Raw genomic sequence first — 57,671 nt, forward strand, 5'->3', positions numbered from 1 at the left:
AATACCATATTTCTGTACAATAGCGGCAGCAATGAGTGTTAGTGGTAAAATACAATATGATGCATTAAGAATCATAGTCTTTGGTATTGCTGCAGGAACTGGAACTTTTGTAACCTTATATTTCTATGTGCTTTCTTTTCTTAAAATAGAAAAGAAGACAGCTTCTATAACTAAATATTCTAATTATTTCATGGGAATATTAATGTTGGTTTTAGTTATGCTAACTTTAGCCAGAATAATATATACTTGGGATGAAGGATAAAAATACAAATGACAATTTTTTTGATAGGGTTTATGAAGTGGCAAAACTTATTCCTTATGGTAGAGTAACTTCTTATGGAGCTATTGCTAAATATCTCGGAGCAGCTAGAAGCGCAAGAATGGTAGGTTGGGCAATGAATGCTTCAGGTAAACAGGAAGATGTGCCTGCTCATAGAGTAGTAAATAGAAAAGGAGTTTTAACAGGCAAACATCATTTTGATGGCACAAATTTAATGCAACAGTTATTGGAAAATGAAGATGTTGAGGTGATTGATAATCAAATACAAAATTTCGAAAAACTGTTCTGGGATCCAATGGAGGAATTATAGATTTTTTACTGTTCTGGAACTTTTTAAATAAAAATCCCTACACCAATAGAAAATGTAGAAAAACCGATGCCACCAATTCTCAAATATTCATATCCTCCATTAACTTTAAACTGATTGATATGATAATTGAGTAATGCATTGAGCTTATCGGAAGAGCGCGTATTAATTAGTGATTGATTATAATTTAATTCTATGCTTAACGGTTTTGCAAAAAAGTATTCTGCTCCGATACCATATGTAAATCCTAATTCATCTACCTCGCCGGCAACATAAGTGGCACCCATACCCCAATAGGCATTAAATTTTTCTGTACGGACCCTATGGTATTTTGCTAGAAATGTAAATGTAGCAAGAGAATTATCTCCAAAAAAAGTATTATTCTCCCATAGTTGTAGGTAATCTGCTTCAATACTAACTCTTTTTAAAAATCTAAAGTCCGCATTGATATGATTACCATATAATTCATTGTTTTCGGCTATAAATCGATTGGTTAGAGTAATTCTAGAAAGATTAGTGTCTCCATTCCAATTATATGAATAGTTTCCTTTATTAGAGCTGTGGTAAGGATATTTAGTAATAAATGCATTACTAGCAAGATGCTTTTGTTCCGTAGGGCTTTCAATTAAACCATAATAGGTTGCGTATAATCCCATTTCTATAAAAACCATGGCCAAACCTCCCCATAGGGAAGTGTTTTCATAAGATGAGCTAGATGATGTTCTAGAACTAGAAGGTGATGAGTAATTGGTGTTATCTTTATACAACCCTTTTTCAGCTTTTTCTAGTTTCCCCTGACTAAAAGAATAGGATGAAACGATAATAAATAGGAACGAAAAAATAACTGTTCGTTTCATAAGTGACGATTGATTTACCATAGAGATTCTTGATAAATCATAAATCATACCACTTTGATGCACAAGTATATTGTTACTATCGATATGGTCATAAATCATTTCAATTTATAGGTTTTAGAATCTTAACTTTTAGGCCTATCTTTGCTATTAGAATCAGTCTAGATTAATTGGTTTTAGAAAAAGGAAAATACACATGAAGTTAGAAAAATCAGAGATATTAAAAGCTTTGGAGACGATCACTATTGCTGGAGAGGGAAAGAATATGGTGGAGAGTGGTGCTGTAAAAAATGTAATCACTTTTGGAGATGAAGTAATCGTTGATTTAGAATTGTCCACACCCGCATTGCATATTAAAAAAAGAGCAGAAGTAGATATCATGAAAGTTATTCATGAAAAGGTATATGAAAAAGCTAAAATAAAAGTAAATATCAAGGTGGAGGCTCCTGCAGCTAAAGAGCCAGAAAAGAATGTAATTAAGGGAAAACCAATTCCTGGAATTAAAAATATAATTGCAGTTGCTTCCGGAAAAGGAGGAGTTGGTAAATCTACTGTGACTTCTAATTTAGCAGTAACTTTATCAAAAATGGGATTCAGTGTAGGGTTATTAGATGCGGATATCTACGGACCTTCTGCACCGATTATGTTTGATGTAGAAAATGAGCGACCATTATCAGTAAGAGTAGGTGATAAATCGAAAATGAAACCTGTAGAGAATTACGGAGTAAAAATATTATCGATAGGTTTTTTTACACAACCTAACCAAGCGGTGGTTTGGAGAGGACCAATGGCAGCAAAAGCATTAAATCAGATGATTTTTGATGCTGCTTGGGGTGAGTTAGATTTCTTATTGTTGGATTTACCGCCAGGTACAGGAGATATTCATTTATCGATTATGCAATCATTACCAATTACAGGAGCGGTCGTAGTAAGTACTCCACAAAATGTTGCTTTAGCAGACGCAAGAAAAGGAGTTGCGATGTTTCAGCAGGACAGTATAAGCGTTCCTGTTTTAGGAATAATAGAAAATATGGCATATTTTACTCCAGAAGAGCTTCCTAACAATAAATATTATATCTTTGGTAAAGAAGGAGCTAAACATCTTGCAGAAGATATTGATGTTCCATTTTTAGGAGAAATACCTTTAGTGCAAAGTATACGCGAGGCTGGAGATATAGGTCGACCGGCAGCGTTGCAAACGGCGACTCCTATAGAAAAAGCTTTCGAAGAATTAACGAGAAATGTTGTTCAGGAGGTTGTGGATAGAAATGAAAATCTCCCACCAACGGAGGCAATAAAAATAACAACAATGGCAGGGTGTTCTGCAGTAAAAAAATAGAAAATGACATCTGAAGAATTAAAGATTAATGTAGAGAAAGCACTAGATGAAATTCGTCCTTTTTTAGAAAGTGATGGAGGTAATATTTCATTGATAGGTATTGAAGATGATAAGAGAGTCAAAGTTCAGTTAGAAGGAGCTTGTGTAGGTTGTAGCGTAAATCAAATGACACTTAAATCAGGAGTTGAGATGACTATTAAAAAATATGCTCCTCAAATTGAAGAAGTTGTAAACATCGAATAAAGATAGATGTACTAAATTTTTATAAACCACATGCTCAAGAAAAGTAATCTTCTTGAGCATGTGGTTTTTTAGTTTCAATTCTAAAAATATCTAAAAGAGTATAATCATGAAAAAATTAGCCTATGTGCAGATTTTTAGTTTTGTATTATTTTTTTTAATTATAAGTTGTAGATCAAAGACTACAGAACGTATCGATATAACAAATACGCTACTAGGGAACGATATGTATTTAGAAGTAGAAAAAAAGAATAAAAATACTACGCATAGAGGTATTATAACAAACTCTAATTACGGAACAACCCATAGTTATAGTTATAAGCTTACAATCAATAACGGAGATATAAATTGGAATGGAGGAACTGCAGAACCTAAACACCTTCTTTTTTGTAAAGATTCTACCTATATACATTATCTTAAAGAAAAATACATTCCTATAAAATCTAAGGATTCGGTTGGAAATATAGCTGAAGAAAATAGTTATTATGAAGTTCAAGATGTGTTTGAAGTCTATGTAGATAAACGTTATTTTTTTAAATTATTTGGAGATGAATATTGGCTAGAAATTTCATCCGAAAGCTATAATCTTCAAAAAGAATCTTGTACAGAATATAGCATTCCGAATGACAATGAGTTATCTCTACCTAATACTTCAATAGACTAATATTTATTCTTTTTTAATCCAAAGAGTGGTTGCAACAAAGGGATTTTTAATATCAAGAAATGATAGATTACCCAACTTCCCAAAAATGTTCCTAAAATCATTATAATGAATTTGGTCACAATACTCCATTCTAAATTCATTAAGTAATATCCAATTATAATTGTAATTGTCTGGTGCAAAATATAAAAAGGGTATACTGCTCTATTACAATATGAGAGGATCTTATTATTGCTGTTTAGATAACTAGACGAATATCCAAATAACACTAAAATCCAAGACCATAAATTGGTTACTTTAACAAGAGCTTCAGTAAAGTGAATAAGAAAGCTATCTTTTCCTTGTACCCATATAAAAAGCTGAATAGAAAATGCGATAACACCAATAATTAAAGCTTTAGATTTTATACGTTCTATAGATTCCCAGAATATTTTACCTGTGGCTATTAATATAAAACCAAACAAAAAGAACGTAATCGAGTTGATGAAATTGAACCAGTCATCAATTAACGCATGTGTCACTGGGAAAAAAGGTTCAATCAATGCTTCAATAAAATATAGAGGAACTATAAATAGAAACAATCCATAAGGTTTTTGAATTTGTCGTTGTATCCAATTAATGGATCGTGATGAATTTCTCTTAAGTCTTACGAATAAAGGAGATAGAGTAATAGAAAATATTAATAAGTATGGTAAAAACCATAGATGATGCCAGCTTACGTTACCTTCTGGATAAACTCCAATAAAGGCTTCTGTTGTTATATATGAAAAATAGGATCCTATGAATTGATTTGTAACCAATCTTTCAAAATAAATTTGCGGTGGTACTATTACTAACATACCAAATATTAACGGCACTCCTAATCGTAAGCATCGCTCTAAGTTGAACTTCCATATACTTCGTTTAGATAATGCGTAATAAGTTCCCATACCTGATATAACAAATAGTATTGGCAAACGCCACTGATTTAAAAATAGCATTGGCCAGCGCATTCCCTCAGAAATTTCATTGTTTTTAATGTGCCATCCCCAAGGAACAAAAAACATTCCAACGTGATAAAAAATGAGTAAACCAAATACTATAACTCGTAACCAATCTAAGTCATAACGACGAATATTTTTGTCCATATCTTTTGAGAAATTTGTTTTTTCAAAAGTGAAATATTTCTTTTCGGATTGTATTAAAATTTCACGGAATTACGTGCAGAATTGTAATTTTAGACATTTTAGTTTATTTTCAAGTAGTTTTTTTGAGTGTAACAAATGCTTTAGGGGACATCGATACGTGTTTTCTGAAAGCATTGTAGAATGTTGATTTTGAGTTGAATCCTACAGAATTTCCTATAGCTTCTATAGTTAGGTGACTGTACTTAGGATCGGTTAATCGTAATTTGGATGTTTCAATTCTATATTGATTAATAAAATCATTAAAATTAAGTCCAGTAGATATATTAATGACTTGGGATATATAATTTGAACTTGAATTTAACTCTTCTGCAAGTTTTTTTAGTGAGGCAGAACTTTGTAGATAGAATTTATCTTTTTCTACAAATTCTTTGATTTTATTTATAGAGATTTCTTGATGTTTGAAACTAGAAGTTTCGTATTTATCTGCGATCCATGTATTTTCAAAAAATCTAGATTCTGATACTAATACAATACTAGTGATACTTACTATAATAGTATGAAAAATAAATATATAATGGTCTCCACCATCATCTTCAAAGTTTAGGTATACTATAAATATGAGTAGGAAAAATGCAAATAATCCAAGAGAAGTGTTTTTCGAAAAATCAAATTTATTAATACGTGTGTTTTCGGCACTTACGATTTTCTTTTTATTTCTATTGATTAGTATAAGACGGATGGATAAAATAATATAGAACACAAAACTGAATAAAATTAACCATCTGAATTCATCTTTAATCAATTGATAGCTATAATCCATATCATCAGGTACTATAGCTCTTTTATTATTTGGATAATATGCTCCTAAATACGCATTAATTTTAACGGATATTGGTTGAATATAATATTGTATTTGTGTGAAAAAGTATAAAACAGCGGGTAAAAAATGAAGCCAATGTTTTTTAAAAGTAATTGACTTTCTTGTAAGTAAGGTGTTTACAAAAAGATAAATAGATGGAGCAAGAAGCAAAACGAGGGGTTCAGTACTATCGTTAAAATGAGGAACATATTTTATGAGTCCAGTATAGCATAAAAATATGTCAGTGGCAATTATGGATTGTATTAGTAAAGACCATCCATAAACTTTGAAAGCTTTACTCTTTTTAGATGTCCGGAGTAAAATCACCATACTTAATAGCAAACCAAGAAAGATACCTAGACTAATAAAATAAGAAATAAAATTATGACATATGGGTATTTGATCTATTACTTGATGAATATTTTCCATACCTGTATATCGTTTAATCTGTAATGAAATCCGTCAATTTCTGAGGCCCCTCAAGTGGAACTCTAATAATTTTTAGGGTGCCATCTTCTGTAGTAGCAATTTGCCATTTGATAAGGGTGATACAACCGTTTTCTATTTCGATTCCGGTGATTGATCTTGGATGCACACAGCTACCATCATTAAAAAGAGCTAATTCTCCAGCTTCAGGAAAACGAGGGCGATGGGTATGACCAATAATGGTAAATTGATTTTTATGGTTGGCAATCCATTTTTTAATTCTTCGTTCTACTTTAATAGTTTCTTTATAATTTTTAGCTGGACTTGTAGGATCAGCAATACCTACTACCTGTAGGGGTTTCCATAATACACGAACTAAAAACCTATTGATTCTCCAACCTACATAATTCATGAAATCTGCTTGATGCCCGTGTAATAGAAAGATATCTTGATTGGTGATTTTATGTCTTAATATAAGTGCTTCTTGATATTCAATATTAGGAAAAAGAGGAACTTCTTCATCAGTTTTTGGATCGAAAAAGGAACTTAGATTTTTTTTTATGTATTTGGGATCACGATAAACCATATCATGATTTCCCCAAATCATTTCTAATCTATTTTTGAAAAAGAATTTTTGAAGTAATTCATATACATTTTTATGCGCTCTTAGAATAGTTTCAAAACTTAGGTTTTCCCATAATTCATCACCATCTCCTAATTCACAATAAGTAAACTCCTCATTGTAATAATACTTTAGCGCGTGGAAATAAATATTTCTATTATTTGCAAATTCGTCCGCAAAACTATTATCACCTCGATGGCAATCACTAAATAAGACAAATTTAGAACTGTCATCAAAAGAAATGACTTTGGCATTCTTATAAGCACGATCCAGACGGGATTGGGATGACATACGTAGTACTTTTTGTATAAATATACAATACTATATGTTTTTGTGGAATACTATTTAATAAATATTAAGAATGGCTTAGCGCTTGTTTTTTTTCTAAATGAAAATTACTTAGAATCATTAAAAAAGCAACAATATACAACCACCAGTTTTGACTATAATTAAGATAATAGGCAATAAGTAAAATAGAAAGCCCTGAGGTGTACAATATTATATTAATCCAGGATTTATTTTTGTAATGTTTCCACATTAAAACAACACTACCTAACAGAAAAACAAAGAGAATAATATATTTCCATTTAGAATTATACGCTAGTTTTTCAAACCCTATAAAACTAAAGAAGGATGCATACGCGGCCCAACAGAAAGCACATTTTGGGAATAAAAAAAACACAACAGCGGATAGTATATTTAGAGCATTCACTTTCTTTGTATGCTTACCAGTTTGTTTGTTAGAAACTTTGGTGGCGCACGAACAAGATTTTTTTTTAGGATAGTACATTTTGCTGCTGTGTTTTTTAAAATTAAACTTGATTTTGGGTAAAAGGGTATTTACTTCTATGAGTAAAGTTTTTATGATATTTTAAACTTTACCTGATATTGTTATCAAATCAGTTAATTGGATGGTTTTTTAGGAACTCCTTCTTCCCATTGAGCTTTACCTAGTAACCAACTAAAATCACCAGTTAATTGATCTCCAGACGATAATTTTCCGTTTTTATATTCATAGATTCCGGCGCTGGAATGACATCCCATACAGCTTTCTGTTCCGAAAATAGTAATATCACTTACAGGGTTAGCTTCCATTAGGTTTGATGCAGATTGATTTCCTGTCTGGAAAAAAGTTTCCATGGTAATATTGGTTAGTAAGGCTAAGTTGGGATTACCTCCAGGTTTATTTACTACTGATTCAGGAACTTTGTATTTAGCCTCAGTATGATTTCCAGGAAGTGCGTTTTGATCTGTTGGGTATTGAGTATCAATTAACTGATAATATTGCCAAACACTTTTTTGTTGCTTAAAATAAGTTTGCATTCTTTCATTTACTCGTTGTACACGCACAGGAATAGCTACCATACGTTTAGCTTGAGTTTTCATGACATCGCTTTCAGCATAGTACATATCAGTATTACTGCTCGAAATTGTCCAGAAATCTCCGTGCGCCCATTTATTATGGGTATAGGTTGTTCCGCCATTTGTTACGTCTATATTCACTGGACAGATTTCACAATTAGGGTCTCTTAGTGAAGGAGGAACTACTGTTGTTTTCCCGTCTTTTTCGATTACATTTTGATCTAGATTATCAATATGTTCAAAAGTGGACCATACCCATTGCTTTCCGGTTGGAGTTTTTTGACTAATATGAAAACCAATCATTCCTAAATCTTTCTTAACTAAAGAAGTGCCATCAGAACCAATGATATACCCTTCCTCTTGATAATAACGATCTTTAATATCAGAATCTTCTAATATTTTCCAAGCAAATTTGATTTCTATAGCGCCAAGTTTATTTTCTTGGTAATTTCCTTTAGGGAAGTTTGCGATACCGCTTTCAGAAAATTTGGTTTGTCCGTTTATATTATAAAGTTTATTGGTAACAATATAATCGAATTCTTCTTTATTCATTAATACTTCATACACCACTACATTTCCGTTTTGATCAAATAATTTTCCAGCAAATGCCTGATCTACTTCATCGGCAATGTCAAAGTTTTTTGGATTAGTAGGTGTAGAAGAAGAAAGTACAATTCTAGCATTAGTATCATCTATAATGCTCTTCGATAATCCTAATCCAGAAGCTGTTCGAGGACTTCCCCAAGGAGCAGGTGTTTTACCATCAGAACGGTATACCTGAAATGCTTCTTTCCAATCTAACCAAGTCGGTGTTCCTTTGTCTGTAAATTCTGCTGCTGGTTTCCCTTTATCATCTCTGGGCCACATAATAGCGATAAAAGTCTGCCAGCTATATTCATTAAATTTTTCATTAAGCTTGAATATTTCCTTTTTGTCTTTAAGTTTTTGTTGAAGTACAGGATTAACATCTACAGGAATATCTGCGGAAAAAGATATTGGTGCAGGAATTTTTTTATAGTCATTGTTAATTGTTACTTCAGCTGTATCGTTATTACCCTCTATAATTACCTTATCATCGCAGGAGAATAGTAAAAACGAAATGCATAAAATACTTATAAGTATATATGGATCTGATTTAAAAATTTGTAATGTGTGTTTCATGATATAAAAGTTTTAGGTTAATTAGTTAAGGTAAGATTGTTTAGATTGTCTTCTCTTCCAAAAAAGAGATGATGTATATCTATTTTCTTGAGCATAGTATTCTTGTCTCTTTTTTTTGTATCCTAGATAATCTTTACTAATAATTTGTTGATATTTTTGTAAGCCAGATTGATCTCCTTTTAGATCATCTAAGGTAGCATAAGCTGCAAATTGACTCATAGCTAGAGATTTGAAAATCCCTAAAGATGAAATAGGATCATAACTGGAAGCGGCGTCGCCAACTGCTAACCATGAACTACCAGTAACGGCAGTAAGATACTGTGTATGCGCAGACACTACTTTAGGTAGTGAGAGGTATGTCGCATCTTTAATTCTACTACTAGTGTGTTTGGTATTATGTAAAAAATTATTAAAAGATTCTTTTTTCCGTAGCTGTAATTGATTAGCTATATCTGCATCTGTCATATATCCAAGTACTACGGTTTCATTTGGTAAAGTAGCGCTATACCACCAACCATTTTGATCAGTTTCTACACATGTTCCATTTCCTATTCCGTTAGTATTACTATGATGATCTTTTAAATTGTAAAAACGATAAATTCCAACCATTTGGTCTTCTCGTATTTTGGTAGAATTCTGAAGATTAGAAAATGCGGCTTTTTTACCAGTAGCATCAATTACAAAACTGGACGTAATAGCTATTTTAGTATTGGTTTGTAAAAGCCAATGTTTAGTTTTTTTCTCTGAAGATATAATACTGGTCTCAAAGTAAAAGCTTACATCTCTCATTTGTGCTTCTCTAATCATAAATTGATCAAATACGAGTCTATTTAAATGCCACCCATATCCATAAGGAGAGAATATATACTCATTATGATATAACTCTGAAGAACCCCAAGCCGCGGAGGTTCCATAGGCATTAATAAAATTACAGTTCAGAAAAGATTCCCATATACCTAAGTTTTGTAGTTGTTGAGATGCATGTGGAGGCAATGTTTCTCCAATTTTATGAATCGTTAGATCCTCTACGTTTATTTCAGAAGTACGCTCAATAATTGCAATTTTGAGATGTGGAGCCTCTTTTTTTAAAGCAATTGCTGTAGCACATCCGGCAACACCTGCACCTATAATAATTACATCATATATCGGTTGATTTGGATTCATTAACTTGGATCTTGTTTTACAGCAATCCATTGTGCTACTACTCCAGCAGGAGCAGTAGATTTTCCGTTCGGTCCTGTTGGATGAGGTATCTCTCTAACAATAGATCCTACGATAGCTGGACGTTGATTAACTCCATTCATCCAGTTAGGAACATAGTAGCCTAAATAATTGTAGATCCACTCTGCACCACCTACAATTCCCTTTCCTTGGAACTGAAGTGTGAAAGGGTTTCCATATCCAATGGAGCCATTTAATTTTAATTCCCAACCAGGGCCATATATCAAACCATCTAGTGTTTGCATTGGAGCTTCATTTATTTTTATGTTTCCTCTTCCGAACTCTAATGAATCAAAGTCTGCATCTAAATCAGGATTACTAAGAAAACTTCTATAAGTCCATATTCCAGTTAGGATTTCGGGAACTGAATTAATCGTTGTATTCATAATGATTTAATTTTTATTATTTTCTTTATTTGATTCTCCAAAACTTTGTCCTAATACTCGATCCCCTGGTTTTACTGGATCACCAAGTGCCTCATTGTTTCGTTCTACCTGATAGAACTGTCTTGTAATTCCTGTTCCATCTGCAATTAAAAACCCAAGGTCTTTCCATGCTTGAACCATTTGTAAGTCACCAGCTTTATTATTAGGAATTCCAGATGCCCAGTATACTTGTGAACCATTTAAAGATTCCGGAACAACAATTGGTCTATGCGCTGGCCACCAAGGGATATTATATGCTATTTGCTGCTCTACTGGATCACCTGTTGATTCGGGATAAATATTGTTCCATTTTTCATAAGTGACATTGATATTCTGAAAAGTACATTCATGAAAATCTGCTTGCCAAGGAATACCTATATATTTGGTAAGATCTCCAGGTTCCAAACCTTCAGCCAGGTTAGGAGCGGCACTACCATCGGTACTAGCAATCGGTTGAGGAATACTTAGCCCTCCAACGATGTAGGTAGCGTGTTTAATTCTATAAGGTTCACTATAAATAGCTGGATTATCTACAATCCACGAAAGCTCTCCTCCAGGACAAAATGCTCCTCCAAGTACATTACTCAAAACACCGCGATTAATACCAACTCCTGTTACAGGAGGATTTGCCCAAGGATTTGTACATTTTTTATTACTTTCACCCCATTCATCACACTCATTTACAAACTTTCCGTTAGCCCATTGTTTTAGAAAAAATAATTGGGTTTCTGTCATAGAAAGAAATTTCTCGGGAGCAGTATTACTTAATGGATTGTTTCCGCTAAGCATAGGCATCAAACGTGGCTTATTAGAGGTAGCATTGTAGTTTCCTTCTACCTCATAGTCGTTGAGTTGATCTGTTCGCCTCATGATTCCAAGTACAAACTGTCTAAGTCTATAATATGGATCTTCTCCATTTTTTGGAGGGATCGAAAGCGTTTCATAGTTTAAGTTTCCACCAGTTCCACGATTATGGGGATCACCGCCACCAAAAAAGTCAAAAACAAAGGTGTATTTAAAATCATCTGGTCTACGCAATTGTGGCCATAATTCTTTATAAAACTTTGGGTAATAATTCGGGTTATAATGCGCTTCATTTCTCCAAATATCAAATTCTTCCGGAGTTTTAGGACTATTGTTTTCCTGAGTAAAAGGAGGTACGCCAAATACTTGCGGATCATATGCCATTTTACGAACAAAAAGATCATACATTTTTTCATCCATTGTGATCATATCTTCCATTTCGGGAACATATCTTGGATACCCAACAACAACCCAAGCTGGAACCTGTACATCCATGGTTCCAGAAGTTTTTGTTTTTATTTCTTTATCACCATCGTAGGTTATATCTGTAAATGTATATTCGATTTTTGCTGTTACAGGCCCATCAGAAATATCATCAAACCAGCCATCATTGTTTACAAAACTTTCGATAACTGGAGTATTTGTTGATCCAGAATTACCATTTCCTCCTAAAACAATAAGTCGAATATTTTTTTCCTGTTCATTCACTAATAAATTTCCTAGGGTTTCAATAGAATTTGGTTGGATATCTGAAGGAGGAAATGTTTGTGGATATGATACCTTTTTATATTTGCTGGCATCCATTTTTTTACTTAGCGAACCAAACTTTGCAAAGGCGCCTTTATTATTTTTGAGATTAACTGTAAGTGGCCCTGGGTCAATGATGAGTTGTCTACGTAAATCTGGTTGAGTTACCTCAGGATTGCGAAGAGGATGATTAGGAGCGTATCCTTCTTGCCCATCTGTTTCCTGAAATTCATACCAAGAAGCTTTCTTGTTTGCTAAATGAACAGTCCAATCTATATCTGTAACTTTTCCTTCCACCATTCTTGGTGCGGTTACAGCCGTTTGATAAATGAAATTATAAGTGCCTCCAACTTTGATTTCTTTTCCTTCCACGTCGTCTTCACTGGTGTAAGCAAATATTCTAAATCGAGCTGCCTGTTTTTTTATTTTGGATAGGTCATTATCATCTTTAAAAGAGCTTACTCGTATTGGATTCCCTTTTGAATCTTTTTGTTCTCTTCCCATTTCATCACAAGCTATTGGTCGCGTTCCCGGTTGTTCGGGGGTTAGGTAGAAGTCATCATCAGTATTACCGAGTCTTGCAATCCCGATACTAGGATGAATTTTAAAAGTAGTATATGTATTATCCATTATGTGTTGCTTTAATTTAGTCCATGAAGTTTAAGGATACACCATCGATGTATACAGCATTATCTATCTGATTTCCATCAATACCAATAATCACTAGTTGTATGGTAATGTCTTTTGCGCCGTTATTTAGCATGCTTTGTACTGCATCTGTAGCGTTAATTTTATAATTTCTAGGTTCGTGGTGATGTAATTGCCTTTGATCGAACTGTCGTGTTTTGTCTAATGGTAAATTACAATGTCCGGGGCCTCCATAACAGCTTCCATGGAATGTTGTAATTTCTTCTATAAAGTGATCATTCCCTTTTGTAGGAGTATCAACAGTGGCATCTGGAGTATTTAAAAATACTCGGATTCGAGCATTTTGTAAGTTTCCTCGTTGAACTCTATGAATTTTAATCTCAGCTTTACGATGAGTATCTAATGTATTTGTAGAAACCTGAGTAGGAGCGCTATTAAATTTTACTAATCCTACTTTACTTGAGACATCATAGAATACAGAGTCTTTCATATAAGTATATCCAAGTTTTTGAATACTCAAGGTGTCCTGAACTGTCATAGACCAAGGAGCTAGAACTGCATTCACTTCTTGTGGTGTTCCATTATGAAGTTCTTGCCATCTTGCCCAGATACGATCTACATTAGAATGATGCGCCCAAAATAAAGGATCAAAAGCCGTAATTCGATTATCTGTCATCCATCCATAAATTGGATTCTCCTTACTTTGAGGGTCAGGAGTAAGATTTAACTTTTGATACTTTTTTTTCCATTCATCGCTATTGTCAGGATATGTGGGATTAGTACCTCCAGAAAAATTATGCATACCATTATGCACTTTTTCTAAAGATCCATAGTGATGATCATAGGAAGGTCCTCCACCAAAATCACCAAAATTATCTAGTGAAAGAAGTAAGTTTATATCTTTTTTAGTAGGATATTGAGAGAGTGGCCCCATAGATCCTGGCCATCTATTCGGAAACCATAAAGGGTTAGTTTCTTTAAGAGTATCATAAATAGCTCGTATTTTATCTGACCATACGGCTACATTATTTACATTGATGATTTCATACGGAATTCCTGCAGCTTTTAAGAAACGTAATCCAGAATTATATACAGTTCCTTTTTTTACAATCTTTTCTAAAGCTGATATTTCTTTCTTGTTTAAGATGGATTTACCTTCAGAAGTTTTTTTATCCTTTAGTTTATCTAAGCCTTTTTGAGTTAGATAACATCCATAAGCTTCAGGAAGAACACCTAGATCGTATTTTTTGTTATTAAATGTGTTTTTGTTTTGATCGGCATAATCTGTCCACGACCAATATGGTAAGGCAATGTTTTGATCATAATCTTGTAATTTTTGCTCGAAAAAATATAAATACATCCTATGCCACGTGGTAAACTGTTCCCATCCGTGCTGACAAGAGTCGGTATGAATTCTAGCCCAATAATCAAAACTTCTTTCATCTTGCCAATAATCGGTGTATTGAAACATACAGTTCAGCGCATCTCTAAAGGTGCTAAGCTCATCTGGGGTTAGAGAGCTCACCTCTTTTCTAATAGTAAGACCTTTATTGTCTCTATGATCTTGGTTAGTTTTATTTGTAGATACTTGATGAAGTAATTCTCCATTAGCTAAAGCCAATCTTGAATTGGTTGTAGAGGCCTCTGTTATTTTTGCCGCTTTTTCGTGTTCTTCTTCTAGTGTAAGTGGACAATCGGCATCGATCCAATTGGAAATGATTTGTATCTGATCTATAGAAGCAACAGCAGTAGCATCCCATAATAATTTTGGAAAAATACTACCATCAAAAGGGTAATGTCCTTTCAATCCTATGATAATAGCAGATTGATCACTTCGTTTTTGACTTGGACTACCTCCACCACCTCCGCCTGAACCTCCAGATGGCCAACAATCTCCTATAGATGTTGTTATAGGTGGTTGCTGCACCGAAGTAACAGCTGGATCTAATGAAGCGATATCAGAAGTGCTCTTTTCTGAATTACAGCATCCTCCACTATTTTTTGAAGATTGTTTGACAGTGACGGATTTAGAAGAAGAGTCGTTGGATCCACAACATCCGTGAGATGTCTGACTAGAATCGGAACTTTCTTTAGGAGCAATTAGTCGCTGCCCATATAAAGATGAAGTAATAAAAGTTTCGGGATCTAACCAAAAAGCGTGCAATCCTTGATAACTGGGAACTGTTTTTCCCTGTAATGTATTGAGGATCTCTTTGACCTGTTCATATTGAGATTTTCTTTTCTTTTTACCAGACATATTTGTGTGTTGTGTATTAGTTGAGATCTTGTTTCTCAAAGTTATATTTATAGGGGAAATTTCGGTATAGGTAAAAACACCTGTTTTGCTTTTTTATCAATGTTTTTGATGGCTTGAAGAGAGATTTGTTTTTTGAAATAAATTATTTGAAGGTATAAAAACAGGGGTTTATACGCTTTTTTTGATATAGAATAATGATAGAACTTTGGGGAAATCCCCGATGAAAAAATAACAACTTTTAAATCTTGAAAAACATGTCTATCGTAACATTTAGTGAAATTCCAGATCATGATGATATTGATATTGCCATTATTGGAGCAGGTATTTCTGGCTTGTATTGTGCATATCGATTGATCAATCATCCTAACTATAAAGGAAAGAAGATTGCAATATATGAACGCCTTAACCGAACAGGAGGACGGCTACAATCAGATTTGATTCCTATCAGAGGAAACCATAAAGTTTCTGATGAAAATGGAATCAGTAATTTTTATGATCAAGTACAAATTGATCTTGTAAAAGAAGAACAAGGAGGGATGCGTTTTAATTATAACATGGAAGAGTTGATGACTCTTAATGGCGCTCTAAAAATTTGTGATGAGATTGTTCCATTTCCTATGTCAAGTACTGATGATACAAATCGATTTTGTATTAGAGGTCATAGTTTTTCTCTTGAAGAAGCTAATGCAGGAGGTAATACGATATGGAGTCAATTATATGATTTAGCACCACAAGAGATAGGACTAAGTCCAGTACAGATTGTAACAAATGCTTATAATCGAATTCTAGAAGCAAATGATATAATACTGGAGGAAGATCAAACGCCAGAATATTGGCAAAAATTCAGATTACAGTTTAAGTGGAAAGGGGTTCCGATGAATGAATGGCAATTATGGGGATTACTAAGAGATATGGGGTATTCTGAAGAATGCATAGAGATGCTTACCAATACTATTGGATTCGCTGGTCCTTTTAAATCATTACCAAATGCAGGGGATGCATGGCAGATTCTGGCTGATTTCCCTAAAGATCCAACATATTATACTTTTAAATATGGATTTAGTACACTACCTGATGCTATTAAGAAAGAACTAGAGGGTAAGGTTAGTATTTATTTGAGCACCAATATAGATAGTATACATGGCGATGAAGATGATTTTACTATATACGCTACGGAAGCTACAGAAGGGGAAAACTCAAAACCAAATATTCCTGGAGGCAAGTACAAGACGATAAAAACTAAGCAAATTATTTCTGCAATTGCTTCTACAGGATTCAAAGCATTATTTATTAAATCTCCAGCGCTTCACGCATCTTCTAAGAAATATGATTCCATGAAATTATGGGAAAGTATTAATGGGGTATTAGGTATGAATTTGATGAAAATTAATTTCTATTTTAGAGAAGCTTGGTGGTATACTGGATCAACAGGAAGACCTAATATTGAGTTTGGGCCTAACTTTACCGATCTACCAATTAATTCTATATATCCGTTCTACTCTGTAGAAGATTTAGAAGTAGATCATAAAAAAGGTACAGTTTCTATTATAAGCGGAGAAGAACCAGCAGCGTTGACATTGTATTGCGATTTTAACAACACTAATTTTTGGAAAGGATTACAAAATATTGGTCCAAAATTTTCTTCACCACTACAAGAAAAATATAATGAAATGGAATCACAAACTGTTTTTCCTGCATCACAAGCAGTAGTTGCAGAAGCTAGAAAACAAATGGGATTATTATTTGGAGTGACGAATATACCAGATCCTATTTTTACTAGCTATAGATTATGGAACGGAGAGGATGATTTTGAACATGCATATCATCAATGGCAATTGAATGTGGATGATAAGAAAACGATAGAGTATCTATCAAATCCATTACCTGGGTTTTATATGTGTAATGAAGCTATTTCCGACATGCAAGGTTGGGTAAATGGCTCGCTGAGATCTTCTGATTTAGCATTAGGTAAAATTTCTAATGGAGCTATTAAACCAATGACTAATACTCCTTGCACAAGTCCTGTGGAAACAAAAGATGATAAGAAAGGAAAAACTTCTTTGAGGATCTCCAGAGGACATTGGGGATAAGTAAAACAGTAAATAAACTTACACAATATTTTAACTTTTAAAATGTACTATCATGTCAGAGAAAGATACAACCTATATAGGAAAAACTTCAGGTATAACACCACCAATTTTCCCGAATACTTTAATTAACGAACCAAAGCAGATCAATCCAACTTCAAATGTTAGTGGTTTAGGGCCACTGAGTCATTTAATTGGTACTTGGACAAATAAAAATTTAGGATCTACAAGTAAAGGAGGGACGGCAACCCCTTATTCGTATAATATTATGCCATTACCTACTGTTTCCGAATCATCTGGATATATTCTCAAGAACTTTAAATACTATGAAGAAATTACCTTTTCACCTATTAATGGAACTGCTCCAAATAGAGGAGGTGATTATATTCAAAATGCGAATGTACTCTTTTACGAGCAGCGTATTTATTTTGCGGATGGACCTGCTAAAGATAGATTGGTTCATGCGGAAAATGGATCTTGGTTATTCTTAGTAACTGGACCTCAGTCCGAAGAACCCTATGCAAGTACTCCAGTAGTACCACATAAGGGATCAATACCAGATCAATCGGTGACGACAAATGTTGCAAAACAAATTTCAGTACCTCACGGAAATTCAATTTTAGCACAAGGAGGAATTAAAGGATATCCGAGCTCTTATATTCAGAAGGGCAATGCTCCTATTAATAATTATCCAAAAACTATTATTCCATCAGGAATAGACACTACTCAATATTCAGTAAAAAGTGTTGGAAATCCTTTTCCTGATTTAAACAATAATCCTAATAAGCCTTTGCAAGATGGGATTTCAGCTAATCCTTGTACTCAATATATTCAATGGGGAGTTGATACAGAAAATCCTGCGGCTAAAGGTGCAGTTACTAATATTCCATTTGAGAAACAAAAAGCAAATGTGATAGATTATAATGCTAACTATTGGTTACAGGCGTTTACACAAGGAGGAGAGTTTACGCAGTTATCATATAATCAAACAATTTTGATGGATATCCCAATTAATGGAACTATTATTAAGTTTCCGCATATCACGTGTAATACATTGACTAAGAAGTAGAGTTATTATTTAACATTATTAAAAAGCCACATGTCTATGTGGCTTTTTTTATGAATAACACTATGAGAGAGGATGGTTTTTTACATATAATAAAAATCTTTATTATAAAATAAATTTATGCTTTGTATTGAAAATATAAATAAAAATATATGAAATAATGTTCTCACTTTTGTACGCAGATTGAAAAAGTTTCACGTAAAAAAGTTTTAGGTAAAATCTATATAATTAATTGATTTTAAGCTAATTAAATTATGAATAGAAATCTAATTTTTAAACTAAATATCATTGTAAATGAAAATTGTCAATAAAATTATTCTTACTGGTTTATTTATTGTAATGCTCTTTTTATCCTCTTTACAGAATTACTTATTTATGAAAGAACTTTTAATATCAGGCTTCGTGATGTTAGTTGCTTTTGCTTTACAAAGTGTCAGTGATACGAAGAATAAAAAAACTAAAATATATTTAAAAATTAATACAAATAATAATTAGTAAAAATAGAAATTATGGTACTTACAGATCAAAAAGTTAAACTAATGGATGGGGTTTTTAGCCCGTCGGAAGCATCAGATATCCTTAACATTTTTATAGATAAGAAAATTAATTTTCACAAGCTACAGAGGTTATCTATTACAGAGCAAAATTGTAATGATGATACACCACAATTATATAATAGAATAAATGAATTAATTAAAGCAAAAGAATCGATCAGAGAGGCTATCATGGAAGCAAGAAGAGAAGGTTTAGCGTTACAGATCGAGAGCGATATCCAAATTACTTTAATTAAAAAATAGTCAGATACGTCTTAAACGTATCTAAAGTTAAAAGGTAGATAGTATTGTTTTTATTATGGATTTACATTTATTAATTGATAATTTAACTAATCCTGCGTTGTTATTTTTTTTCTTAGGAATTATAGCAGTACGATTAAAGAGTGATTTAGAAATCCCAGGAAATTCATCAAAATTTATTTCTCTGTATTTATTATTGTCTATTGGTTTTAAAGGTGGTCAAGAACTTTCCCATAGTGAATTAACATTAGAGATTATATGGTCTCTTGTTTTTGGAGTAGTATTGGCACTGGTTGTGCCGATATACACATTTTTTATTCTGAGGCGAAAGTATAGTATAGAAAATTCGGGTGCGATAGCAGCGTCCTATGGTTCAGTCAGTGCGGTAACTTTTGTAACCGCACTTTCTTTTTTAGAAATGGAACAGGTCTCGTTTGGTGGGCATATGGTTGCTGTTATGGCAATTATGGAGGCACCTTCTATTATGATAGGTGTTCTTTTGATGTCTATAATGAATAAGAACGCCAAGGATGCTATTCCATTGGGGAAGGTTTTAAAACATGCATTAACTAATGGAAGTGTATTACTAATTATGGGAAGTCTGGTAGTAGGTTTTTTAGCAAGTGAACAACAAGCAGCAGGTATTAAACCATTTACAACCGATATTTTTAAAGGGTTTTTGGCCGTTTTCCTATTGGATATGGGGATTACAAGTGGAAAAAAGATCTCTTCTTTCCTTAAAAAGGGTTGGTTCGCAGTATTGTTTTCTATAGTAATTCCATTATTTAATGGGATTCTAGTAGCTTTAATCAGTACCACTTTTATTGAAAGTATTGGAAACAGGTTTTTATTGGCAATATTAGCAGCTAGTGCTTCTTATATAGCAGTACCGGCAGCAATGAGGTTAGTTGCGCCAAAAGCTAATCCAGGTCTTTATGTTCCGATGGCATTAGCAGTAACTTTTCCATTTAATATTACAATAGGATTACCACTATATTTATATTTAGTACAGATATTTAACTAATAGTAATTCATAAATTTTCAAAAAGGTTCAAGTAGTTTACTCTTGAACCTTTTTATTGATATTTATGTAGAAGTAGAGTAGTTATTTTTTATGAAGATATCTTCTTAAAATGCCTCCTTTAATCTTGTTTACATCATATTCTACAGTAAAAGCATCAGGGTCTATGGTATCAATAATTCTATTTATTTTTCTAATTTCAAATCTATTTATTACAGTTTGAATCACTTCGAAATTTTCTGTAGGACCATTATTACCATATCCATTTACGCCCTGAAATACAGTCATCCCAGCTCCTAGTTTTTCCTTGATTGCGTTTTTTATTTCTTTAGATTTCTTAGAGACAATCATTACACCGATAAAATCTTCAAAACCTTCAATAGTAAGGTCTGTTATTTTTGCAGTTATCAAAAAAGTTAAAATGGAATACATTGCAGTCTCCTTAGATACTATAATGGCAGTGATAGAAAATAATATGAAGTTAAATAATAAAATAACTTTCCCAATACTTATACCAAAAGCATTATTGATATAAATACCTAGTATTTCGGATCCATCTAAAACAGCACCATTTTTTATAGTAATTCCTATTCCTAAACCAAGAAACAACCCGCCAAATATCGATATAAGAAGCTTATCATCTGTAACGACATCAAAAGTTTCTAATTGTATAGAAATAGCAAGACCAATGATCGCTACGATAGATTTGATTACCATAATTCTTGAAATTGAAAAATAAGCGACAATTAAAAAGGGAATACTTAATATAATTAGAATAATAGAAGTATTAATATTTAAAGTAGAATTGAGTAGGATCGCAATACCAGTAATTCCTCCATCTAAAAAACCATTTGGCAATAAGAATGCTTTTAGCCCAACACTGGCGAGTATTACACCAACAGAAATTTGAAAATATTCGGATAATTTAGAAATAAATGCTTTGGTCATTTTTGTAGTTTTACAAAGGATTTTAACTAACCCTTTCATATACAAAAATCAACATTATTTCATATATATTTTTATTTATATTTATGATGAAATATATAATTAATTATTATGGATCTTCATGGGTTAAAAAGATTGAATTTATCTTTAATAATTTCATCTTTTTGTTCTTCGACATATTTCAGAAAAGCTTCTGCGACTAAAGAAAACTTTTTATTCTTAAGCCAGATTAGGTTCCAGATGGATTTTATAGGAAAACCTTGAACAGGAATAATTTGTAAACGTCCAGCTTCTAGATCATTTCTGATACCTATAAGAGGCATGATGGAATAACCAAGTCCAGCAATTACTGCTTGTTTAACTGCTTCATTGGATGTTAATTCCATTTTTTTTCTAACAGGGAGATCGTTTTTATCTATATAAGTTTCCATCGTATGCCTGGTACCAGACCCGGGTTCTCTATAAATTAAAGGGAGTTCAGAAAATATAGATTTTTGATATTTTTTGTTGGTAAACTTTTCAGAGGTATTCCCTACCAAATACAATTGATTTTCCATAAGCTTAGTTTTCTCAATTTGTAAATGCTTTGGTAACACTGAGACAAGAGAAAAATCAACATTGTTTTTTTCTAAACTATTTATAACTTGTTGTTTGTTAGTTACATCGAGAACAAGATCTACACCTTCATGTTGTTTCATAAAATCCGATAAGAAATAGGGGATAATATATTTTCCAGTAGATACAACAGAAATTTTTAAAACACCGGATAAGTGACCTTGATAGGCTTTGGTTTTATAACTAATCTGATTGACTTCATCTACTATTTTTTGAGCAGCAATTGCTATTTCTTTTCCAAAGTCAGTTATATAAAGTTTTCTACCAATAACTTCAGTTAAAGGAATAGGAAATTGATCTTGAAAATTTTTGAGTTGAATAGATACTGCAGGCTGTGTTAAATGAAGTTCTTCTGAAGCCTTCGTGATGCTTTCTTTTTCTGAAATTTTTAGAAAAATCTGAAGCTGATGCAATGTATAATTCATAAAAAATATTAATGACTAAGATAACAAATATAAATAAAAATATATGAAAAATCTATAGTAAATTAGAGTTGTAATAAAATGAATAGAAACTATAATAGTATTGATTTTTAGCTGATTTTGAAAGTTTAATTTAAAATGTATTTCTATGGATTTATTAAAAAAAGCACGAGATTTTCAGAAAAGAAGTATGAGTAATATGAGTACAAGTGATCGAGTTTCTGCATCCAGAGAAGCGAAATTATTAGTATTAGGTATTAACGAAATTTATAAGAAAAGTAAAGATCCATATTTAATGGATATCATGAAATTGATTACAGAGAAAAAGCGCAAAATTGATAAAAGACTAAAAGGACGCTTATCTATTACATAATTTGAAAAAGAAAAAATGAAATTATGCAAAAGTTTGAATTAGTTAGAAAGCCGTAAAATGCCCACTGCGGTTATCCATTTGTGATACTTTCATTATTAGTTGTTTTAAAAGTAGTTACTGAATTCAGTAACTACTTTTTTATATTGTAAGTTATAAAAAAACCGCCTGTTTTCAGGCGGTTCGAATATTATCAAAATGATAATCAATTAGTTGAGAAAAGTGTTTTATTCTTATTGTGGCTAATTACAGTTTCGAACAAATTCCCATGGTTTTCCGTTTCCGGTGTTGGATATTGGGTTATCCCCTTGAGTCCACCATTTTGCTTTATAAATAACATTTTCATAGGATACTTCATTATCTGTTACATATGCAGTGGATGAGTTCCATTGATTTACATTACAATTGTCATTTCCATCTCCGCCATCAGTATCTCCATCGCAGTTTTCTATAAATTCCCATGGCTTTCCATTTCCGCTATTAGTTATTGGGTTATCTCCTTGAGTCCACCATTTTGCTTTATATACTGATTTTTCATAAACTACTTCATTACCATTTGTATAAGCAACAGATGAATTCCACTGACTAGATGAACAGCCAGAACCGTTTCCATCTCCACCGTCACCATCACCGTCACCGCCAGTATAAGGAGACTCGGGATAATTTTCAGCATTAGCAATTGCTTGTGATTGAGAAGTTCCATTTAGAACTTGACTTGATACATACAAATATCCATATGCGGACGACGAATTTTCTTCCAATAGCATTTGCCAAATCATAATACCATCTGTCGTACTTTTTGAAGAAATATGATCAGATAAGTCAGCCATATTTTGATAATTGTAGGTATAATAAGGACCCCAAGGTTCGTTAGGATAATGAGTTCCTGCTGCAATTGAAAAACCATATTGATCTGCATAATGTTTATAAGAGTCGTACATAATTGCTCTGTTACTAGCTGCTCCCGTATTATAACCTTGATAGGCAATTAAATCAATTTTATCACCAACTGCTTTTATCACGGGTATCATGTGACCTGTAGAGGCAAATCCAAACAAACTGATTGCTTGATTTGGTGATGTGGCATTAAATAGGTTCGTATCGGTTTCTCCAGTTACTGTATTTCTTTTACTATGGGCAAAAGGAGAAGAGGGATCATCATTGTTAAGGCCTCCTAAAGCTCCTGCGCCTGCAGGTGCACAGGCAATTATATATTGACCTTTGGGCATCAGTGCTCTGGATTCATTAAAAAAATTAATAAAACGTTGCACATTAATTGACTCTCCAATAGTCTGAAATCCACCGTTAGGCTCGAAATCCCAGTCAATACCTTCAAAACCAATATCATCTACTAAATCTTTTATTTGTTGATAATTGATGTCGTAAGCGGCATTTGTGCCCCAGTAAGTTTCTCCACCTATAGAAAGAATTACTTTGATTCCTTTAGCTTTAAGAATAGATATAGATTCTTTTAGAGTTTGACCATCATAAGGAGTTTGAATTCCGGTCCCTGTAATATCTAAAGATCCTTTTTGATATCGTAAGTTTGGTCTTGCAAAAGCCAGAAAGACATGAGTGACATGCTCGGGAATATCTCTAAGTTTGGATCCTTGTCCAGTTGTAGTCCAACTTTCTGACCAGGATGGGAAGTACCCTAAAATAATAGGTTCAGTGATTGCAGATCGATCGATTACCGGAGTAATTTCTTTCAGGTTTTCCTCATCAAGAAAACTTTCATTAGTACAAGACAAGAATAGTACCTGAATTAAGAAGATACATCTAATGATTTTTTTAAATGGTGTCATAAGAGTTTGTGTTTATATTGGTTTTAATTAGAAAGTGTTTTTAACTATTTAAGAGAGAGGCTTCTATTAGAATTCTTATAAAAAATCATTTTTTCATTAACAGTTTTATATTCTTTATCTAATTCTTTTCGATATTTTAGTTCTACAGTATTCCAATCAGATGCCCATCCTTTCTTGATATTGTTTAGATATACAATTTTAAGTTTGTGTTTTCCTTTTTTAAGAGCAATAGAGCTCTCTTCAGGATGTTTTTTTATTGTTTTTTTGTAATCGATCACTAATTGATTACCAATCCATATTTGATCTTGTGTACTAGAAAAATAATATATTCCATCTTCTGGGATGTCGATATATCCTTCTAGAAATACTGCTTTAAAATTTTCTTTTTTAACTTCATGTCCCCAATCGAAGGTCGTATTTGCCTCTTTAATACTTTGTACGATTGATATTTTTGATGGATTTTCTTTCCTGATATCATCTACACTAGAAAAGTGACCTTTTATCGTTTTTGTTTTTAAACCAGGAGATAAATCCATTGATTCTGATATAGGCGATAGATAGGATTGCTTAACAATGTCAATAGTTCTTGTTTTACTAATTTTTCCGTGTGGTAATATGGATGCAATTTTTAGAATAGATGTCTCATTAAATGTGAGTGTTTTAGAGTATTCTTCACTTTTGTTGGTAGGATTAGATCCATCTGTTGTATAGACCATTTTAACAGGATGTGTGGTGTTAAATGGGATGGATACACTATCAATGAATACTATACGATCAGAGGAAGGGCCTTCTGGTAATGGAATGTGGTAATTTATTTCATGATGATCAAGAATTGGATATAAGCTGTTTAAGCGATTTAAGAAATTATTAAAATTCTTGTTTTTCTCTATAGTCCATCCTGTTTCTGCAATAGCAATTAATCTGGGGTATAATTGATATTCTGCGATTTTATCATTATCGGTTTGTTCAGCCCATAGATTTCCTTGTAATCCAAGAATATGATGTCTTCTGTGTTCTTTTATTGCTTTGGGTATTGGATTGTAGGAATATGTTTTTTTTAATGGAGTATGTCCCCCAAATGCCATTGGCTCTACTTGTTTATTTCCTTGATAAAAATTAAGATATACGTAGTCCAATGGAGTCATAATTACATCATGACCTTCATTTACAGCTTTTATACCTCCTTTTTCTCCTTGCCAAGACATAATGTTGGTAGTTTTTGTAATTCCTCCTTCTAGAATTTCATCCCATCCAACCATTGTTTTATTATACTTGTGTAGAATTTTTTCTACACGAGCCATAAAGTAACTTTGTAATTCTGCTTCATCTTTAAGTCCTTCTTTTTTGATCAGTTTTTGACATAATTCAGATTCTATCCAACTACGTTTAGGAACTTCATCTCCCCCAACATGGAAGTATTTATAAGGAAATAAAGCTGCCATTTCTGTAATTACATTTTCTATAAAAACATATACCTCTTCTTTTCCTGCACATAAGATGTTATAATCCACACCCCATATTTCTCTTATTTCAAAAGGCTTTTCTTCACAAGCTAATTCTGGGTAAGAAGCAAGAATTGCTTTGGCATGTCCTGGCATATCAAATTCGGGAATCACATCAATAAATCGTTCCTTAGCATAGGCAACAACTTCTTTTATATCCTCTTGTGTGTAAAATCCGTGATAAATGGTGCTATTTTTATTACCCCTTTTGGCACCAATTTCTGTTAATTTGGGATATTGCTTTATTTCTATGCGCCAACCTTGATCATCGGTCAAATGCCAATGGAATTTATTGATCTTTAATGTTGCCAAAAAATCCAACTGTTTTTTTATAAACTCTACTGTAAAAAAATGCCTAGAAACATCAAGTAATACACCTCTCCATTTAAAAGCCGGTTCATCTTTAATATCTATTGAAGGAATTATGACTTGTAAATTTTCATGGGAATCGTCATCGGAGACAAATGGTAGTAATTGCATTAAAGATTGGGCTCCGTAAAATAGACCTTTCGCTGTTTTCGAAATAATTTCAATATGATTTTTATAGGTTTTTAATAAGTAACCTTCTTCGGTTAATTCGACAGAAGGATCGATAACTAGATAAATGGAATTGTCTTTTTTTTGATCTGATGTACTAAGATATAATCCTGTTTTTTCATAAATAACATCTATAAAAAACAAAGCAATTTTCTGGGTTTCATTGGTCTTTACAATGAAAGAAGTTTTTTTGTCAATTGTAAAAGTTCCTTGCTTTTCCAGCAATGATAAAGGCATTGGAGTAATTCTGGGATTTGTATTTACAGCAGTTATTGGTGTGTTTTTTTCATGACAAGAAATAAAAAAGATAATGATTGATAGTATATAGAAAATGGATTTCTTCATTTGTTATATTGTTTTTTGTAGTGTATTCCTAGCAGAGATAATGTGATCAATAAGATTGTTTATAGGTTTTTTGATAAAACTTTTAGCCGTAAAACCTTTGTCAAGCAGTATTTTATTAATGATGTCCTGGGAATAGTATGCAATAGAACCAACAAAATGTATAGGGTTGTTTTCTAATTCTTTGGAATAAAGTGTCAAATAGTTGTCTATAAAAACTTTGATTCCATAATATAACATTCTTTCTACAAAGGGGTGATTTCGATGTTGAAACATGAAAAATGCATATGAGGCTAGGTATGCATTAGGTTGCCGAAGATCATATAAATTATAAAAGAGTTGCTCTAAATTGGAACCAAACTTGTTTTCAAATTCTTTCGCAAGGCTTGAAGGCATTTTTTGTAAATAAAAACTTTTAAGCAATTCTTTTCCGAAGTAATTACCACTACCTTCATCCGCTAGTAAATATCCTAATGATGGGGCATATTGTATTATTTTTTTACCGTCAAAGTAGCAGCAATTAGAGCCGGTTCCTAAAATAACAATTACAGCTGGTGTCTTTGTGGTAGCGTGTACAGCAGCAATAATATCCTCTTCAATATTTATTACTGTGAGATTTTTAAAGATAGATTGAAAAGATGATTTGACTTTTTGGTTTGATGCTTCTGTGTTACATCCTGCTCCGTAAAAGTGTACTTCATTAATCAAATTTCTTTTTTTCGAAACTTCGGAAATCTCTAATAATATACTTTCAATTTTGTTTTGTGATGTGTTTAATGGGTTGATTCCTATTGTTGTCTGTGAGAATACTTGTTTTCCTTGTGAGTCCATTAGAATCCAATCACATTTTGTAGAACCACTATCTGCTATTAATATCATAGATTCTAATCTTTATGGTTTGTTTTATAATTAAGGGCTTCTTGTTCATGATTTTTAACACACATTTTTAAAGTTTAAGAGTTAATAAAGTCAACGGTATATGTTAAAAATAATGTCTTTTAAAAGCCTCAATAGCTTCATAATCAGCTAGCCCTAAATTATCGTATCGTTCTGCAGTATCTTTATTTCGTTCCTCTGCTCTCAACCAAAATTCTCTAGAGTCTTCACCTTGAAACATTACTTTATCTTTTTGAGATTGGTGAAAAAGAATTGCGTTTGTTTTTCGGTTTACTTCATCTGGGCTTAATGGCACTGCCATTTCAATATCATGGATATCCCACTCATGCCAGGCTCCTCTGTATAACCAAAGCCAACAATCATTCATGAATTTTTCATGCTTTATTATTGATATTGTTTCGAGAATTGCATCAAGACAAAGTTTATGTGTTCCGTGTGGATCTGCCAGATCACCAGCTGCATAGATCTGATGTGGTTTTATATGAGTTATAATATCCTTTACAATATTAATATCGGGAGTGTCAATAGGGTTTTTTTTCGCTCTGCCGGTTTCATAAAAAGGAAGGTTTAAAAAGTGAACTTTATGATCAGGAAGCCCCAAATATCTGGTAGCACCGTAAGATTCCATTGTTCGAATAAGACCTTTAGTTAATCTTACTTCTGGAGAATCAATATCTCCAGTATTTTTTGATTTTATAACGTCTATTATATTTTTAAATATGCTATTACCTTCGGCTAAACGTTGTGCTACTTCTCCAAATTTTAAGGCTTCTTGATCAGTCACAGCAATATTCCCAGAGGTTTGATATGCAACATGTACATCATGACCCTGATCAATAAGTCTAGAGAATGTTCCTCCCATAGAAATTACATCATCATCAGGATGAGGACTGAAGATTAGTACTCTTTTTTGGGCAGGATTGGCTCTTTCCGGACGTTTAGTATCATCAGCATTTGGTTTTCCACCGGGCCATCCTGTGATGGTGTTTTGTAAATGATTAAACATTTTAATGTTAAGTTCATATGCAGATCCTTCTAAAGTTAGAAGACTGGACATACCGTGATCATTATAATCTTTATCAGTTAGTTTTAACAAAGGTTTTTGCACTTCCTCACTTAACCATGTAACTGCTTTTAGCTTAAGTTTCGGTGTCCAAATACATTGATCTACTAGCCAGGGAGTTTTAATTCTAGTAAGATCTGCTGCTGCTTCACTATCCAGAATAACGGTAATGTTTTTATGATCCTGTAAGAAAGAAGCTGGAATTTGAGGGGTTATTTCGCCTTCAATAGTTTTTTTTACGACGGATGCTTTTTTATGACCCCAAGCAAGTAAAAGAATACGTTTAGCTTTTATAATAGTGCTTATTCCCATAGTGATGGCTCTTTTGGGAACATTTTCTAAACCATTAAAATCTGATGCTGCATCTCTTCTAGTTATATGATCTAATGTTATAATCCTTGTTCCAGAATTACGATGAGATCCAGGTTCGTTAAAGCCAATATGCCCTGTTCTACCAATACCAAGTAATTGAAAGTCTAGTCCACCAAGTTTTTTTATTTTCATTTCATAATCGATACAGTATTGATCAATTTCTTCTAGATTAATATTTCCAGAGGGAATATTGATATTTTCTGGATTTATGTCAACGTGATCAAAGAGATGTTGATGCATAAAGTGATAATAACTTTGTTGATTATCTGTATCCATAGGATAATATTCATCCAGATTAAAGGTGATCACGTTATTGAAACTGAGTTCTCCTAATCTATATAATGTAACTAGTTCTTCATATACTTTTATTGGAGAAGATCCAGTAGCCAATCCTAGTATACAAGGCTTACCTTCTTTTTGTTTTTGTTTTATTAAATCTGAAATTTCTAAAGCTGCCAATTTAGAAGCATAAGAAGAATCCTGAAATATTTCATTATGGATTTTTTCGAATTTGGTATCTTCAAATTTGCCAACTTGTCTGAATTTAATTTCTTTAATCATTTTTCTTTTTTAATAGTACCATATTGATTTATGGAAGGTTAATAAGAGTTTTTATTACATACTTATTCAATATCCCACCAGATAGAAGTTGTCATTGTATCTGGCCCTTGTCTATCTATAGCTTCTTTTACTTTTGTTTCATTTGCGACTAGTTCTGTGGTTGAATATTGTAATCTTTTTGGGACTGTTCCATTATTAGGTTCTGAAACAAAGAAAATTGCGTTGTCTGTTAATGTTGGGATAAGCTCCGTTCTTCTTACTAGAGACCAAGCTTCATATCCATTCATTAATAGTGCTAACCATCGTTGATTCCAGACAGCTTCTAATTGTTGTTCTGTTGATCCAGATAAAGTGGCGATAGGTTCGTTAATTATAAAAGTTTCGATATCACCAGCATCTACATCCCAAAACTTCATACTCGCTCTAATTCCTTCTTCGTAAAGCCCTTGTGGATTTCCAGAATACCCTAAAAGTGCTGCTTCTGCTTGTAGAAAGTAAGATTCTGCAGCAGTTAAAATTTGAGTTGGTACAACGTTAGTTACATCAGTTGTCGAAGTCCCGATGATTTTTTGAGATGGAATTGCAAGATTATCTCTTGGGATAATTCCTCTCATTGAAATTGCGGTACCTTCAAAAGTATCATTTGGAGAAGGATCTGCTATCTGTGGGAGTCTAGGATCATTATTATCATTTAATAAATTTAAGTAACGATCGGAGAATACCCATTTAGAACCTAGTCCACCAAATCCCCAGTAAACATCTTCGAAACTTCCATCAAGGAATGATAATATCAACGCAGATTCGGATTTTTTTAGCAGTGCTTCATTAGAGCTATCTATGAGGGTATTACTTAGACAATCATTAATAACTGTATCTATAAAGGATTGCTCACCTGCTTGTATAAAAGCATCTCTGGACCGTATTGCGATGCGTAATCGTAAGGTATTGGCAAACGTCTTCCATTTTTGAGGGTCTCCATTATAAATGAAATCGCCATCTGCTCCAGCAATTATTTCTGATGAAGCGCCAATCTCATCCATTTGTGCTTTTAGGTCATTTAGGATCCCTGTATAAATTTCTTTTTGAGCGTCATATGTAGGTTGAGGATTAGTCAGAATTAATTCGTCGCCAATTACATCACTATAAGGGATATCTCCATAAATATCTGTCATTTTTTGATAAAACCAGGACATCATAATTTTGGTAACTGCTGCACCATTAGTATCTTCAAGATCATTATAAGTACCTAGTAAATTTCTAATATTAAGGGAGACTTTTTGATATGATGCATCAAATATCGCATTAGTCCAACCTTGATTGTTTTGATAAGCATCTCCAGCAAACCAGGACCCTTCTGCATTGTAACTAAATTGATTTGCAAATTGGCTTGTATAGATTAAATTCCCTCTCCAGGTTAAGAAACGAGGTTCAGCGAATTCAAAGTACTGTACTCCAGCCATAATACCTTCTACAGTTGCAGTTTGCGGGTCAATAGGATTGGTGTTTATTTCTTCAAAATCTTCAGTACAAGAAATGGTTGTAATAATTAGTATAAGAAAACCAACAAATAGTTTTATGATGTGTTTTTGAGTTTTCATAATTCTTTGTTTATTAATAACATTATTTATTTTAAAAAGTAAGATTTACTCTAAGTCCGTGGCTACTGGCAGAAGGAATTCCAAAAAATTCAACTCCACCAAAACTTGTATTGAAACCTGTTTCAGGATCAAAATTGTCAGTATTACTATGAAGTATGGCTAAGTTTCTTCCTACATAGCTTATAGATAGATTAGATAGATGTAGTCCTTTAATTGTTCTCTCAGGAAAAGTATACCCAAACGTTAGTTCTCTAAATTTAATGAAGCTTCCATCGTATACCCAGTTTTCTGAAATTTGACCGACTCTACCCCAATATGTTTGAGGGTTTACACCTCTTTGCTGTACATTAGGATCTAATGTTCCATCAATCACTGCATTTTGCGGTAAGGAGATACCTTGTCCACCAGAAAAGAATTCTCTTCCTTCTAATGTTTCGATCGCCGTACCTTGTGTATGTCTTTGTATTTCTGATAAGGAAAATACATCACCACCAAACCTTGCGTCGAATAAGAAACTTAAAGAGAATTGTTTATAAGAAAAAGAGTTTCCCCAGTTTAAAAAAGCATCTGGAGCAACATCACCGATTTGAGATATTTCAGTATTAATTACTGGTAATCCGTTAGTATCGTAGATTACATTTCCATTATCATCTTTCGAGAACGTAGTACCAAATAATCCTTGAGCGCTAGAGCCTACTTCGGCCGCTACTTGAACCACATCATTAAATTGGCGTATTAATATGTTTCTATCTACTCCCTGAGCTAATTCTTCAACTTTATTTTCGTTAGTTGTGAAGTTTACAGTTGTAGACCATTTAAAGTTATCTGTCTTTATAATATCAGCGTCTAAAGAAAGTTCAAGCCCTTTATTTGTTACTAAACCAGCGTTGATTATTTGATTTGCTGCTCCACTGGATGGAGGAAGCGTTAATCGTAATATTTGATCTTCGGTTCTTATAGTGTAATATGTCGCAGAAAGCCCTATTCTGTTGTTTATAAAACGTGCATCTAAACCAAATTCAAGAGCATTTGATATTTCAGGAACTAAGTCAGGGTTGTTAAGTTCTGGCCCAGTTCCTGCCCCTTCTTCTGCATTTCCGAAAAAGAAAAAACGCTGGCCGTTAAAAAGATTAGATGATACATTATAAGTATTTACAAGAGAAAAAGCACCTGTGGCATTACCAGTCTGCGCAAAACTACCTCTCAATTTTAGATTAGAAAGTATTTCATTGTCTTGTAATGATGGGAAAGCATCTGTTGCTACAAAACTTAATCCAACAGATGGATAGAAAAATGAAGCATCGTTTATTGGTAATGTAGAACTCCAGTCATTTCTCGCGGTAAATTCTGCAAATAAATAATTGTTAAATCCTATAGTCATAGATCCGAATATAGAATTAGAAGAATTTTTAGCATTACCAGGAACTACGCTAATACTCTCAAAATTGTTAAGAGAGAAAAAGTTAGGAAGTAAAAAAGTTTCTCCAATAGCTTGTAATGATTTAAAAGAGACATCAGAGTGACTAAACCCAAGTGTAGCTCCCAAGTTAAAATTACTACCTATGTCCGTATTGTAGGTAAAAATTAAATCATAATTATTGGTTCTAGCAGTAGAGTTGGTATCAGAAAATCTTCCGTTACCAGCAATGTCAAAAGCACCGAAAGGATTAAATATTTGCTGACTACTTGTGATGTGGTCTTGAGAAAGTCTCATTAATCCCTTTAGTCCTGGTGCGATATCAATATTTAGTTCTAATAGACTGATATATCGATCAACTTCATCTTCATTGAGCAGTGTATTAGAAGTGTAATATGGATTTGTAATGAAAGCTCCTGCCCAGTTATTGGGAGTGCCATCCGATTCTAAAAAATTATCTCTTAACAATGTATTAGAAATATTTCTGGGCCTTAGAGAAAGAGCGCGAGTAATATTGGTTTGACCTCCTGTTAGTTCAGGTCGATTTCGTGCATCTTGATGGATATAATCAACCTTTCCGAGGATCTTTAACCAACTTGTGATAGAAGCACCAGCTTTGACACTAAAGTTTTGACGTTTTAAATTACTTCCAGGGACTATGGACTCATCATCTAATCTGGAATAACTAAACCTATAATCAAATTTTTCTGTTCCTTGTGAAACTGCAACTGAATTTAAAAAAGAAAACCCACTCCTGAAAAAATCTTTAAAATCATTGTCATTCGCAGAATAACTGGCAGTTCCAACTCCATCAAAACGTTCTCGTTGTGTTCCATCTAGCCTCGGTCCAAAACTACTACCATTGGTGATATCGTATACTAGTTGATTTGTTGAGGTGTCAAACAAACCTTGACCATATTCATTTTGAAACTTAGGGGAAACCAATATAGAACTTGCAGTAATCGAAGAGTTTATTTCTACAGTGGGTTTGTCAGAACGTCCTTTTTTCGTGGTAATTACTAAAACACCGTTTATTCCTCTAAATCCATAGAGTGCTGTAGCATTTCCACCTTTTAGTAAGGATATGTTTTCGATATCATTAGGATTTAGATTAGATAGTGTGTTACCATAATCAAGTCCAGAAGCAAAATCTCCCTGACCACCTTGATTATCATCTATAATAACACCATCCAATACAATTAGAGGTTGATTGTTAGCTCCTAAAGAACTGATTCCTCTAATATTAATTGATACAGATGAACCAATTCCACCTGAGTTAGAATTGATATTTACACCCGCTAATTTCCCGCGAATCGCTGATCCAATATTAGGATCTGCTGTTTGTGTAATTGTTTCAGATTTAAGTTGTTGTACTGAATACCCTAGTTTTTTTGATTCTTGTCGTATACCAAAAGCTGTTATTACTACATCCTCTAGTTGTTCTGCATCTTCTTCTAGATCAATATTTATGGTGTTTGATGAGCCAATAGATTTTTCTACGGTTTTAAATCCGATATAAGAAAATACCAAAATATCACCTGTAGAAGCATTAATTGTATATGCACCATCAAAATCGGTTTGTGCTCCGGTAGAAGTTCCTTTCACAATAACATTTACTCCAGGTAAGGGTGTGTTATTTACCGCATCAGTTATTATTCCAGATATTTTTTTTTCCTGAGCGAGAACTCCGATTACTAAAAATAAAAATGAAATTAAAGTTAATTTTTTTTGCCTCATGTTTTCCTTTTATTGATTATTTGTGTTGTTCTAAATTAATAGTTTGAGGGTTTTCTTTTTTTTTTTTTATCCCAACAACAGCATTTTGATAATGAACGACATCTAACCATAGATAACCGTTGCTGCAGGCTTTTGGAACCAAACATTTTTTTGGTTTTTATGATATTTAATGATACTTTTTCACAGTTTTTTAATAAAATTAACACTGTTCTGTGCTAAAAACTGATAAAAATGTAATCCACGAAGATGTGGAAGAAAAAACAATTAAAACGAAGTATCATATCTATTTTTGGATGACGTACTTTCTTTTTAATGTGATAAGATGGGGTAGTTATTTTAATGATTACTGGTATTCATTTAGATCTAATTTAGTAGAATTTCCATTACACCTTGTAATTGTTTATTTCAATATAAATTACCTTATCCCAAATTATTTATTGAAGAAAAAATATACGATGTATGTTACTTTTTTGCTTTTAAGTTTAGGGGTTCATTATGTGGTAAGGTCAGGGTTGAATTATTGGCTAATTACAGAAAATATTTGGCCTGAGGCCCAAGGAGAGAATGCACCCTTCGGTCTTAATCACATCATAGCGGTAGTATTAGGAGAATTATATGTTCTTGCATTGACTTTTTCTATAAAAATCAGTGTTGACTTTATTCTGGAAAGAAACAAGACTCAGCAATTAACAGCATTACAATATAAAACCGAGTTACAATATCTTAAGGCACAAATTCAACCACATTTCTTTTTTAATACGTTAAACAACTTATATGCGTTAACAATACAAAAGTCTTCGAAAGCATCAGACGTAGTTGTTAAACTATCAGAATTTATGCAGTATATTATATATGATGCTAGTAAAAAGAAAGTTTCTTTAATACAAGAGATACAGTATATTGATAATTATATTGAGTTAGAAAATATAAGATATGGAAACCAAATTAAGACGGAAATTAATATCGTTGGGTGTATAGATGATGTATTAGTAACTCCGCTATTATTCCTGCCATTTGTAGAGAATGCTTTTAAACATGGTTTTAAGGATACAGGAGAGATGAGCCTATTAGTTTCATTTGAAGTATATAACGATACATTGATTTTTGTATCTGAGAATAGTTATGGTAAAGAGGCTTCTTCAAATTCTAAGAATGGAATTGGAATAAAAAATGTCGAAAGAAGATTACAACTTTTATATAATGAAAATTATGAGCTAATAGTATCTAATGATAATAACCTTTATAAGATTACCCTTAAAATCCCAACCACATGACCATAAAAAGTATCATAATTGATGATGAACATTTGGCAATAAGTATTATTGAATCATACCTTAAAGAGTTCAAAAACATCGAAGTTATAGGTGTGTTTAAAAACCCTTTGGAAGCGCTGCCCTTGCTTGAGAATGGTGGTATTGATGTAGTCTTTTTAGATATAAACATGCCAAGAATGAATGGTTTAGAATTCTTAAAAACACTTAAAGAATATCCACAAATCATCATTACAACTGCATATAAAGAGTATGCAATCGAAAGTTATGAATTAGAGGTTCTTGACTATTTAGTGAAACCCATACCTTTTAGCAGGTTTTTAAAATCAATAAATAAGTTAATGGCTAGATTAATAACACTGGACAAAGGCAAGCCTTTTGCTGAATTTGAGCAAGCCCCTCATGTTTTTTTGAAAGTAGATAAAAAACTAATCAAGATTTTTCTTCGAGATATTCTTTATATAGAGAGTTTAAAAGATTATATAAAGTTGCGTAGTGTAGAAGGAACCTATATTTCTCATAAATCTTTAGCAAGTATAAGTGAGGAACTACCCTCCGAAAATTTTATTAGAATACATAAATCATATGCCATAGCAATTGATAAAGTAAAATCTGTAGAAGGTAATCTTGTGGAGATTGGCGATAAGAGAATTCCAATCGGTCGTAACTACTCAATTCACGCTAAAAAACAAATATTAAAAAACAAAGGGAACCTACTCAATGGATAAGTATCTATATTGCGCAAAAAGAGACCTTTTAATAATAAAAATACATCTGTTATTTTAATACAACTGACATAACCAATAATACAGCAAATATATTCACATGAAACTAAGCACACTTGATTACTCAATTATAATAGTTATTCTACTGACCACACTTTTTATAGGAGTAATAGTATCGAAAAAATCAGGAAAGAGTACCTCAGAATATTTTTTATCAGGAAGAAATATGCCTTGGTGGTTACTAGGGTTCTCTATGGTCGCAACTACCTTTTCTACCGATACTCCTAATTTTGTAACAGATATTGTTAGAAAAGATGGAGTTTCTTCAAATTGGATGTGGTGGGCTTTTTTGATTACAGGTCTTTTAACTGTTTTTATATATGCTAAATTATGGAGAAGGTCTAACGTAAGTACGGATATTGAGTTTTATGAATTAAGGTATGGAGGAGCTCCTGCCATTTTCCTAAGGTCTTTTAGAGCTTTGTATTTAGGTCTTGTATTTAATGTTTTTGCAATGGCTGGTGTCACTCTTGCTGCGATTAAGATTGGTAGTATTATGCTTGGTTTAGAACCATGGGAAACTATAGTTTATGCAGGAATAATTACTGTAGTATTTAGCGCGTTAGGAGGTTTTAAAGGAGTAGTTTATACTGATTTTTTATTATTTTTCATAGCAATTGGAGGTGCAATAGGAGCAGCATATTATTTAGTAAATATTCCTGAAGTTGGTGGACTTCAAAATTTAATAACACATCCCAATGTGGCGGATAAACTATCGTTATTACCAGATTTTAATGATAAGGAAGCACTTATTACACTATTAATTATTCCCTTAGCAGTTCAATGGTGGAGTTCTTGGTTTCCAGGAGCAGAGCCTGGAGGAGGAGGTTATATTGCACAGCGTATGCTAGCTGCTAAAAATGAGAACCATGCAATAGGAGCAACATTTTTCTTTAATATTATGCATTATGCTTTACGCCCCTGGCCATGGATATTAGTAGCATTAGCTTCGCTTATAGTTTTTCCTGACATAGCAAGTATTCAAGAGGCTTTTCCAAATGTAACTGAGGATAAATTAGGACATGATTTAGCGTATTCAGCAATGCTAGCAAAATTGCCAAGTGGTCTTTTGGGATTGGTATTTGCTTCTTTGATTGCAGCATATATGAGTACTATATCTACGCATCTTAATTGGGGGTCGTCTTATATTGTAAATGATTTTTATAAGCAACAAATAAAGAAAGATGCGTCAGAAAAAGAATTAGTAATGGTTGGAAGAATTTCGACTGTTGTGCTTATGATATTAAGCGCATTATTTGCATTGTATCTTAAAAATGCAAAACAATTATTTGATATTATAATTATGTTTGGAGCTGGTACTGGACTTATTTTTATTCTTAGATGGTTCTGGTGGCGTATCAATTCTTGGAGTGAGATTTCGGCGATGATTATTTCGGGAGTTGTCTCATTAATATTCGCTTCTCCTGTTGGAGATTATTTTTTTGGTGATGATGCAATTATGTCAAGCTGGGCAAAACTTCCGAGTATAGTGTTTATAACTACAGTTGTTTGGATAAGTGTAACATTTTTAACAAAACCAGAAAGCGATAGTGTTTTACAAAATTTTTATAAAAAAATACAACCAGGAGGACTTGGTTGGAAGAATGTTATTACAAAGGCAAAAGAAAATAATATAGATATCGTAAATAGTTTAGAAGGATGGAGTGTGCCGTCTGGAATTTTAGCATTATTATTAGGATGCTTCTTAGTTTATGGAGTATTGTTTACGACAGGACACATAATTTATGGGAATTTACAAGAATCATTAATCCTCGGATCAGGAACCATAATTGCAGGTGTTTTATTGGTAAGAGTTTGGAGGAAAATAGGTAAAGACCTTATTGTCTAATCCTAATAAACATTGAACTTAATTTTAAGAAGGGAATAGCATTTAGATATCTAAATGCTATTCCCTTTTTTATACAAATCCTATTGATTTTTTCTAAATATATCAAAATTACGGTTATAGGATTTTTGCTTCATAATATCTACAAAATGATGTCATTGATCCAATTAGTTTTTTGGCCTATATAGTTCTTTATACTTTAAGATCAGTTTAACATAAACTGTTGAAAACTTAAAACACAAATCATCATGAAACTATTAAAACCTTTACTAAAGAAAAACCCTTTTCATTTTGGCTCTTGGAAAGTGCCATTACTAATCTTATGTTCCTTGTTCGTAGGCTTAACCTGGGGACAAGTAAATACAGGAGGAACTGCAACAACATCAAATCATCAAAAGCAGGTGATTGGATATATCACAAATTGGGATGCCTGGAAAGCTGCTAGTGCAGGAGTTCCCTCTGCAGGTGCATTAACACAGCTTAATATCGATTATTCGAAATATACGATCCTTAACTATTCCTTTTTTGGTGTAGCAGTTGATGGATCTTTACACAGTGGAGATTTAAGAAACAAAAACATATATCAACCCGGAGCAATTCAGGAACCCGGAGACATTTTATTTACGGATATATATAGTAGCTGGGATATGTATTTGTTGTTTGGAGAATTAGAAGTAATACAATATATAAGCCCAGATGTAAAAGAAAGAGCAGAGGCTTATGGATTTGAAGTTGAGGTGGGTGGAGCTACATGGAATCATCCTGGATGGGGATTGAGTGGCCAATTACCATTACCGCTTCCTAAAGAAGGTGGAGCAAAAGGATTGTTAGAATTGGCAAAAGAAAATGGAGTAAAAGTAATGGCTTCTATAGGAGGATGGAGTATGTGTAAGCATTTTCCTGAGATGGCGGCGGACCCTGTTAAAAAAGCTCGATTTATTGAAGATTGTAAAAGACTGATTAATATGGGGTTTGATGGAATAGATTTGGATTGGGAATACCCAGGTCCTTATCCTGGAATGAATTTTACGGGAACAAATGCAGATTACCCAAATTTTGCATCCTTGGTAGAAGAGATTAGGGCAGCAATAGGTCCTGATAAGTTGATTACCGCTGCGATGTCTGCAGATCCAAAAAAGCTAGAAGGATTTGATTGGAACCGACTAGATAACTCTATGGATTACTTTAATATGATGACCTATGATTTTAATGGAGGGTGGTCTAATATAGCAGGTCATAATGCTCCAGTATATCCATATGATGGTGCAGAAGTACCGGATTTTAATTGGCAGTCTACGTTAACTGCAATGCAATCCATGGGGGTGCCGTCAAATAAAATCAACTTCGGGATACCATTTTATGGAAGAGGAGTTGTAACTGATGGTAATGCTACGTTAAATGCGCCAACAGTTAAGAGAAATGTGACAATACAACCAGATGGTCCTGTTAGTACAGCTGCAGATTATACCAATTGGCCACAGGATGTATATGATGGTACGCCAAATCATTTTTTTATCAAACAAAAAACAGAAGGCGGAAATGGCTGGACAAAAAAATGGGATGACCAAGCAAAAGTCCCTTATATGACTAAAGGTAATTTTTTTCTTAGTTATGATGATGAAGAGTCTATTGGGATTAAAGCACAGTACATTAATGACAATAATCTTGCTGGAACAATTGTATGGACGGTGTTCGGAGACTTGGAGATAAGTGGCTCTTTTCAATCATTTGGAACTAAGTTGAAGAGATGGTCTAACGTGAAGTCACCATTAATAAATAAAGTGAATGAAGTATTTGCGAATGGAGGAGATCCAGATCCAAATACAGCACCATCGGTAGCTATTAGTTCTCCTTCAGATAATACGAGTTTTGAAGAAGGGAATGCTATTACAATTGAAGCCAATGCTAATGATATTGATGGAACTGTAACTAAAGTAGAATTTTATGTTGGAACTCAGAAAATAGGTGAAGATATATCAAGTCCTTATCAAGTAGTTTGGAATGGAGCTAATGAAGGTAGTTACTCTTTGACAGCTAAAGCTTACGATAATGATAATGCGAATACAACTTCTTCTTCGGTTTCTATTTTCGTATCAGGTGGAGATTGTGCGGATAGCCAAAATAATTTTAAAGTAGTTGGATATATGCCAAGCTGGCAAGGAAATGCAAATGCGATACAGTATGACAAATTAACGCATATTAACTATTCGTTCTTACTCCCTAATAGTGATGGTAGTCTACAACCTCTTGATAATGTTGCAAAAATGCAACAAATCGTTAGTCTTGGACATGCACAAGGAGTTAAAGTGTTGATTGCTGTAGGAGGATGGATGGATGGTAATGATGCCCCGTTTAACACATTAGCCGCAAATCCAACGACGAGAACTACTTTTATAAACAACCTGGTGAATTATGTAAATCAATATAATTTAGATGGTGTAGATATGGATTGGGAATATCCCCGTGAAGGTAATGAACCTCAAAATTTTGAACTGTTAATGCAAGAACTTGGTCAAGCAATGCATAGTAGAGGGAAATTATTAACCTCGGCCGTAGTCGTTTCAGGTTGGAATGCAGATGGAATTCTTAGTGGAGTTTTTGATGACGTAGATTTCTTAAATATTATGGCATATGATGGTCCTGATCACGGAGCTATGACTCAAGCTCAAGGTGGATTAGATTATTGGCTTGGTCGTGGATTACCAAAAGAAAAAGCAGTATTAGGAGTGCCTTTTTATAGCAGGCCGCAAGCACAAAGTTATGCTTCATTGTTAGCTCAAGGAGCAAGCCCTAATAGCGATTCTTTCCAAGGAAATAACTATAATGGTATTCCTACTATAAAAGCTAAAACCGAAATGGCGCTGAATCGAGCTGGAGGTATTATGATATGGGAGTTGTCTCATGATACAACGGATCAACAAACATCTCTTTTAGCAGCGATTAACCAGGTTGTAGGAGATCCTTGCGACACAGGTAATATAAAGCCGGTAGTTAATATTACATCACCGACTGATAATGCAAATATCGAATTAGGAACTATAAACCTTACCGCTACGGCTTCTGATCAAGATGGAACGATAAGTAGTGTTGTATTTACTATTGCAGGTAAAGATATCTTAGCAACTGCTTCTGATAATATATATTCAGCTAGTTGGATTCCAGATTCTGAAGGACCATATACTATTGTAGTTACCGCTACAGATAATGATAATGCATCAACGACTAATCAAATTAGTGTAATAGTTACTTCTGGAGATACTGGAGGCTGTACAGCTCCGCCATATGTAAATGGACAGGTTTATGTTGGAGGTGATACAGTCTCATATCAAGGAAATGAATATCGTGCCAAGTGGTGGACACAAAATAACGATCCTGTTACAAACCGAGAGAATGTTTGGGAATTATTAGGGCCTTGTACTGATGAGAATAACCCGGATGGAGGAGTTATAGCTGGAGGACCTTTTGTCTTTACGGAAGGAGATGGTATCGCGGACAATGTTTCTGGGATTACACTGAGTGGTAATAGTGGTATGAATTCGCAATGGGTTATTACTGATGAACAAGGAAAAATTCTTGGATTACCAGTATCACCAGAGCAAGTAGATTTTGATGGAGCAGGACCTGGTATTTGTTTAATATGGCATCTGAGTTATGAAGATGGTCTAGCAGGATTATCCACAGATAATAATGTTTCAGGAATACAAGGGGTTTTTGATTTTTCAAATTCTATTTCAGTTACAAGAAATGCAGTAGGAGGAGGAGATTGTACAGAACCACAATATGTAGAAAACGGTGGATATGTTGCAGGTAGTCAAGTTGAGAATGCTGGAAATTTATACGAGTGTAAACCTTATCCATTCTCAGGATGGTGTAATGGTGCCGCATGGGCATATACACCTGGCGAAGGAACCTATTGGCAGGATGCTTGGACTTTTATAGGTGAGTGCGGTGATGGAGATACTGGAGGAAATGAAGCTCCAACTATATCTATTACAGAACCTGCAAACGGACAGTCATTTACTGCAGGAAGCACAATTACAATTAATGCCTCAGCTTCAGATAGTGATGGAATTGTAACAAAAGTAGAGTTCTTAAGAAATGGGACAGTAATAGGAGAAGATACAACAAGCCCTTATAGTTTTACCTGGAACAATGCTTCGACAGGAAATTATGAATTGACTACAAAAGCAATTGATGATGATAATGCCATTGGAGAGGCTACAGTAAATATTTCCGTAGGATCTGTACCACCACCTCCATCAGGTGGAGATTTGCCAAAAAGAATCTTGGTAGGATATTGGCACAATTTTAATAATGGATCTTCAATTCCAAAGCTAAGAGATATATCTGATAAATGGGATGTGATTAATATCTCTTTTGCAATTCCAACTGCTCCAAATGGAGCTACCATGAGTTTTACTCCAGATCCGGAGATCTATTCAAACGCTCAAGAATTTAAAAATGATGTGACTTTATTACAAAGTAGAGGTAAAAAAGTATTGATCTCTATGGGTGGAGCTACCGGTGCGGTAGATGTAGATAGCCCAGCAGATGCGCAAGCTTTTAGTAGCTCTATGACCAGTATTATTAATGAGTATGGTTTTGATGGTATGGATATTGATTTTGAAGGTACTTCAATTTCTCTGGCTCCGGGAGATACTAGTTTATCAAACCCGACTTCTCCAAAAGTTGTAAATCTTATAACTGCCTTCAGATCAATTCTTTCTCAATATGATATGTCGAAATTTATTCTGTCAATGGCTCCTGAAACTGCCTATGTACAAGGTGCGATTGGCCAGTATGGCGGTATTTGGGGAGCATATCTTCCATTAATCTATGCACTACGTACTGAAATGGATTACATTCACGTTCAGCATTATAACACGGGTAGCATGTTAGGATTAGATGGTAAAGCTTATTCTGCTGGAAATGCAGATTTTCATGTGGCGATGGCCGAAGTATTATTACAAGGATTTACGTTAAGTACAGGAGAACAATTTCCTGCTTTACGACCTGAACAGGTTGCCATAGGATTACCAGCTAGTCCATCGGCAGCGGGAAGTGGATATACACCAGCCGCAGAAGTGCATAAAGCATTAGATTATATTATCAAAGGACAATCTTTTGGCGGACAATACACGTTGCGAAATCCTTCTGGATATGCTAACTTTAGAGGTCTAATGACTTGGTCTATTAACTGGGATATTGTTGCAGGTTTTGGATTCTCAGATCCTCATCGAACTTATTTAGACGCGTTAGATCAAAGATCTCCAGAGCAAGAATTACTTGAAAAAGAAAGTTTAAAAATGTATCCTAATCCTTTTACTTCAGAGGTTACTATTACTTTCAAATTAGGTAAAGACAAATTAGTCAATGCCGTTATATATAATCAGATCGGAGTAAAAGTCGCTGTATTAAAAAATAACGAAAAACTTTCTTCTGGAAGTCAAAATATTCAGTGGGATACGGATGGTGTTCCTAGTGGAATTTACTTCTTAAAACTTAGAATAGGTAAAGAAGTAAAAACAATGAAATTGATTAAACAGTAGCGTTTCTCCCTAATTTTTATGAAATTCACCTCTCATATGCGTTAAAAATGTAGAGAGGTGAATTTTGTTATTTACACTAGTTTCTTAGTTATATATGTTTATTAAATTTTTACAGATACGGGATCAATTCTAAGCTTTAAAAAATCAAAATGTTTAGATTTATTTTTCTTTTTTTAAAATAGAAATCCCAAATATCCCCTGAAAGTAGACAAGTATAACAACTATAGTTGCAAGAATAGAAGGATAAAATAGTTTTATACTTTCTTCATTCTGATCTATTGAGTTTAATAAATCCGTATAAGTTAAAATGATATAAATTAACAAAAGGATTACACTTACAATAAGCCCAGCTTTTACTTTATGTCTTGTTTTCATCAATATTTCTTTATAGTTTTTTTGCTTTTTTACTATATCCATAATATTATCTTCTAATTCAGGGTGAGTAGCATAAATTGGATTGTATTCAGTAAGTGTATTGTGTATGTTTTGATCTGTTTTATCCATTATTTAGATTATTATGTTGAATAGAAAGTGCAAGAAAACTCTTTCGTGCTCTATGTAGTAATACTTTTATATTTGATTTCGTGAAACCTGTAATTTTTTCTATTTCTGGAATAGACTCTTCGTGTAAGTAAAACAATTTCAATAGTAAAGCTTCTTTGGGTTTCATAAGATTTAAAGTCTTTTTAATTTCTAATTTTTGATCCTTTTTTTCAAAGTTTTCAATTGCTTTATTAAAAGATACTGAATAATCAAAAGGGTCATCCATAAACGTAATGAACTCCTGTGTCCGTTTATTTTTCTTTATAAATTTTAAGGATTCATTTACTACAATTTTATATAACCAAGTCGAAAATTTTGCATCAGAACGATATGATCTTAAGGCTTTAAATGCTCTTATAAATGAATTTTGAACAACATCATTCGCGTTAAACTCGTTTTTTACCATAGAAATTGCAATTGAATATGCCATTTCCCGGTATGTCTTTATAAAATATACAAAGGCATTTTTATCTCCAGAGAGTACTTTATCTATATGCACTTTGTCTGGTATAGAATTCAATTACTTTTCTTTTTACTGATATAAAAAGAAATCAGAAAACCGATTCCTCCAAATAGTAATAGAAAACCCGGGATGATTACATATTCTGGGATTTTAGTGTATATACTGAATAAGTAGGATGTAAATACAGCTGTTGCTAGCGAACATAAAAGTATTCCAATGTTTAAAAAAATATTACCAGAATCCTTAAACTCTTGGTCAATCATTCCACTTTCAATTTTTGCCATACGCTCCAAGTGTTTACTTTTTATGATATAGAAAATTGAAAATACAGCGGCGGCTATCAATGCTATTACAACTATTGCTACAGGATCATTCATTTTATTTTCATTTTTAATATTAATATATATCCATAGGATACCCATAATTAGCTAAAGGTTACAAAAAGTTGAAAAAAATAAAATTCAATTATTTGTAACCTTTATGAATATTGAAGTATCAGATTAACAAACAGAAAATTAATACTTAAGAGAATTAGTTTGTTTAGTTCTATTTGCGCAATCATAGAAACTATTTAATTATTTAATCAATACTTAATAATAACTATCATGAGACATCTTATAATAATTTTAATAGCCTTTCCCTTATTTACATTTGCACAATCTTTTGATTCTTCGAGGTTGGTAGATTCAATTATATCCGAAATTGACCCAAAAGGCCCTGGAGTTGCAATAGGTATAGTCCAGGAGAATAAACTTAGCTTTTCAGTAGCTAAAGGAATGGCAAATTTGGACTATAACCTACCAATATCGAATTCAACTAATTTTAGATTATCTTCCTCCTCCAAGCAATTTACGGCTGCTTGTATTATTCTTTTGGCAGAACAGAAAAGGCTTAAATTAGAAGATGAATTGTCAAAATTTTTTCCAGAATTTTCCGAAAATATTGGAAATGTTACAGTCAGACAACTGTTAAATCATACTTCGGGTATTAGAGATTATATGTCTCTTTTAATGCTTAAAGGATCTAGACAAATGGATTTCTTTAATAGCTTTATTGGAGAGGATCGTGATATTATGGATGTAGTTTCGAATCAGAAGGGACTTTCTTTTGATAGTGGAGTAGAGCATAGTTATTCTAATACTAATTATTGGATTCTGGGTGAAATAGTGGAAAAAATTACAGGAAAATCATTAGGTGATTATGCCAAGGCTAACATCTTTATGCCTTTAAAAATGACAAACACTTCATATGTAGAAAAAACGGGTCAATTGGTTCCTAATAGAGCTGCGGGTTATGTGAGTGAATGTCTTGATTGCCCAAGAGAGGAATATCGTTTTCAACCAGCTACTGTAGGAGATGGAGGGGTTGTTTCTAGTATTGATGATTTAGTATTATGGGAAAATGAATTTCATAATCAGAATTTATTTTCAAAGAAATTTTGGTCAATGATGCTAACTAATGGTATGCTAGAAAACGGAAAGGAAATATCCTATGCTTCTGGGTTGATAAAAGGAGAACAAAACGGACAGAAAATGATATCTCATAGTGGTCAAAATCCGGGTTTCAGTTCTGATTTAATTAGATTCCCTGATCATAACTTATCTATAATAATTCTTGCTAATCAAAACTGGTATGATATAAGGTTATATGCTATGCAGATAGCAAATTCTTTTTTTCCTCCTAAAGATAAACCTAAGAAGTCAGCAGAAAATCAAAAATTGAAACCTATAAAATTAACATCTGTAGCATTGGATAAATTCGTTGGAGATTACCGTTTTATAGAAACTAATGAACATAGAACGATAAAAAGAAATCAGAATCAACTTTTTTATGTCCGTAATAACGGTCCTACCAGTAAATTAGTTCCTCTGGGAGAAAACAAGTTAACTTTTGAAGACAGGCCAAATGTAATTTTAACTTTCGATTTTAAAAATATTCAGAAGAAAAACATAGTGTGGAATGATGGTCCAATTACATTACATGCTGAGAGTTATACTAAAACATTATTGGATGTTAGTGAGTTGAATCTTTTTAGCCAGAAATACAGAAATGATGAATTAGACTTAGAGTTTAGGTTGAAGATGGAAGATAATCAACTTGTTTTTCCAATTTTTAATCAAAAACTTCCTTTGGAGGCTGTTAAAAAAGATGAATTCAATGCTATGGGAATGTTTACGTTAAGATTTGAAAGAAGTAAAACTGGAAAAATCATAGGTTTTAATCTTGATGCTCCTAGAGCAGCTAATATAGCTTTTACAAAAATAGAGTAGTATTTACAGGATTATATATTCTTCAGTAAACAAAAAGCTTCTTATAACAAGAAGCTTTTTGTTTGAAAAATAAATTTAAGTCATACGATCTAGTTTTATCATATATTTCAATTTAAAAAGTGTCGTAAAATTCTCTTCATTTGGCGGTTTTGAGATAGTTACTAAATACAACCGTTAGTAATTTTGACGTAATAGTAATCATAAATTGATAGAGGTATGAAGGCAACAAGTATACTAAAACACGAAAAAAACTTTTTTGATACAGGTAAGGACTCTGCCGGTAAAGAATTTTTACTAACTCCAAATACAGTTCCCATTCAAGGTACTTTGGATACAATGTCTTATGTACAATGTAGACCTAAAAATGAAGATACATCATTTTATGTTCAAGAAAAACATACCAAAAAGCAAATTGTACTGCATTATACCGCAGGTTATTTAAAAGGAGATGTAGCTGCTTTATCTAAGCCCAATTATCGTGTATCTGTGCCTTTTATTATTGCCAGAAATGGTGCGATTCTTAATATGTGGTCTTCTGCATATTGGGCGTATCACTTAGGTTCGAAAGCAGTAGGAGGAAATACCAAAGGAGGTAAAAGAAGCATTGGAATAGAGATGTCCAACATAGGATTTTTGAAAAGAATTGGAGATCAATTAGTAACTGTATATAACGATAATGATGTGTATTGTGATATCAGCGAAACTCAATTTTATATAAAGTTAGATACACCATATCGTGGAGAACAATATTTTGCTACTCATACTGGAAAACAATATAATAGCTTAATCAGTCTGCTTAAGTATCTGACAGCAGAATATAATATACCAACAGTATTCTTGCCAGAGGATAAACGTTATGGTGTGGTAGCAGAAAAAGAATTAGTTAGTTTTAGAGGCATTACTTCTCACGTGAATTATAGATCTTCTGGGAAGTGGGATATAGGTCCTGCTTTCGATTGGGAGCGAATCATCAATGGATTGTAACATAGCCGTTTTAGTCGGAAAATTACTGGCATTTGCCGTTTTTGTGATAGCAAAATAAGGGTGATTTCCCATAATTTTGAATCAGTGTTAATCCTAGTACTAATTCATTAAAATTCCCTAGAAATGAAAAATAAATATGTGTATTTGATCAAGCTCTGTCTTTTAATTATGATATATAGTTGCGCGAGCTATGGCCCTAAAAATAAAAACCTGTCTTTGGTTTTGTCTAAAACCCAACAAGCTATCGGTAATTTAGAAGAAAAAATAACGATTACGGATGACAATGATTTAAAAGCAGCTTATAATGAGTTGACCGAAAAAAGTGCGGTGTTATTTCCAGTTTTAGAGAATTGTAATGATAAATATGCACTTACTCCGGAGTATGTTGCGACTTTAGAAGCAACAGAAAATACCTTAAGAAAACTGAATGAGGAATTCGAAATAATGAATAACAAAACGTTTGTTCTAAATGCGGTATCAAAAGATTATGAGGCAAAACTGCAGACCATAAAAAATACAGCACAAAATAATGCTACTACAACAATTAAAGTAATGGTAAATTCTAGCGAAAATGATGGTTTTTTCGTTTTTGGGAAGTTGTCTTATGAACAAGATTTAGATATTAAACGTTTTCGATTTAATCAACCTACACAAAATGCTTCTCTAGATTTTGTTCCTGGATATTATCTGTTTTGGTTAGAAAAAGATGGATTAATAGGAGAACCAGAACTACACCTTATTATGAGTAATGGTGGCGAAGAAGAAAAACAACTAGTGTTAAAAACCCCAAAATAATTAGACCAATGCTAGTAAGTAGATTAAAAGAAGTTTGGAAAGAGATTACGTTATTAAGTACATGGATAGCGTCAATTACAGGAGCTTTTATCATCCCATTACCTTCTTGGTATGCTACAGATGATAGTACTGCTTTTCTTATGAAGTTTGGCGTTTTTATAGCAACGGCATTAGCAGGTTTTTTGATTTTATACTCGCTAAGACATAAACTGATTAGAACCTGGATGCGCTTATCGCTTCAATTTTTATTGATGTTTGTAGGGATCTATGCCACCTATCATTTTTTTAGAGAAGCTAATACATTACCCTATGTAGATCATGATATCGTAATAGGAAATGAAATGATCACTAATAATCCTTTTGATGCTTTTAAGGAATCTCATGGATTTTTACCAGAAAGAAAAGAACGCATGTTAATTCTATTAGGAGATCCAGAAAAAGCTTGGACAAAAGATAGTATTGTCAGTAATAGAGTTCAGCTAATAATACTGCTGTTTCTTTGTTATTTATTATCTGCAGGATTTATTATTTCTTTTTGTAACCTGATTATACTCTACAAAGAAAAATATAAGATTAAAATTGAAGAAAATTAAGATGCTATTTTTTAAAATATAAGGATATGTGCATAACTAGAAAATCAAATCAAAACTATTACTCAAAAAACAAGTTTTTGAGGCCAGTATTTTTTTTATTTATGAAACATCTGTGTTGATTTTCTAAAATGTTTTACAATATATTTACGAATAGATTAATTGATAAAAATTTGACCTTGTGAAAAATACTACTACGAGTTTAATCTTACAGATTGTGGCACTACTTTTTTTAGTGGTTATTGGGTATCTGATATTTAATTCTAGTTCTAACTGGAAAGTTATAACATCAGAACTTAATAAGGCAAGAGAAGAATTAAAACAATCAAAAGAGGTAATTGTTACGACCAAATCTCAGTTAGAGAGTTCTAGGAAAGAATTTGAGCAAATGAAAACCCAAAAAGATTTAATTATCCATAAAAGGGATTCATTAATTCTTTCGTTTAAAAGAAAAAATGCTAAAGATTGGTCAGAATTACAACAAATTAAAGATTCTATAAAAATCACCAATGATCAATTATCAAAAGACCGAGCGATATTAAACGGTGTTTTTGGATTAGAACAATAAGAAATATTTAGCTATTTGTAAATTAACTATCACATGAAAAAAATAATCTTAACTTTTTTACTCTTATATGTATCAGTATCTTTTTCTCAGGAGATTGATTCTCTTAAGGTAATTGAAATTCCAGAAAGTTATTCGGACTATAAAGGAGAACCTTTTATAGTAAAAAAAGACAGCTTATATCTCTTTAGAACTCCTGATGTATTTTTAGTTAACAAAAAATCTTTTTTAGCTATCAAAAATGTATATCAAAGTACGATAGAACAAGATAAAATGACTAAAGAACTTATTGAAAAGTATTCGCAAACATTGCGTAGAAATATCGATTTAGAACGCAGTCTAAAAATTAATTTTTCTAAGAGCGATAGTTTAGATCAGAAGGTATATGAAAAGACTCAGGCAACTTTATTAAATACCCAGAAAGCATTAGATTATACTATAAACAGCCTAGAGAAAGCAACAAATAGCCTTGATATTGTGGATAAAGCTGCCAAAAGACAAAGAAGAAAAGGAGTTTTTGAAAAAATTCTTATAGGTGTTGCAGGTGTTGGAGTTGGAATTCTGGTTGGTGTTTCATTATAAATCGAAAAATAATAGAGTTTAAATAGTGTAATCTCAAAGAATTATTATACAACCTTATAATACCTCATTTAACATTTCATATTAGTTTCATTAAAGAAATGATGAGTAGTTTTACGTTAAATCGGAAAAATTTCTAATCAGTTTGTCTGTAAATACTTTTTAATGACTTTTTCTAAAGTTTATTTTCTTCAAATCATATCGTATCATAATAGAACAAATCTAATTGTTTGTATTGTTCTTGGTTTTTTTTTCTTCTCTAATCTTTCTTATGGGTTCCAAGAAAAGACCAAAGTGGATAGCCTTCATAATTTAATAAATACAAATGATAAAGAGAACGCCAAAAAGGTAGATCTTCTTAATACCATAGGTTTTGAATATTGGATTATAGACGCCAATGAATCTATTCATTTTGGAAAAGAAGCATTACAGATATCCAAAAAAATCGGATATAGCAAAGGTAAGGCTAGAGCTAATCGGATAATCGGAGTAGCTTATTGGGCACAAGGGCATTTAAATACTGCATTGACTTATTTAAATACTTCGTATAAGCTTTACAATACTATAGAAGACCAGGTTGGATTGGCGAATACAAAACTTAATATAGGAATGGTATATGCCGATCTCAAAGAATATAAAAAAGCACTAAATTTTTATGAAGAAGCAATTAATGAGTTTACTGCCCTAGGTTTAAAGGGAAGAATAGCAACCACATTTACCAAAATAGGAACCATTCTTATAGACCAAGAGAAGGATGCAGAAGCATTAAAATATCTTACAGATGCGCTTCGTATGCATACTGATACTAATTTCACATATGGCATAGCAGAAGCACATAATAAATTAGGGATATTGTACCTTCATAAAGATGAGATAGAGCAAGCGTATTATCATATAAGAAAATCTATGGAGCTTGGTAATAAGGTTAATGATATTGATGGGTTAACTAATAATCACATAATTCACGGAAAAATTCTAAGATTATCAAACAAACTGGATGAAGCGACAGTTGAAATTCGAAAAGGATTAAAATCTGCCAAAGAGAATAAACTCAAGAAGTACGAATTATTTGCCTATGAAGAATTAAAGGAAATTAAAAAATTACAAGCTAAACCAGAAGAAGCGTTGGCTTTCTACGATAAGTTTATTTTTCTCAGAGATTCTCTTTTAAATTTAGAGAAGTCAAAACAAATTGCATATTTAGAATTTGAAAATCAGTTAGAAAGAAAGGACAAAGAATTAGTAGCGCTTAAAGAACAAGAAGAGAAGGATAATCTGATTCAGTTTATTTTAATTCTAAGTGTCGCTATTATATCGATCTTTGGAAGTCTTATCTATATCATAAGTAGGCAACGAACTAGAAAAAGCAGACAACTTGCTGTGAAAAAGCAAGAACTTTTAGAATCTGCACATGCCTTTGCTCAGAAAGATTTAGAAAATTTAGCATTAAAACAGCAAGAGTTACAACAACAATTAGATTTTAAGAATAAAGAACTCTCCTCATATGCGCTTAATTTTATAAAGAAAAACGAAATTGTTCAGCAATTACAAGAAACTATACAGAAGATTAAAAAATCTTCTTCTATTGAAAAGCAACAGTTAATTACTGATCTAAATAAAATAATTAAAAAGAACCTAAGTATTGATAAAGATTGGGAAGATTTTAGCCGGTTTTTTGAAGATGCTCATCAAGGTTTTTATGCTAGGTTAAAATCAAAACATCCAGATTTAAGTTCAAACGATTTAAAAATTTGTAGTTTAATTAGGTTAAATCTCAATATTAAAGAAACTGCTAGCATTCTAGGGATATCTCCCGAGAGTGTAAAAACTGCCAGGTATCGTCTTCGCAAGAAAATTGAACTAGATCCTAAACAAGAAATCCTTACTTATTTATTACAACTAGAGGAATAAAACAATAAGAAGTATAAATTTAGAAAACATAAATATTTTATTTTAAATTACTGAAAATCAGAATATTAATTTTTTGTTGTCTACCTAATGTAGCCTAGATATGCTCAGTTTTTAACTTAGGTTCACGTATTGTATACGTCTTTTTTATTGCATTGATTCCATTGCCTCCTACATTTATGGTATTCTAAACCTATAAAATTATACTCTTATGAAACCTAATACGAGATACGTTAAAAGTGGTCAGGTAAATATTGCTTATCAAGTTTTTGGTTCTGGAGCTGTGGATTTGGTTTATATTCCTGGATGGATTTCTAATATTGATTGTATGTGGGCTTGTCCAGAACTTGTTAGTTTTTTGCAAGAATTAGGTAAAATAGCGAGAGTTATTTTATTTGATAAACGAGGAACAGGACTTTCTGATCGTATATCTACATTTCCTACTTTAGAAGAAAGGATGGATGATATCAGAGCTGTGATGGATGCAGTCGGGTCTAAAAAAGCGGTCCTTTTTGGTCATTCAGAAGGAGGTTCTGTATCTGCTCTTTTCGCAGCTACCTATCCAGAACGAACCATTTCTTTAGTTTCTTTTGGGATATTTGCTAAGAGAGTATATAGTCATGATTATCCTTGGGCGCCAACTAATCAAGAGCGTCAAAAGGTGTATGATATGATCGAAAATAATTGGGGTAGTGGAGATATGAATTTGGAGGCACTTGCACCCTCTAAGGCGAATGATAAAAAATTTATGGATTGGTTAGCTAGTTATTTTAGATCTGGAGCCAGTCCAGGTGCAGCAATGATGTTGACAAAATTAAATACACAAATAGACATTGTAGATATTTTAGGTTCTATTAATGTTCCCACACTTATATTGCAGCGTACAAACGACATCGATGTAAAAATTGAAGAAGGACAATTTATAGCAGAACGAATTTCCGGAGCAAAATTCGTAGAGTTAGAAGGAGATGATCATCTTTTTTGGGTTGGTAATACAGAAACTGTTCTTCAAGAAATGAAGATGTTTATTTTGAATGTAAAACCAAAGCCAGTTTCTGAGAAAAAGCTCTACACTTTTATGGTTGGACATATCAGCACTCCGATAAATAAAGATAGCGAACTACATAAACTCATTAGAGAATGTGTCGCCAGATATGGAGGAAATGTAGTGATATATACTAAGAATACATTTACATTAACTTTCCAGGGACCAAGTACAGCAGTTTATTGTAGTACTGAATTAATGGAAATTGTTAAAAGCACCAATTCACAAATATCCATTGGGATTGATATTAAAGAATGTTCTATTATAGATTGTATTTGCGAAGAAACTGAGGATTTTGTAACCTTAGTAACCAAACAGAGTGTACCTAATCAAATTATAGTAACCCAGATGGTAAAAAACTTGTTAATCGGTGTACGTATTAACTTTATGCCTCATGAAACCATTTTTAAAACAGAATCGGGGAATTCCGTTTTACTATTTGAGGTTTTTAACAATACTCCTATAGATACTAATAGAATTAATGAAAACAAGTATCCACAACAAGACTCTTTGTTACAAAAAGTGATTCAAAATATCAATCATCACCTGAGTAATGACTACTATGGTGTAACAATGCTTTGTACGGAAGTGGGTGTTAGTGAACGACAATTGCAGCGTAAACTTAAGGCCAGTACTAATATGTCTCCTAATCAACTAATTTCTTCAATTCGTTTAAATCGAGCAAAGGAATTGATTATTGGTCAACAGAATACCATTGCGGAGATCGCTTTTCAGACTGGGTTTTCTAGTCCTTCATATTTTTCTAAACGCTTTAAAAAACAATTTGCTATTAGTCCATCAGAACTAGTTAGTTAAGGAGTATTTCAAAATGATTTTTTTATAATAATATAGAGTTAATAAAAGTCAGCTTTTAAGATGATATTTATGATACAGAGCTTCTATTATAGTAAGATTTAGTGGTTTTATTAAGTATTCAGGAACAAAATATTTAGGTTTAAAAACTTGAGAATATTCTTTATTAATTGACGAAGAAAGAATAAATATTTTTGTCTTTACTTTTTTGGAGTAAAGTTTTTCAAATCTTTCGAGTAACTCCCAACCATTAATATTCGGCATGTCTATATCTAAAAAAATGATATCTGGTTCAAAAGATTGATCTTTTTCGAATCGCTCAAGCACCGTATGCCCATTTATAAATTCTTCAATACGTTTAAAACGTTTTGATTTTAACATCAAATATTTGTTGAGGAAATTGGTTGTTTTATTGTCATCAATAAGTACGGTGTGATTAATCCTAGACATGACTCCATTTTTTTAGTGAGGGGTAATTTAGATCAGATATCAAGTGAAGTGTGATTTTTTGAGGTTTATTTCGATAGATATATCGATGAAATAAATACTTTTTCGACAGAATACAGGGTATTAATTATTTGTTAATCAATTTTTTAGGGGAATTTATTGTCATAAAGAAGGGTTTTACCTTATGTATTTTGAGGGAAAATTCCCGAAAAAAGCTGTTTATTGTCTTTATCTTCATAAACTGATTATTGAACCTTTTTATTGTGCATTTGGTCGAAAAAACAATCACATCATCGATTTTTAAGATAATTTCTGCTAAAACATCCCCTTCGTACTATTTAAAAACGGGCAATATTTATACTGAATTTTCGGATTCACTAAACTAACTAACTATTTTGGCATGATTAAAAATTACTTGTGTTTCATTGTATCCTTATTGTATTTTCATAATAATAAGCGCATTACCAAAGTATTACTATTTACCTTAATTGGCTTTTTGTGCATTACAAATACGAATGCGCAAAGTTGTACTCTGAATGCTGGTATCAACCAAACTATTTGTATTAACGATGTAATGCAATTAGATGGTAATAGTCCTGATACCTATGCAGATGGTCCTACTTGGACTCAGATTTCAGGACCAACAGTAGTTATTAGTGACCCTACTATTGATAATCCTGTTATTACAGGTTTTATAGGAGGTAATACATATGGATTTAGATACTCTGCGGAATGTTTTAATGGGGATACTCCTTTTCAGGATGTAACAATTACAGTGCTTCCAATCACAGAAGCTGCTGTAGGGGCTGATATAGCATCGTGTCCAGATACATCTGGATCTATTGTGATCAATGCAAATACACCAGGTAATGCTGGAGAAACAGGTGTTTGGTCTATTGTAGGGAGTAATAATGCGGGTGTAACTATTTCTGTTCCTACTTCTACGTCTACACCTATACTATTACCAGAAGGTAGCGCAGGAGTTTCAACACTCCGTTGGACAATCACTGGACCTATAGATCCAGGCACAGGAGTGTTTTGTGAGTCTTTTGCTGATTTGACGGTAACGAACTTTGGTGGAGAACAACCAGTGAGTGCTGGTCCAGATATACCCTTAGACAATTGTTATACAGTAAGCCAAACCACTACTATGGATGCCTCCTTTGGAGGAGCTGGCTTTGGCGGTCAGATAGGAACTTGGACATTTCTTAGTGGTCCAACAACACCGACGATTAATGATCCTAATTCGAATACTACAGGAATAGGTAATTTAAGAGAAGGTACCTATACATTTTTATGGGAAGTAGCAGGGCCTTGTTCCACGGGAAGTGACACTATTACTATTACTGTCGATGAAGCGACACAGGATGTAACAGGCGCTACAATTCAAAATAATAATCAAAGATTTTGTGATCCTTCTGTAACTGAAACTACTTTGGTAGGTTCTGTACCTGAAAATACAGATGAAACAGTACTATGGGAACAAATAGATGGAAATCCTCCAGTAACTATTGTAAGTCCAACCAGTAGTACAACTCAAGTTACCGGACTAACTTCTCCAAATGCATATCAATTTAGGTATACTATCACAAATACAAATACTAATTGTGATGAAGAAGCAATAGTTAATGTTCGTTACAATGTAAACCCTATAAGTATTGATGTAAATCCTGGAATGGGAGATGATATCATAGGTACTTGCGGGCAAACTTCTTTTGATATTGACTTTAACTTTACTAGTGGAAATATAACAGAATACCAGATTGTTAATGGTCCTCCAGGATCTACAACAGGTCCAATATCTGCAGGGAGTAGCCCTGTGACCATTGAAAATTTGGATGTAGAAGGAACATATACCATAGAATTTATAAGAAGAAGAACAGGGAATTTATTTCAGGCTTGTGATGAGGCTAGAGATTTTGTTAATGTTACCGTTTCCTTAATACCTACAATAGCAAATGCAGGATCTGATCAAACTTTTATTTGTGGGCAATCAGGAGGTAATTTGGCAGGTAATGCGATTACTACTGGACAATCTGTATGGTCGCAAATATCAGGGCCTAATCAATCTACTATTGCTGATATTTATGCTCAAAACACAGCAATTTCAAATCTGATTCCAGGAGAATATGTATTTAGGTATTCGGTTAGTGCAGGTCCGGACTGTACACCTCCATCTTTTTCAGATACAACTATTTTTGTATCACCTCTAGATAATAATCCAGTAGAAGCAGGTACGGATCAAACAGTTTGTTTTAATGCGCCTGTAACCTTGGCTGCAGATCCTCCTGCAGATAGTCAAACAGGTACGTGGTCTTCTCCAGACGGTATCGTATTTTCAGATGTTAATGATCCTAATGCTATTGCCTCAGGTTTTGTAAACCTATCTACAAATTATGTACTTACTTGGTCCTTAATAAATGATTTTACTTTTTGTGGGCCAGCAGCTACAGATACAGTAACTATAACGACAACTGCCGACGAGTCTCCAACTATTGCCGATGCGGGAGCTGATGCTTGTTTGGGAGCCGGAATTACTAATATTACATTGGCAGGTAATCAAGAACAAGCCGATGAGACAGGTACTTGGACAGTAACACCTTTGGCAGGAGTGGTTTTTACAGATGATAATCAATTTGATACTGATGTAACATTACCAGGTGATGGAACTTATGTATTTACCTGGACGATTGAATATACCAGTATACCTCCATCTCCAGCTTGTAC

The 57,671-nt window shown here is 33.0% G+C and carries 45 protein-coding genes (2 of these 45 running past the window's edge); 23 read left to right on the top strand and 22 right to left on the bottom strand.

Annotation, left to right across the window (positions count from 1 at the left end):
• On the top strand, positions 1-262 hold the end of the coding sequence (locus BMY33_RS07360) for a LysE family translocator (protein WP_091407114.1). The gene continues 374 nt to the left of window position 1, outside the view; 262 of the gene's 636 nt are visible here — the last part of the coding sequence; its start codon lies off the left edge, out of view; the stop codon is at positions 260-262.
• Positions 252-590 (top strand): MGMT family protein, encoded by a 339-nt coding sequence (locus BMY33_RS07365; protein WP_091407115.1) that lies wholly within the window; start codon positions 252-254, stop codon positions 588-590. The genes BMY33_RS07360 and BMY33_RS07365 overlap by 11 nt, the downstream gene beginning before the upstream one ends.
• Before the next feature lie 23 nt (positions 591-613).
• On the opposite strand, the gene BMY33_RS07370 is transcribed toward BMY33_RS07365, so the two are convergent.
• On the bottom strand, positions 614-1,543 hold the full coding sequence (locus BMY33_RS07370) for an outer membrane beta-barrel protein (RefSeq protein WP_091407117.1): 930 nt from the start codon (positions 1,541-1,543) through the stop codon (positions 614-616).
• 94 nt (positions 1,544-1,637) lie between these two features.
• Between BMY33_RS07370 and BMY33_RS07375 the strand changes: the two genes are divergently transcribed.
• The 3 genes from BMY33_RS07375 to BMY33_RS07385 all read left to right on the top strand — a co-directional run bounded on the left by BMY33_RS07375 (position 1,638) and on the right by BMY33_RS07385 (position 3,684).
• Positions 1,638-2,780 carry an Mrp/NBP35 family ATP-binding protein gene (locus BMY33_RS07375; protein ID WP_091407118.1) on the top strand — a complete coding sequence of 381 codons (1,143 nt, stop codon included), beginning with the start codon at positions 1,638-1,640 and terminating at the stop codon, positions 2,778-2,780.
• Positions 2,781-2,783: 3 nt separating this feature from the next.
• Complete coding sequence (locus BMY33_RS07380) at positions 2,784-3,023, top strand: NifU family protein (RefSeq protein WP_091407120.1); 240 nt, start codon at positions 2,784-2,786, stop codon at positions 3,021-3,023.
• A gap of 106 nt (positions 3,024-3,129) precedes the next feature.
• Positions 3,130-3,684 (top strand): hypothetical protein, encoded by a 555-nt coding sequence (locus BMY33_RS07385; protein ID WP_091407121.1) that lies wholly within the window; start codon positions 3,130-3,132, stop codon positions 3,682-3,684.
• Here BMY33_RS07385 and BMY33_RS07390 read toward each other — a convergent pair.
• The 9 genes from BMY33_RS07390 to BMY33_RS07430 form a co-directional block, all read right to left on the bottom strand.
• The gene (locus BMY33_RS07390; protein WP_211482379.1) at positions 3,681-4,808 is read right to left on the bottom strand and encodes an acyltransferase family protein; all 1,128 of its coding nucleotides are present in this window, start codon (positions 4,806-4,808) and stop codon (positions 3,681-3,683) included. The genes BMY33_RS07385 and BMY33_RS07390 overlap by 4 nt on opposite strands.
• A gap of 109 nt (positions 4,809-4,917) precedes the next feature.
• Positions 4,918-6,096 carry a helix-turn-helix domain-containing protein gene (locus BMY33_RS07395; RefSeq protein ID WP_091407123.1) on the bottom strand — a complete coding sequence of 393 codons (1,179 nt, stop codon included), beginning with the start codon at positions 6,094-6,096 and terminating at the stop codon, positions 4,918-4,920.
• Positions 6,097-6,109: 13 nt separating this feature from the next.
• A complete protein-coding gene (locus BMY33_RS07400) occupies positions 6,110-7,006 on the bottom strand; it encodes a metallophosphoesterase (protein WP_091407125.1) in 897 nt (298 codons plus the stop codon).
• 64 nt (positions 7,007-7,070) lie between these two features.
• On the bottom strand, positions 7,071-7,505 hold the full coding sequence (locus BMY33_RS07405) for a hypothetical protein (protein ID WP_091407127.1): 435 nt from the start codon (positions 7,503-7,505) through the stop codon (positions 7,071-7,073).
• A gap of 113 nt (positions 7,506-7,618) precedes the next feature.
• On the bottom strand, positions 7,619-9,238 hold the full coding sequence (locus BMY33_RS07410; protein WP_091407128.1) for a hypothetical protein: 1,620 nt from the start codon (positions 9,236-9,238) through the stop codon (positions 7,619-7,621).
• A 21-nt stretch (positions 9,239-9,259) separates the two neighbouring features.
• Complete coding sequence (locus BMY33_RS07415; protein ID WP_091407130.1) at positions 9,260-10,402, bottom strand: NAD(P)/FAD-dependent oxidoreductase; 1,143 nt, start codon at positions 10,400-10,402, stop codon at positions 9,260-9,262.
• Positions 10,402-10,845 carry a hypothetical protein gene (locus BMY33_RS07420; protein WP_091407132.1) on the bottom strand — a complete coding sequence of 148 codons (444 nt, stop codon included), beginning with the start codon at positions 10,843-10,845 and terminating at the stop codon, positions 10,402-10,404. The genes BMY33_RS07415 and BMY33_RS07420 overlap by 1 nt, the downstream gene beginning before the upstream one ends.
• Before the next feature lie 6 nt (positions 10,846-10,851).
• Entirely contained in the window at positions 10,852-13,065 is a 2,214-nt protein-coding gene (locus BMY33_RS07425) for a LodA/GoxA family CTQ-dependent oxidase (RefSeq protein ID WP_091407133.1), read from the bottom strand.
• Positions 13,066-13,081: 16 nt separating this feature from the next.
• Positions 13,082-15,379, bottom strand: a complete 2,298-nt coding sequence (locus BMY33_RS07430) for a tyrosinase family protein (RefSeq protein ID WP_139195608.1) — start codon at positions 15,377-15,379, stop codon at positions 13,082-13,084.
• A 215-nt stretch (positions 15,380-15,594) separates the two neighbouring features.
• Here BMY33_RS07430 and BMY33_RS07435 point away from each other — a divergent pair, with 215 nt between their 5' ends.
• The 4 genes from BMY33_RS07435 (at position 15,595) to BMY33_RS07455 (ending at position 20,311) form a co-directional block, all read left to right on the top strand.
• Positions 15,595-17,430, top strand: coding sequence for an FAD-dependent oxidoreductase (locus BMY33_RS07435; protein WP_091407137.1), 1,836 nt, complete (start codon positions 15,595-15,597; stop codon positions 17,428-17,430).
• Positions 17,431-17,482: 52 nt separating this feature from the next.
• Entirely contained in the window at positions 17,483-18,496 is a 1,014-nt protein-coding gene (locus BMY33_RS07440; RefSeq protein WP_211482380.1) for a heme-binding protein, read from the top strand.
• Positions 18,497-19,002: 506 nt separating this feature from the next.
• Positions 19,003-19,290, top strand: a complete 288-nt coding sequence (locus tag BMY33_RS07450; RefSeq protein ID WP_091407140.1) for a hypothetical protein — start codon at positions 19,003-19,005, stop codon at positions 19,288-19,290.
• A gap of 55 nt (positions 19,291-19,345) precedes the next feature.
• Positions 19,346-20,311 (top strand): sodium-dependent bicarbonate transport family permease, encoded by a 966-nt coding sequence (locus BMY33_RS07455; RefSeq protein WP_091407142.1) that lies wholly within the window; start codon positions 19,346-19,348, stop codon positions 20,309-20,311.
• A gap of 81 nt (positions 20,312-20,392) precedes the next feature.
• Here the strand turns inward: BMY33_RS07455 and BMY33_RS07460 are convergent, their stop codons facing one another.
• A complete protein-coding gene (locus BMY33_RS07460) occupies positions 20,393-21,256 on the bottom strand; it encodes a YitT family protein (protein ID WP_091407232.1) in 864 nt (287 codons plus the stop codon).
• A 116-nt stretch (positions 21,257-21,372) separates the two neighbouring features.
• Positions 21,373-22,293, bottom strand: a complete 921-nt coding sequence (locus tag BMY33_RS07465) for a LysR family transcriptional regulator (RefSeq protein ID WP_091407144.1) — start codon at positions 22,291-22,293, stop codon at positions 21,373-21,375.
• A 145-nt stretch (positions 22,294-22,438) separates the two neighbouring features.
• Here BMY33_RS07465 and BMY33_RS07470 point away from each other — a divergent pair, with 145 nt between their 5' ends.
• On the top strand, positions 22,439-22,663 hold the full coding sequence (locus BMY33_RS07470; RefSeq protein WP_091407145.1) for a hypothetical protein: 225 nt from the start codon (positions 22,439-22,441) through the stop codon (positions 22,661-22,663).
• Positions 22,664-22,902: 239 nt separating this feature from the next.
• Here BMY33_RS07470 and BMY33_RS07475 read toward each other — a convergent pair whose 3' ends face one another.
• The 6 genes from BMY33_RS07475 to BMY33_RS07500 all read right to left on the bottom strand — a co-directional run bounded on the left by BMY33_RS07475 (position 22,903) and on the right by BMY33_RS07500 (position 34,491).
• On the bottom strand, positions 22,903-24,465 hold the full coding sequence (locus BMY33_RS07475) for a carbohydrate-binding protein (RefSeq protein ID WP_091407147.1): 1,563 nt from the start codon (positions 24,463-24,465) through the stop codon (positions 22,903-22,905).
• A gap of 44 nt (positions 24,466-24,509) precedes the next feature.
• Complete coding sequence (locus BMY33_RS07480; protein WP_091407149.1) at positions 24,510-26,849, bottom strand: family 20 glycosylhydrolase; 2,340 nt, start codon at positions 26,847-26,849, stop codon at positions 24,510-24,512.
• 3 nt (positions 26,850-26,852) lie between these two features.
• Positions 26,853-27,725 (bottom strand): N-acetylglucosamine kinase, encoded by an 873-nt coding sequence (locus tag BMY33_RS07485; RefSeq protein WP_091407150.1) that lies wholly within the window; start codon positions 27,723-27,725, stop codon positions 26,853-26,855.
• Positions 27,726-27,828: 103 nt separating this feature from the next.
• Positions 27,829-29,739 carry a glucosamine-6-phosphate deaminase gene (gene nagB, locus BMY33_RS07490; protein WP_091407152.1) on the bottom strand — a complete coding sequence of 637 codons (1,911 nt, stop codon included), beginning with the start codon at positions 29,737-29,739 and terminating at the stop codon, positions 27,829-27,831.
• A 62-nt stretch (positions 29,740-29,801) separates the two neighbouring features.
• Positions 29,802-31,337, bottom strand: coding sequence for a SusD/RagB family nutrient-binding outer membrane lipoprotein (locus BMY33_RS07495; RefSeq protein ID WP_091407154.1), 1,536 nt, complete (start codon positions 31,335-31,337; stop codon positions 29,802-29,804).
• 31 nt (positions 31,338-31,368) lie between these two features.
• Positions 31,369-34,491 (bottom strand): SusC/RagA family TonB-linked outer membrane protein, encoded by a 3,123-nt coding sequence (locus BMY33_RS07500; RefSeq protein ID WP_091407156.1) that lies wholly within the window; start codon positions 34,489-34,491, stop codon positions 31,369-31,371.
• A 212-nt stretch (positions 34,492-34,703) separates the two neighbouring features.
• Between BMY33_RS07500 and BMY33_RS07505 the strand changes: the two genes are divergently transcribed.
• The 4 genes from BMY33_RS07505 (at position 34,704) to BMY33_RS07520 (ending at position 43,942) form a co-directional block, all read left to right on the top strand.
• Positions 34,704-35,765, top strand: coding sequence for a sensor histidine kinase (locus BMY33_RS07505; protein WP_244542993.1), 1,062 nt, complete (start codon positions 34,704-34,706; stop codon positions 35,763-35,765).
• Entirely contained in the window at positions 35,762-36,490 is a 729-nt protein-coding gene (locus tag BMY33_RS07510; RefSeq protein ID WP_091407158.1) for a LytR/AlgR family response regulator transcription factor, read from the top strand. The genes BMY33_RS07505 and BMY33_RS07510 overlap by 4 nt, the downstream gene beginning before the upstream one ends.
• Before the next feature lie 97 nt (positions 36,491-36,587).
• Entirely contained in the window at positions 36,588-38,396 is a 1,809-nt protein-coding gene (locus BMY33_RS07515) for a sodium:solute symporter family protein (RefSeq protein WP_091407159.1), read from the top strand.
• Positions 38,397-38,641: 245 nt separating this feature from the next.
• Positions 38,642-43,942 carry a glycosyl hydrolase family 18 protein gene (locus BMY33_RS07520; protein WP_091407161.1) on the top strand — a complete coding sequence of 1,767 codons (5,301 nt, stop codon included), beginning with the start codon at positions 38,642-38,644 and terminating at the stop codon, positions 43,940-43,942.
• Between the two features lie 159 nt (positions 43,943-44,101).
• Here the strand turns inward: BMY33_RS07520 and BMY33_RS07525 are convergent, their stop codons facing one another.
• Genes BMY33_RS07525 through BMY33_RS07535 form a run of 3 tightly spaced genes read right to left on the bottom strand, consistent with a single transcriptional unit; the run spans position 44,102 to position 45,325 of the window.
• Complete coding sequence (locus BMY33_RS07525; protein WP_091407162.1) at positions 44,102-44,446, bottom strand: DUF2208 family protein; 345 nt, start codon at positions 44,444-44,446, stop codon at positions 44,102-44,104.
• Positions 44,439-45,005, bottom strand: a complete 567-nt coding sequence (locus tag BMY33_RS07530) for an RNA polymerase sigma factor (RefSeq protein ID WP_091407164.1) — start codon at positions 45,003-45,005, stop codon at positions 44,439-44,441. Before BMY33_RS07530 ends, BMY33_RS07525 begins: the two co-directional genes overlap by 8 nt.
• A complete protein-coding gene (locus BMY33_RS07535) occupies positions 45,002-45,325 on the bottom strand; it encodes a DUF6249 domain-containing protein (RefSeq protein ID WP_139195609.1) in 324 nt (107 codons plus the stop codon). The genes BMY33_RS07530 and BMY33_RS07535 overlap by 4 nt, the downstream gene beginning before the upstream one ends.
• Before the next feature lie 228 nt (positions 45,326-45,553).
• On the opposite strand from BMY33_RS07535, the gene BMY33_RS07540 reads away from it, so the two are divergent.
• The 8 genes from BMY33_RS07540 to BMY33_RS07575 all read left to right on the top strand — a co-directional run bounded on the left by BMY33_RS07540 (position 45,554) and on the right by BMY33_RS07575 (position 54,500).
• Complete coding sequence (locus tag BMY33_RS07540; protein ID WP_091407165.1) at positions 45,554-47,218, top strand: serine hydrolase domain-containing protein; 1,665 nt, start codon at positions 45,554-45,556, stop codon at positions 47,216-47,218.
• Between the two features lie 216 nt (positions 47,219-47,434).
• Positions 47,435-48,202 (top strand): N-acetylmuramoyl-L-alanine amidase, encoded by a 768-nt coding sequence (locus BMY33_RS07545; RefSeq protein ID WP_091407167.1) that lies wholly within the window; start codon positions 47,435-47,437, stop codon positions 48,200-48,202.
• 123 nt (positions 48,203-48,325) lie between these two features.
• On the top strand, positions 48,326-48,997 hold the full coding sequence (locus BMY33_RS07550) for a hypothetical protein (protein WP_139195610.1): 672 nt from the start codon (positions 48,326-48,328) through the stop codon (positions 48,995-48,997).
• Positions 48,998-49,005: 8 nt separating this feature from the next.
• The gene (locus BMY33_RS07555; protein WP_091407170.1) at positions 49,006-49,590 is read left to right on the top strand and encodes a hypothetical protein; all 585 of its coding nucleotides are present in this window, start codon (positions 49,006-49,008) and stop codon (positions 49,588-49,590) included.
• 178 nt (positions 49,591-49,768) lie between these two features.
• Complete coding sequence (locus BMY33_RS07560; protein ID WP_091407172.1) at positions 49,769-50,155, top strand: hypothetical protein; 387 nt, start codon at positions 49,769-49,771, stop codon at positions 50,153-50,155.
• Between the two features lie 33 nt (positions 50,156-50,188).
• Positions 50,189-50,734, top strand: a complete 546-nt coding sequence (locus BMY33_RS07565; RefSeq protein WP_091407173.1) for a hypothetical protein — start codon at positions 50,189-50,191, stop codon at positions 50,732-50,734.
• 162 nt (positions 50,735-50,896) lie between these two features.
• Positions 50,897-52,642: a tetratricopeptide repeat protein gene (locus BMY33_RS07570; RefSeq protein WP_091407175.1), complete on the top strand. Its 1,746-nt coding sequence runs from the start codon at positions 50,897-50,899 to the stop codon at positions 52,640-52,642.
• 208 nt (positions 52,643-52,850) lie between these two features.
• Positions 52,851-54,500, top strand: a complete 1,650-nt coding sequence (locus BMY33_RS07575; RefSeq protein ID WP_091407176.1) for an alpha/beta fold hydrolase — start codon at positions 52,851-52,853, stop codon at positions 54,498-54,500.
• Positions 54,501-54,548: 48 nt separating this feature from the next.
• On the opposite strand, the gene BMY33_RS07580 is transcribed toward BMY33_RS07575, so the two are convergent.
• Complete coding sequence (locus BMY33_RS07580; RefSeq protein ID WP_091407178.1) at positions 54,549-54,947, bottom strand: response regulator; 399 nt, start codon at positions 54,945-54,947, stop codon at positions 54,549-54,551.
• A gap of 397 nt (positions 54,948-55,344) precedes the next feature.
• Between BMY33_RS07580 and BMY33_RS07585 the strand changes: the two genes are divergently transcribed.
• Positions 55,345-57,671, top strand: part of the annotated coding region (locus BMY33_RS07585; RefSeq protein ID WP_139195611.1) for a DUF11 domain-containing protein (this coding region is incomplete at its 3' end). The annotated region continues 3,645 nt past the right edge of the window; 2,327 of its 5,972 annotated nt are in view.

Source organism: Aquimarina amphilecti (genome assembly GCF_900109375.1).
GTDB classification, from domain to species: domain Bacteria; phylum Bacteroidota; class Bacteroidia; order Flavobacteriales; family Flavobacteriaceae; genus Aquimarina; species Aquimarina amphilecti.

Coding starts and splice junctions, on each gene's coding strand:
- BMY33_RS07480 (WP_091407149.1), bottom strand. CDS start 26,849: ATGAAGAAATCCATTTTCTATATACTATCAATCATTATCTTTTTTATT.
- BMY33_RS07570 (WP_091407175.1), top strand. CDS start 50,897: ATGACTTTTTCTAAAGTTTATTTTCTTCAAATCATATCGTATCATAAT.
- BMY33_RS07370 (WP_091407117.1), bottom strand. CDS start 1,543: ATGATTTATGACCATATCGATAGTAACAATATACTTGTGCATCAAAGT.
- BMY33_RS07425 (WP_091407133.1), bottom strand. CDS start 13,065: ATGGATAATACATATACTACTTTTAAAATTCATCCTAGTATCGGGATT.
- BMY33_RS07415 (WP_091407130.1), bottom strand. CDS start 10,402: ATGAATCCAAATCAACCGATATATGATGTAATTATTATAGGTGCAGGT.
- BMY33_RS07450 (WP_091407140.1), top strand. CDS start 19,003: ATGGTACTTACAGATCAAAAAGTTAAACTAATGGATGGGGTTTTTAGC.
- BMY33_RS07470 (WP_091407145.1), top strand. CDS start 22,439: ATGGATTTATTAAAAAAAGCACGAGATTTTCAGAAAAGAAGTATGAGT.
- BMY33_RS07580 (WP_091407178.1), bottom strand. CDS start 54,947: ATGTCTAGGATTAATCACACCGTACTTATTGATGACAATAAAACAACC.
- BMY33_RS07420 (WP_091407132.1), bottom strand. CDS start 10,845: ATGAATACAACGATTAATTCAGTTCCCGAAATCCTAACTGGAATATGG.
- BMY33_RS07375 (WP_091407118.1), top strand. CDS start 1,638: ATGAAGTTAGAAAAATCAGAGATATTAAAAGCTTTGGAGACGATCACT.
- BMY33_RS07550 (WP_139195610.1), top strand. CDS start 48,326: ATGAAAAATAAATATGTGTATTTGATCAAGCTCTGTCTTTTAATTATG.
- BMY33_RS07575 (WP_091407176.1), top strand. CDS start 52,851: ATGAAACCTAATACGAGATACGTTAAAAGTGGTCAGGTAAATATTGCT.
- BMY33_RS07455 (WP_091407142.1), top strand. CDS start 19,346: ATGGATTTACATTTATTAATTGATAATTTAACTAATCCTGCGTTGTTA.
- BMY33_RS07410 (WP_091407128.1), bottom strand. CDS start 9,238: ATGAAACACACATTACAAATTTTTAAATCAGATCCATATATACTTATA.
- BMY33_RS07385 (WP_091407121.1), top strand. CDS start 3,130: ATGAAAAAATTAGCCTATGTGCAGATTTTTAGTTTTGTATTATTTTTT.
- BMY33_RS07395 (WP_091407123.1), bottom strand. CDS start 6,096: ATGGAAAATATTCATCAAGTAATAGATCAAATACCCATATGTCATAAT.
- BMY33_RS07565 (WP_091407173.1), top strand. CDS start 50,189: ATGAAAAAAATAATCTTAACTTTTTTACTCTTATATGTATCAGTATCT.
- nagB (WP_091407152.1), bottom strand. CDS start 29,739: ATGATTAAAGAAATTAAATTCAGACAAGTTGGCAAATTTGAAGATACC.
- BMY33_RS07555 (WP_091407170.1), top strand. CDS start 49,006: ATGCTAGTAAGTAGATTAAAAGAAGTTTGGAAAGAGATTACGTTATTA.
- BMY33_RS07390 (WP_211482379.1), bottom strand. CDS start 4,808: ATGGACAAAAATATTCGTCGTTATGACTTAGATTGGTTACGAGTTATA.
- BMY33_RS07460 (WP_091407232.1), bottom strand. CDS start 21,256: ATGACCAAAGCATTTATTTCTAAATTATCCGAATATTTTCAAATTTCT.
- BMY33_RS07545 (WP_091407167.1), top strand. CDS start 47,435: ATGAAGGCAACAAGTATACTAAAACACGAAAAAAACTTTTTTGATACA.
- BMY33_RS07510 (WP_091407158.1), top strand. CDS start 35,762: ATGACCATAAAAAGTATCATAATTGATGATGAACATTTGGCAATAAGT.
- BMY33_RS07535 (WP_139195609.1), bottom strand. CDS start 45,325: ATGAATGATCCTGTAGCAATAGTTGTAATAGCATTGATAGCCGCCGCT.
- BMY33_RS07495 (WP_091407154.1), bottom strand. CDS start 31,337: ATGAAAACTCAAAAACACATCATAAAACTATTTGTTGGTTTTCTTATA.
- BMY33_RS07520 (WP_091407161.1), top strand. CDS start 38,642: ATGAAACTATTAAAACCTTTACTAAAGAAAAACCCTTTTCATTTTGGC.
- BMY33_RS07400 (WP_091407125.1), bottom strand. CDS start 7,006: ATGTCATCCCAATCCCGTCTGGATCGTGCTTATAAGAATGCCAAAGTC.
- BMY33_RS07435 (WP_091407137.1), top strand. CDS start 15,595: ATGTCTATCGTAACATTTAGTGAAATTCCAGATCATGATGATATTGAT.
- BMY33_RS07475 (WP_091407147.1), bottom strand. CDS start 24,465: ATGACACCATTTAAAAAAATCATTAGATGTATCTTCTTAATTCAGGTA.
- BMY33_RS07525 (WP_091407162.1), bottom strand. CDS start 44,446: ATGGATAAAACAGATCAAAACATACACAATACACTTACTGAATACAAT.
- BMY33_RS07365 (WP_091407115.1), top strand. CDS start 252: ATGAAGGATAAAAATACAAATGACAATTTTTTTGATAGGGTTTATGAA.
- BMY33_RS07380 (WP_091407120.1), top strand. CDS start 2,784: ATGACATCTGAAGAATTAAAGATTAATGTAGAGAAAGCACTAGATGAA.
- BMY33_RS07485 (WP_091407150.1), bottom strand. CDS start 27,725: ATGATATTAATAGCAGATAGTGGTTCTACAAAATGTGATTGGATTCTA.
- BMY33_RS07515 (WP_091407159.1), top strand. CDS start 36,588: ATGAAACTAAGCACACTTGATTACTCAATTATAATAGTTATTCTACTG.
- BMY33_RS07500 (WP_091407156.1), bottom strand. CDS start 34,491: ATGAGGCAAAAAAAATTAACTTTAATTTCATTTTTATTTTTAGTAATC.
- BMY33_RS07540 (WP_091407165.1), top strand. CDS start 45,554: ATGAGACATCTTATAATAATTTTAATAGCCTTTCCCTTATTTACATTT.
- BMY33_RS07405 (WP_091407127.1), bottom strand. CDS start 7,505: ATGTACTATCCTAAAAAAAAATCTTGTTCGTGCGCCACCAAAGTTTCT.
- BMY33_RS07465 (WP_091407144.1), bottom strand. CDS start 22,293: ATGAATTATACATTGCATCAGCTTCAGATTTTTCTAAAAATTTCAGAA.
- BMY33_RS07440 (WP_211482380.1), top strand. CDS start 17,483: ATGTCAGAGAAAGATACAACCTATATAGGAAAAACTTCAGGTATAACA.